Source organism: Parathalassolituus penaei (assembly GCF_026626885.1).
GTDB classification, from domain to species: domain Bacteria; phylum Pseudomonadota; class Gammaproteobacteria; order Pseudomonadales; family Oceanobacteraceae; genus Oceanobacter; species Oceanobacter penaei.
On record NZ_JAPNOA010000003.1, the window covers coordinates 114629 to 156630 of the forward strand.

36 protein-coding genes (1 of these 36 cut by a window edge) are annotated in these 42002 nt (G+C 55.4%); 19 read left to right on the plus strand and 17 right to left on the minus strand.

The features are described from left to right. Positions 1 to 384, plus strand: partial view of a mechanosensitive ion channel family protein gene (locus tag OUO13_RS00585; RefSeq protein ID WP_283171902.1) — the end only. It extends 927 nt beyond the left edge of the window; 384 of the gene's 1311 nt are visible here — the last part of the coding sequence; its start codon lies off the left edge, out of view; its stop codon occupies positions 382 to 384. Positions 385 to 960: 576 nt separating this feature from the next. Here the strand turns inward: OUO13_RS00585 and OUO13_RS00590 are convergent. The 3 genes from OUO13_RS00590 to OUO13_RS00600 form a co-directional block, all read right to left on the minus strand. Next, positions 961 to 3552, minus strand: a complete 2592-nt coding sequence (locus OUO13_RS00590) for a NahK/ErcS family hybrid sensor histidine kinase/response regulator (protein WP_283171903.1) — start codon at positions 3550 to 3552, stop codon at positions 961 to 963. Positions 3553 to 3580: 28 nt separating this feature from the next. Continuing rightward, entirely contained in the window at positions 3581 to 4741 is a 1161-nt protein-coding gene (gene nosP / locus OUO13_RS00595) for a nitric oxide-sensing protein NosP (protein ID WP_283171904.1), read from the minus strand. Positions 4742 to 5079: 338 nt separating this feature from the next. Next, complete coding sequence (locus OUO13_RS00600; RefSeq protein ID WP_283171905.1) at positions 5080 to 6198, minus strand: porin family protein; 1119 nt, start codon at positions 6196 to 6198, stop codon at positions 5080 to 5082. Positions 6199 to 6667: 469 nt separating this feature from the next. Here OUO13_RS00600 and OUO13_RS00605 point away from each other — a divergent pair, with 469 nt between their 5' ends. The 3 genes from OUO13_RS00605 to OUO13_RS00615 are packed head-to-tail and all read left to right on the plus strand — an operon-like array spanning position 6668 to position 11760. Beyond that, positions 6668 to 8818: a NosR/NirI family protein gene (locus OUO13_RS00605; RefSeq protein WP_283171906.1), complete on the plus strand. Its 2151-nt coding sequence runs from the start codon at positions 6668 to 6670 to the stop codon at positions 8816 to 8818. Between the two features lie 49 nt (positions 8819 to 8867). Then, positions 8868 to 10031 carry an alcohol dehydrogenase-like regulatory protein ErcA gene (gene ercA / locus OUO13_RS00610; RefSeq protein ID WP_283171907.1) on the plus strand — a complete coding sequence of 388 codons (1164 nt, stop codon included), beginning with the start codon at positions 8868 to 8870 and terminating at the stop codon, positions 10029 to 10031. Further along, positions 10015 to 11760 carry a PAS domain-containing hybrid sensor histidine kinase/response regulator gene (locus tag OUO13_RS00615; protein ID WP_283171908.1) on the plus strand — a complete coding sequence of 582 codons (1746 nt, stop codon included), beginning with the start codon at positions 10015 to 10017 and terminating at the stop codon, positions 11758 to 11760. The genes ercA and OUO13_RS00615 overlap by 17 nt, the downstream gene beginning before the upstream one ends. 52 nt (positions 11761 to 11812) lie before the next feature. On the opposite strand, the gene bioA is transcribed toward OUO13_RS00615, so the two are convergent. Beyond that, the gene (gene bioA / locus OUO13_RS00620; protein WP_283171909.1) at positions 11813 to 13156 is read right to left on the minus strand and encodes an adenosylmethionine--8-amino-7-oxononanoate transaminase; all 1344 of its coding nucleotides are present in this window, start codon (positions 13154 to 13156) and stop codon (positions 11813 to 11815) included. Between the two features lie 277 nt (positions 13157 to 13433). On the opposite strand from bioA, the gene bioF reads away from it, so the two are divergent. Genes bioF through bioD form a run of 4 tightly spaced genes read left to right on the plus strand, consistent with a single transcriptional unit; the run spans position 13434 to position 16979 of the window. Continuing rightward, positions 13434 to 14630, plus strand: a complete 1197-nt coding sequence (gene bioF / locus OUO13_RS00625) for an 8-amino-7-oxononanoate synthase (protein ID WP_283171910.1) — start codon at positions 13434 to 13436, stop codon at positions 14628 to 14630. Continuing rightward, on the plus strand, positions 14627 to 15361 hold the full coding sequence (locus OUO13_RS00630; RefSeq protein ID WP_283171911.1) for an alpha/beta fold hydrolase: 735 nt from the start codon (positions 14627 to 14629) through the stop codon (positions 15359 to 15361). The genes bioF and OUO13_RS00630 overlap by 4 nt, the downstream gene beginning before the upstream one ends. A 5-nt stretch (positions 15362 to 15366) precedes the next feature. Beyond that, entirely contained in the window at positions 15367 to 16230 is an 864-nt protein-coding gene (gene bioC, locus OUO13_RS00635) for a malonyl-ACP O-methyltransferase BioC (protein ID WP_283171912.1), read from the plus strand. Continuing rightward, on the plus strand, positions 16227 to 16979 hold the full coding sequence (gene bioD, locus OUO13_RS00640; protein ID WP_283171913.1) for a dethiobiotin synthase: 753 nt from the start codon (positions 16227 to 16229) through the stop codon (positions 16977 to 16979). Before bioC ends, bioD begins: the two co-directional genes overlap by 4 nt. 66 nt (positions 16980 to 17045) lie before the next feature. Here bioD and OUO13_RS00645 read toward each other — a convergent pair whose 3' ends face one another. Next, positions 17046 to 18035, minus strand: coding sequence for a LysR family transcriptional regulator (locus OUO13_RS00645; RefSeq protein WP_283171914.1), 990 nt, complete (start codon positions 18033 to 18035; stop codon positions 17046 to 17048). Between the two features lie 185 nt (positions 18036 to 18220). On the opposite strand from OUO13_RS00645, the gene OUO13_RS00650 reads away from it, so the two are divergent. The 4 genes from OUO13_RS00650 (at position 18221) to OUO13_RS00665 (ending at position 21388) form a co-directional block, all read left to right on the plus strand. After that, the gene (locus OUO13_RS00650) at positions 18221 to 19153 is read left to right on the plus strand and encodes a VOC family protein (RefSeq protein WP_283171915.1); all 933 of its coding nucleotides are present in this window, start codon (positions 18221 to 18223) and stop codon (positions 19151 to 19153) included. Continuing rightward, complete coding sequence (locus OUO13_RS00655; RefSeq protein WP_283171916.1) at positions 19153 to 19530, plus strand: Rieske (2Fe-2S) protein; 378 nt, start codon at positions 19153 to 19155, stop codon at positions 19528 to 19530. The genes OUO13_RS00650 and OUO13_RS00655 overlap by 1 nt, the downstream gene beginning before the upstream one ends. 1 nt (position 19531) lies before the next feature. After that, the gene (locus tag OUO13_RS00660) at positions 19532 to 20662 is read left to right on the plus strand and encodes an FAD-dependent oxidoreductase (RefSeq protein WP_283171917.1); all 1131 of its coding nucleotides are present in this window, start codon (positions 19532 to 19534) and stop codon (positions 20660 to 20662) included. 150 nt (positions 20663 to 20812) lie between these two features. Then, positions 20813 to 21388: a hypothetical protein gene (locus OUO13_RS00665; RefSeq protein ID WP_283171918.1), complete on the plus strand. Its 576-nt coding sequence runs from the start codon at positions 20813 to 20815 to the stop codon at positions 21386 to 21388. 480 nt (positions 21389 to 21868) lie between these two features. On the opposite strand, the gene OUO13_RS00670 is transcribed toward OUO13_RS00665, so the two are convergent. The 7 genes from OUO13_RS00670 to OUO13_RS00700 all read right to left on the minus strand — a co-directional run bounded on the left by OUO13_RS00670 (position 21869) and on the right by OUO13_RS00700 (position 28816). Beyond that, complete coding sequence (locus OUO13_RS00670) at positions 21869 to 23836, minus strand: alpha/beta hydrolase family protein (protein WP_283171919.1); 1968 nt, start codon at positions 23834 to 23836, stop codon at positions 21869 to 21871. Positions 23837 to 23883: 47 nt separating this feature from the next. After that, complete coding sequence (gene pqqE / locus OUO13_RS00675; protein WP_283171940.1) at positions 23884 to 25026, minus strand: pyrroloquinoline quinone biosynthesis protein PqqE; 1143 nt, start codon at positions 25024 to 25026, stop codon at positions 23884 to 23886. 31 nt (positions 25027 to 25057) lie between these two features. Beyond that, complete coding sequence (gene pqqD, locus OUO13_RS00680) at positions 25058 to 25330, minus strand: pyrroloquinoline quinone biosynthesis peptide chaperone PqqD (protein WP_283171920.1); 273 nt, start codon at positions 25328 to 25330, stop codon at positions 25058 to 25060. Then, a complete protein-coding gene (gene pqqC, locus OUO13_RS00685; protein WP_283171921.1) occupies positions 25330 to 26103 on the minus strand; it encodes a pyrroloquinoline-quinone synthase PqqC in 774 nt (257 codons plus the stop codon). Before pqqC ends, pqqD begins: the two co-directional genes overlap by 1 nt. 148 nt (positions 26104 to 26251) lie before the next feature. Further along, positions 26252 to 27166, minus strand: coding sequence for a pyrroloquinoline quinone biosynthesis protein PqqB (pqqB, locus tag OUO13_RS00690; RefSeq protein ID WP_283171922.1), 915 nt, complete (start codon positions 27164 to 27166; stop codon positions 26252 to 26254). 173 nt (positions 27167 to 27339) lie between these two features. Next, positions 27340 to 27411, minus strand: coding sequence for a pyrroloquinoline quinone precursor peptide PqqA (pqqA, locus tag OUO13_RS00695; protein ID WP_283171941.1), 72 nt, complete (start codon positions 27409 to 27411; stop codon positions 27340 to 27342). Between the two features lie 466 nt (positions 27412 to 27877). Further along, the gene (locus tag OUO13_RS00700) at positions 27878 to 28816 is read right to left on the minus strand and encodes a LysR substrate-binding domain-containing protein (RefSeq protein WP_283171923.1); all 939 of its coding nucleotides are present in this window, start codon (positions 28814 to 28816) and stop codon (positions 27878 to 27880) included. Positions 28817 to 28923: 107 nt separating this feature from the next. Between OUO13_RS00700 and OUO13_RS00705 the strand changes: the two genes are divergently transcribed. The 3 genes from OUO13_RS00705 to OUO13_RS00715 all read left to right on the plus strand — a co-directional run bounded on the left by OUO13_RS00705 (position 28924) and on the right by OUO13_RS00715 (position 33155). Beyond that, positions 28924 to 30150, plus strand: a complete 1227-nt coding sequence (locus OUO13_RS00705) for an MFS transporter (protein WP_283171924.1) — start codon at positions 28924 to 28926, stop codon at positions 30148 to 30150. A gap of 300 nt (positions 30151 to 30450) precedes the next feature. Continuing rightward, entirely contained in the window at positions 30451 to 32301 is a 1851-nt protein-coding gene (locus tag OUO13_RS00710) for a methanol/ethanol family PQQ-dependent dehydrogenase (RefSeq protein WP_283171925.1), read from the plus strand. 122 nt (positions 32302 to 32423) lie between these two features. Beyond that, positions 32424 to 33155, plus strand: a complete 732-nt coding sequence (locus OUO13_RS00715; protein WP_283171926.1) for a pentapeptide repeat-containing protein — start codon at positions 32424 to 32426, stop codon at positions 33153 to 33155. Here the strand turns inward: OUO13_RS00715 and OUO13_RS00720 are convergent. The 4 genes from OUO13_RS00720 to pedF form a co-directional block, all read right to left on the minus strand. Next, complete coding sequence (locus OUO13_RS00720; RefSeq protein ID WP_283171927.1) at positions 33100 to 33789, minus strand: response regulator transcription factor; 690 nt, start codon at positions 33787 to 33789, stop codon at positions 33100 to 33102. The two genes, OUO13_RS00715 and OUO13_RS00720, sit on opposite strands and share 56 nt — an antisense overlap. Before the next feature lie 152 nt (positions 33790 to 33941). Further along, positions 33942 to 35720 carry a PQQ-dependent methanol/ethanol family dehydrogenase gene (locus OUO13_RS00725; protein ID WP_283171928.1) on the minus strand — a complete coding sequence of 593 codons (1779 nt, stop codon included), beginning with the start codon at positions 35718 to 35720 and terminating at the stop codon, positions 33942 to 33944. Between the two features lie 334 nt (positions 35721 to 36054). After that, positions 36055 to 36993, minus strand: a complete 939-nt coding sequence (locus OUO13_RS00730; RefSeq protein WP_283171929.1) for a substrate-binding periplasmic protein — start codon at positions 36991 to 36993, stop codon at positions 36055 to 36057. Continuing rightward, positions 36986 to 37414 carry a cytochrome c-550 PedF gene (gene pedF / locus OUO13_RS00735; RefSeq protein ID WP_283171930.1) on the minus strand — a complete coding sequence of 143 codons (429 nt, stop codon included), beginning with the start codon at positions 37412 to 37414 and terminating at the stop codon, positions 36986 to 36988. Before pedF ends, OUO13_RS00730 begins: the two co-directional genes overlap by 8 nt. A gap of 366 nt (positions 37415 to 37780) precedes the next feature. Here pedF and OUO13_RS00740 point away from each other — a divergent pair, with 366 nt between their 5' ends. The 4 genes from OUO13_RS00740 to OUO13_RS00755 are packed head-to-tail and all read left to right on the plus strand — an operon-like array spanning position 37781 to position 41500. Further along, entirely contained in the window at positions 37781 to 38977 is a 1197-nt protein-coding gene (locus OUO13_RS00740; RefSeq protein WP_283171931.1) for an ABC transporter substrate-binding protein, read from the plus strand. After that, positions 38977 to 39960 carry a YVTN family beta-propeller repeat protein gene (locus OUO13_RS00745; protein WP_283171932.1) on the plus strand — a complete coding sequence of 328 codons (984 nt, stop codon included), beginning with the start codon at positions 38977 to 38979 and terminating at the stop codon, positions 39958 to 39960. The genes OUO13_RS00740 and OUO13_RS00745 overlap by 1 nt, the downstream gene beginning before the upstream one ends. Positions 39961 to 39962: 2 nt before the next feature. Next, complete coding sequence (locus OUO13_RS00750) at positions 39963 to 40715, plus strand: ATP-binding cassette domain-containing protein (protein WP_283171933.1); 753 nt, start codon at positions 39963 to 39965, stop codon at positions 40713 to 40715. Further along, positions 40712 to 41500 carry an ABC transporter permease gene (locus OUO13_RS00755; RefSeq protein WP_283171934.1) on the plus strand — a complete coding sequence of 263 codons (789 nt, stop codon included), beginning with the start codon at positions 40712 to 40714 and terminating at the stop codon, positions 41498 to 41500. The genes OUO13_RS00750 and OUO13_RS00755 overlap by 4 nt, the downstream gene beginning before the upstream one ends. Here the strand turns inward: OUO13_RS00755 and OUO13_RS00760 are convergent. Next, a complete protein-coding gene (locus OUO13_RS00760) occupies positions 41472 to 41819 on the minus strand; it encodes a hypothetical protein (RefSeq protein WP_283171935.1) in 348 nt (115 codons plus the stop codon). The two genes, OUO13_RS00755 and OUO13_RS00760, sit on opposite strands and share 29 nt — an antisense overlap. Positions 41820 to 42002: the final 183 nt, after the last annotated feature.

The following is a 42002-nucleotide window of genomic DNA, read 5'->3' on the forward strand; positions in this document are numbered from 1 at the left end:
AACGAAAAGTTCGTTACCGAAAGCTTCACCAACTGGACCCACCGCGATCAGAAACAGCGTTACCGGGTCGATTTCTCGGTAGCCTACGATTCCGATATTCGTCAGCTGGTCGAAATCATCAAGACCACCGTTGCCTCGCACCCACAGGTGATCAGTGGCGAAGGTGTACCGATCGAAGAACAACCCGACTGCGAAATCGACAGCTTCGGTGACTCCGGCGTCAATATGTTCGTGGAGTTCTGGATGATTGGTATCGATGACGGCAAAAACCGCGTAGGCGGAGACTTGCTGTTGATGATCTTTGAAGCCATGCGCGATAACGGCTTTGTTATTCCGTTCCCACAGCGTGAGGTACGGGTTATTAACGAGAGTTTCGGCAAATAACCGGACAGGCCTATTTCTTTCCGCAAACCTCAAACAGTACCGATCGAATCAGCAAGGCTGATCAGTCAAGCGTCAAACGACGCTATTACACGTTACCCAGACATCCAACGGCTGCACAATTTACACAGTTTGTTAATTGGCACAGCCGTATGCCCTCTTGGGGGACCTTGTCCCCCGGCCGGGCGGGCCTCCCCCTGCTTTTGCCCGACTGGGCTCGTGTCCCCGATATTCCCCGACAACGGCTTTTCGACCCCAGCCCGATGGCACATCCCTGTGCCAACGGGCCTGGCGGGGCATCCATGCCCCGGCCGGGTCGGCCGTTGCGGTGAATCCCGGCTCGCCCAGATGGGCATAGTGCAGCCAGCTGCGCTGGGCAACTTCGGCAATCAATGATGAGGCTATCGTAGAGAGAAGAGATCGAACGCAGAGTTTTATGCCCAACATACTCACGGGCACAAAGGATACAAGACTGGTCCTGCTGCCGATCAGCTTTGGAAAATCATTAACTGATCGGCATCACGATTGAACCGGGGCTTTTGGGTTTATGGTCTGCCACTGTCGGCGCACTGGCAAACCTCAGACCACCACACCATGTTCGATCATATGGTGAATCATGGCTTTCAGTTTGGCTGGCCGCACCGGTTTGTTCATGATGCGATACCCCAGCTCACGCACTTCCTGCTTGAGTGTAGTGGTGTAGTTGGCGGTAATCATCAATACAGGCGCTTCCACTGCCAGCTCGGAACGCATCAGCGCTACCGCATCCAGACCGGTGGCACCGTTATCCAGGTGATAATCGGCAATTACCAGATCAACACCCTCTTCCAGCTGCTCACGGATCAGCAGGGTTTCTTCCCAGCTACGTACCGTCAATACCTCGAATCCCCACCCGCTGAGCAGGATATCCATAGCCTTGCAGATGGAGGCTTCGTTATCCAGCACCAGAGCGCGACGTCCACGGAACTGCTGGTTCCCCAGCATGGCAAGGCCCGGAGCCGTTGCACGACGTGCGTGATGACGGCGACCGTATGGCACCAGCACCGAGAAACACGAGCCCTTGCCCAGCACCGAGCGCACCCGGATCGGGTGTTTGAGAATGCCCGACATCTTGTCGACAATTGCCAGCCCCAGGCCGAGGCCTTTATCCCGTGCCGTATCGGCCTGACTGCCACGATTGAACTCGAGGAAAATTTCCTCCAGTTTGTCTTCGGCAATCCCCACACCGGTATCCAGCACCTGGATTTCCAGACCATCCTTGCGCCGACGGCATCCCAGCATCACCTTGCCGTTACGGGTATAACGCACGGCGTTGGTGAGGAAGTTGCGCATGATCCGCGCCAGCAGCTGCGAGTCGGTATGAATCACGGCACTGGTCGGAACGAAATCAAACGACAGACTGGCATCCGCTGCCAGCGTCCGATATTCATTGGCGAGGTTGTTCAGCAGGTCACCGGCGTTAAACGACATCAGGTCGGGTTTCACCACACCGGCGTCCAGCTTGGAGATATCCACCAAGGCGGCCAGCAGGGTTTCCACGTCTTCCAGCGAGTAATTCAGCGAGTCCACCAACTGCCGGGTACGATCATCCAGCGGGTGCTCCATCAGGGAAGCGCAGAACAGGCGTGCGGCGTTCATCGGCTGCAGCAAATCGTGACTGGCTGCGGCAAGGAATTTGGTTTTACTGTGGTTGGCTTTTTCAGCGTCCTGCTTGGCTTCGCGCAACCGCGACTCCATCTGCCGACGTTCTTCGATTTCCTGGCGCAGCTGGCCGTTCAGTTCGGTCAGTTCCGAAGTACGATCCTGCACCCGTTGCTCCAGATGCTGATAGGCCTGCGCCAGCGCTTCTGAGGTCAGACGAATTTCCGTGATGTCCTGCACCAGCACGTAGAAACCGAGGATTTCACCCTCTTCGTCCATTTCCGGCACGTAGGTTTTCACCACATGGCGCACCACACCATCACGGGATGGATCACTGATTTCGAAATTGACCGTCTGCCCCTGCAGGGCACGATTGATATAAGGCTGTAACCGCACCAGCTGCATGGCTGGAATAATCTGGTACAGCTTGCGACCCACAATCACTTCGCGTTCAAAGCCATACCAGCGCTCGTAGGCGCGGTTGGCGAATACCAGGGTCAAATCTTTATCGACGTAAGCAATCAGCGCCGGCACAGCATCGGTAATCACGCGGATGCGCTGTTCACTTTCGGCCAGCGCCTTGACGGCACGGCTGCGTTCGGTGATGTCGGTGTAGGTATTAACAAACTCACCACCCGCCATCGGATGGGTACGAATTTCCATCACGCGCCCGTCCGACAATACCTGCTCCATTTGCAGGCAGGCATGGCCATCGGCATCACGGGAGGTTGGATTCAGATCGGATACTTCGGTGTGGCGCATCAGTCGCGAGAAGGTCATACCACTCTCGAGCAACTTGTGGCCAAGACCGGTGAGTTCAGCAAACCGTACGTTCCAGGTTTCAACCAGCTTGTTCTGGTTCACCAGCACCACCCCCTGGGACAGGTTATCCAGGGTGTTCTGCAGGGTACGGGATTTGGTTGCCAGCGCGCGCTCGCGCAGAGCACGCTCGTTTTCGATCAGTGCGCTGATGTCCTTGTACAGAACCACCAGTCCACCGTCACGGGTCGCACGCTCGCTAACATGCACCCAGGCACCGTCGCGCATGTGGAATACCTTGCCATCACCCGGCAAGGCACCGCGTGCGGTGGTCGTGGCATCACCGTAATAACGGTCGATCAGGCGATAACGCTGGGAAAGCTTGTGAATTTCCTGCTGATGCATGCCCGGATGGATTTCAATCCCCGAGGCCTGCCAGAACTGGTTAAAACGGGAGTTAGCCAGCACCAGACGACGTTGCGAGTCGTACAGCACAAAGGCATCAGAAATACTTTCGATGGCCTGGCGTAACAGGTCATGGGCGTTATGAGCTTCCGCACTGGCACGAATCAGCTCCTGATTCGTACTCTTCAGGCTATGCATGGCCTGATTCAGGGCTTCCGTACGCTCACGCACCTGTTCGGCCAGATATACCGAATGTTTGAAGTTGTCGTAAGCGCCGTCGGAGTTCTCTGGTCCGGCCTCTACCCGTTGCATCAATGCCTGGTTTATTTTCTCCAGACGCTCGTTGCGTCGGGTGAGTTCTTCCACCTCACGGCGGAGTCGCTCGATCTCACTGCTAATAACCCACCCCGCCCAATGCCACGCCCGTAAATGTCTGGTTCAGATGCATACCGTTAAACTGCTCGCCATAGGTATTAAAGCCAATGACATGATGACGCGCCAGCAACTGCGAGGCCTGATCTTTCAGATCCAGATGCTCCAGTTCCAACCGTCTGAAAATACAATCGTAGCCAATAATCAGCTGTGGCGTACCAATTCGCTGACTGATGTCGGCCAGAAGTTTCTCTACTCCATCCAGAATAGCCTCTGGACGGGAACGTGTCAGAACAATGCCGGTATCCACTGCACAGTAAAACGACAGACTGAGATCCGGATTCACTTTCTGGATCGCACGCGGGTAATAACGATTGCCGATTTTCACCGACAACGGATTCAGGGCAAACACCTGGGGATTAAGGTCCTCAACCCGCAGGTTAAGAGCACGGGCATATTCAACCGCAGCTGGTTCAGCGTTGATCTCCAGCACGCGACGGTCGTCACTGTCGGCTTCGGTGACAACCAGTTTTTCTTCGGTTGGTTGCAGGTGATGAATACTGAATGCTTCAAAATCGAATGCGGTATTCACCAGCAACAGAATGGCAGCATCAGTATGGAAACGGCCATTGTGGAAAACGTGGGTTTTGTTATGGCACATGTTGTCGGCCGCAGAACCGCCCAGCAGCGGAATGCTGCCCAGATGCGCGTTAAGCAGGCGCAGGAAACGTTCTTCCTGAATCGACAGGCCATCCAGCATGGTCAGGGCAAAGGTATTTCCCTTGATAGGTGCCACCTGACGGGAACGACAACCATCCAGCATGTCCTGCACCAGAATCTGGGCATCGGAAAAACTGAAGCTGGATAAATTGGTTACCAGTGCTGATTGCACGGCGAACGAGGAACGCGGGAAGCCAATGGCGGTAATGGTGCCGTGGCGATAACCCAGTGGGGTAATTTCCCCTGCGGTGGTACAACCCACCACTTCAATATCCGCAAAACGTTTGCCAATAGCAGCCGCCAACGAACTGAAGTCGTAGTCGTTGGAGCAGAAGAATACCACCTGGCACAGAGGTGCCACCGCCAGTGCCGAGTACAGCTCATCAGCGGCTGTTTCCGGATCACGGGACGTGGTAAATGCGGTTTGAACCGCATGTAAGGTTGTAGGCTGCAGAGCTAGCACAATAATCCCCCCGTCTGTTCGTTCGCAGGGTATCGCCATACGATACAAACGGATTCAGGTTTACAAAACAGACTATCAGTGTAACGACTCCCCGGGTGCCAAGACATCCTACTTCGGCACCGGTCGTCATTGCCCGATATATGTAAGGGCTTTCCCCTCAGTCATATATACGAACAAAAGAATGACAAGTACCGCAAAGTCGACAATCACTGAACATCTATTCTGAAACCATCCCCCTGGTGAACGCCCCCGCCATACGCGGGACAAAAAAAAGGACGGCAAGCCGTCCTTTTTTGATTCTGATGACCGTTATCGGTCTTTTTACCTGATATTCAGGATCAGAAGGTTACAACAGCGCCCAGCGCGATGGTCTTGATGCTGTTATCACCGCTTTCTGCCTTGTCAAACTCACCTACCAAGGTCAGGTTGCTGTTAACAGAGTGAAAAATAGCGGCGGTCTTGTTTTCCAGATCCAGCTCGCTGCCACCGTCGGTAGTACCACCGTCGTTCTTACCCGAAGACAGAACGAAACGCTCAGCACCCATGGTGTAAGACAGCTGAATCAGTTTGCCGTCAACTTCGGCACCATCAACAGTCAGGAGGTGGCCCAGACCAGCAGCACCCACGCCTTTGGCCTTGAAGCCGGATGCAGTCAGAGACAGACCAGCGGCTTTCAGGTTCAGACCGTAAGAAACGCCGGAAGAAGACAGCTCATCACCGGCCAGCTTGGATTTCTGGGACATCGCACCCAGCCAGCCCTTACCGCTGAAACCGTCGTTGGTGAAGGCGTAAGAAGCTTCGGCTTCGATACGTGGAGAGGACTCTTCAGAAGCAGCACTACGCTTGGCAGGGTCCATCAGACCCACGGCTACATTCAGACCACCCATATCAGGAGTACGGTAGGTAATCTGGGAGTTCGGGAACGGATACAGATAACCGGTACCAATGTTACCAAAGGATACGTTGCCGCCATCATCACCAGTGGTCATGGTCTGACCGAAGCCCAGCAGGATTTCGTCGCCGAGGATGTTGGAACGGTTGAACAACGCAAAATCCTTACCCACCAGTACCTGACCGAAGTCACCGTCTACAGTGGCGTAGAACTGGCGAACATCAATAAGGGAGCCAGTACCAGCATCAGCAGCTGATGCATCACGCTGAGGATCAGTATCGTTGATGGAGACCCAGAAAGAAGAACGGCCACCCAGCTTCAGGCCATCAACCTGCTTGCCGAAGTTAAAACCGATTACGTTCGGCAGGAAACCCATCTTGATACGGGCCTGGTCTTGCTCAGAGGCGCCTTCAGACTGGCTGTTTACATAAAAAGTGTTGAACAGGCCGTCTACAGAGAAAGTGGTATCGTTCTGGTCGTACAGAGTGATGGCAGCCATGGCTTGAGTGCTAACGCCCATTGCAACTACCAGTGGCAACAGTTTGGTCATTTTATTATTTTTCATTGGAATAACCCTGATATTGAATTGTGAGTCGTTGCGGTCTTCGGAGGCCCACGGAACCTGATGTGCTTGTCAGGTTTAAACGGGGGTGGGTGCCCTGGTAATGCCAACCGGCACTCCACCCCTAAGGAACACTCTGAAGCAGCGCAGGAGCATGTCCTGAACGACATTTTCACTATCAGCTGTCAGCCAACGCCAAGCCATCATCCCTATTACAGAAGTTCCCATCTCTTTGGTTGCACACCCAGAGTTGCATATCGACATATACCAAAGTTGACATACAAGAATTTCAAAATGGACTAAATAGCCCTATTTGATGCTTTTACAGCCAATTCTGGCATTCGGAATGACCAAATCAGGCCAAAAATACCGCCTTTGGTACTGTCTGATTGCCCCCCAAGGAGCATTGAGACATCCAGCTCGCACAGGGAGTATGGCGGTAATAACTATAAAAATTCCCAGGAGGCCCCCAATGGGCAAGCCGGCAAACCTGTTGCTGCTCCTGTTGGCATTCTGGTGTTGTGTGGCAACCACACAGGCAGAGGTCGGCAGCGTCCAGCAGGCATGGATTCAGGAACTGTTCCCGAAAGCCACCCGCATCGAAGACAAACAGACCGACTTCCCGGTTTACCCTGTTTATCAGCTGAATCAATTGCTGGGTTACGCCTATGAGTCGCGTGACATCAGTGACCTGCCCGGCTTTTCCGGCAAACCGATCAACCTGATGATTGGTATCGACCTTGAAGGCCGCTTTACCGGCGTGCGGGTCATGGATCACCACGAACCTGTGTTCCTGCATGGCCTTGGCCCTGAGCCCATGATCAACTTTATTAACCAGTACAACGGCCGCTCCCTGACCGAACACATCGTCATCGACAGCAGTAGGACTGGCGAACCTTCTACCAACGGTGTGGTGTACGTCGACGGTGTTTCCAAGGCCACCGTATCCGTCATCATTATGAATGACACCATTTTGTCTTCCGCCCTGCAGGTTGCCCGCCACAAACTTGAAGGCTTTGCCCAGGCACCGGCGGCACGCGCCATTGAAGATCTGTACGAGCCACTCGACTGGCAACAACTGCTCGACAAGGGCTACGTTGGCCACGTGCGCATCAGCCAGCAGGATGCCGTCCGCGTGCTGGGTACCAGCCTCGACAGTTACCCAGACTTGCCAGAAGCCGAAGGGGACGAAGCCTTCAGTGAAATCTGGTACGCCTATATCAATGCACCGTCGATTGGTCGCAACCTGCTGGGTGATAGCGACTTCGAACGCCTGATGAACAGCATCAAACCGGGTGAACAGGTCATGGCCATCATGTCGGGCGGGATATTTCCCCACGTGCCGGATGACTTCCGCCCAGGTACAGTGCCAGGACGACTGTCGCTTGAGCAAGGTGGGCTGATTGTTGAACTGCGCGATATGGATCTGCTAAACGGCAACTACCACCTGCAAGCGCAGGGGATTCCGGAGTTCCAGCACGCCAACATGTTCCGGGTTGGTGGTCAGGCCGGTTTTAACCCCGGTGCCGAAGCCAATCTCAAGATCAGTGCTGAATTACCGCGTAACCACCTGATTACCGATAACGCAACCTTTGAAGTCCCGCTCACTTTCCCAGCCAACCTGTTTGAGGTGGTTGAAGCAGAATCACCACTGGCCGCCCAACAGAACCGTGAACCGATCTGGGTTGGACTCTGGAAGAGCCGCTGGCATTCAATTGTGATCATCAGTCTGGCGCTGGTGGTACTGACCGTGTTCTTCGCCCGCCAGAAACACTACACCCAATATCCGAAGCTGGTGCATCGTTTCCGCTGGGGCTTTTTGTGGTTCACCCTGGTGTATCTGGGCTTTTATGCGCAGGGCCAACTGTCGGTGGTGAACATCTACACCCTGTTCCTGCAGATTCACGACGGCTTTGATATTGGCGTGTTCCTGCTCGACCCGGTGATTTTTATTCTCTGGATCTACACCTTTATCAGTCTCTTTATATGGGGGCGCGGTTTGTTCTGTGGCTGGTTATGCCCGTTTGGTGCCTTGCAGGAAATGGCCGCCTGGCTGGCAACCCGCCTCAAGATCAAACAGATCCGGGTGCCGGAACCACTGCACCGCAAGCTGATCCTGATCAAATACCCGATTTTACTGGGCCTGGTGGGCAGTGCGTTCTACAGCCTGACACTTGCTGAACAACTGGCAGAGGTAGAACCGTTTAAAACCAGTATTACCCTCTACTTCTGGCGCTATTGGCCGTTTGTGTTGTACGCGGTTGCCCTGCTGGTGGGCGGCATGTTCATTCACAAGTTTTACTGCCGTTATCTGTGCCCACTGGGGGCTGGTCTGGCAGTACTGGGGCGTCTGCGTCTGTTCAGCTGGCTGGAGCGTATCGAAAAATGCGGTTCACCATGCCAGCTGTGTAAACGCCGCTGCGGTATCAATGCTATTCGAACCGAAGGCTCCATTGATTACGATGAATGTATCCAGTGTCTGGAATGCGTGGTGATTCTGCGTGACGAACAGCAATGCGTCGATAAAATAAACAACCGTAAACAGAAACAACGGGCACAACTGCTGGCCACCGATGCAACTGCCACTGATGTCGGCTTTACCCAAAGCCCTCGCAAGGTATAAGTTGTGGCCCAGAACAAGAATCACGACCCGAAGATATGGAAGTAATCCGATGAGCAACCCGATTTCCAACCTGCGCAAGTTTGTCTCACCGGAGATTATTTTTGGTGTTGGCGCTCGTCGCACCGTCGGTAACTTTGCCCGCAACTTTGGCGCCCAGCGGGTGCTGATTGTGTCCGACCCAGGTGTTGTGGCCGCGGGCTGGGTTGCCGATGTTGAAGCCAGCCTGGCAGAAATGGAGATTGATTACCGGGTCTTCACCCAGGTCAGCCCCAATCCACGTGCCGAAGAAGTGATGGCCGGTGCCCAGCTTTATATTCAGGAAGGCTGCAACGTCATTGTTGCCGTCGGTGGTGGCAGCCCGATGGACTGCGCCAAGGGGATCGGTATTGTCAGCGCCAACCGTCAGCACATTCTGATGTTTGAAGGGGTGGATCGTATTCACGCCCCTATTCCACCGCTGATTTTTATCCCGACCACGGCTGGCACCTCGGCCGACGTGTCCCAGTTCGCTATCATTTCCGATACCGATACCATGATGAAGGTGTCGATTATCAGCAAGGCCGTGGTGCCAGATGTATCGCTGATCGACCCGGAAACCACGGTCACCATGGACCCGTTCCTGACCGCCTGCACCGGTATCGACGCCATGGTGCACGCCATTGAGGCCTTTGTGTCCACCGCCAGTGGCCCGTTAACCGATATGTACGCACTGGAAGCCATTCGTCTGGTGGCCGACAACCTGCCGCAACTGATTCTGGAGCCGGGTAACTTGCAACTGCGCGAACACCTGATGCTGGCCAGCCTGAAAGCCGGTCTGGCGTTTTCCAATGCAATTCTGGGGGCCGTACACGCGATGTCGCACAGTCTGGGTGGTTATCTCGACCTGCCACATGGTCTGTGTAACGCCATTCTGGTCGAACGGGTGATCGATTATAACTTCCACAGCGCCGAAGACCGTTTCCGCGTAGTGGCTGAAACCCTCGGCGTGGATACCCGCGGCATGATTGCCAAAGATGTTCGCAAAGCCCTGATCAATCGCGTGCGTCTGCTCAAGGAAGCCGTTGGCCTGACCCAGAGCCTGGCGTCCACGGGTGTCAGCCGTGCCGATATTCCGGTGTTGTCAGGCAAGGCGTTGACCGACCCTTGTATCCTGACCAACCCACGCAAGTCCTGTAAACGAGATGTAGAGGTAGTGTATGAGGAAGCTCTCTGAGGCGAATGGCCAACAGGGCCAGCCAGCAGAGACCAGTGCTACCGACATCCGGCCGGCGCCACGTGGCGCACTGGATGACGACAATGCCATGATCCAGAACCTGATTGGTCTGGGAGCATTTTCTGCACGCAAGAGTTACTACCCTGAACTGTTGCAAAAAATCGACGAACTGGAAGTCGAAAAAGAACGTTACAAGTGGCTGGTTGAGCACGCCGTCCACGGTATTTTCCAGGCCCGGATGGATGCTGGCATCAGTGCGGCCAACCCGTCCATTGCCCGTATTTGCGGCTATCCCGACGCAGAACAATTCCAGCAAGCCATTCGCCATCTGGCCACTGACCTGTTCAGCGACAGTGAAGACCTCGACGACCTGCTGACCTGTCTGTATCGCGACGGACAGCGCGTTGGTTTTGAATCCCATTTCCGCAAACTGAACGGCGAAACCGTGCCGGTATCCCTCAACGTGTTGCTGAAAGACCGCGAAACCGGCCTGATCGAAGTGTTTGTCCATGACATCACGGAACGCAAACGCGCGCAGGAAGCCATGGCGCGTATCAATACCGAGCTGGAACAACGGGTAGAAGCCCGCACCCGCGAATTACAGGCCGCCAAACAAGAAGCCGAAGACGCCAACGCCAGCAAGGACAAATATCTGGCGGCCGCCAGTCATGACCTGCTGCAACCGTTAAATGCCGCTCGTCTGCTGGTAGCCACGCTGCAGGAACGCGACCTCTGCCACGACAACCGCCATCTGGTTGAGCGCATTCACACGGCCCTCACCGGCGCCGAAGAATTACTGGCTGACCTGCTGGATATTTCCCGTCTGGACGCCAACGCCGTGACCCCGGATCAGGAAGAGTTTGCCGCTCGCGACCTGCTACAGGCTCTGTACAGCGAATTTCAGCCAGTAGCCCAACAGGCCGGACTCGAACTCAAACTGATTGATACCAGCCATGTGGTACGCAGCGATTCACGACTGCTGATGCGAATCCTGCGTAACTTCGTCAGCAACGCCATTCGTTACACTCCTACTGGCCGTGTGGTGCTGGGAGCGCGCCGTTATGGTGATTATGTTGACCTGCTGGTCTGTGACTCCGGTCCCGGCATTGCCGACCACCAGCGTGACGAGATTTTCCGCGAATTCCGCCAGCTCGATAATGCCCAGAAAGGCCGCAGCAAAGGTGTTGGTCTGGGTCTGGCGATTGTGGAGCGTATCGCGCGCATGATGAATCACCCGATCCTGTTCAAATCCAAGGTCGGCAAAGGCAGCTGTTTTGGTGTGCGCGTACCGTTAACCGGCCGCCAGCAACAGCAGGTGCTGACCAAGGTATCCGAGGCCTTGCCACCGGGTGGCAAACTCGATCGGGTTCGGGTTCTGGTCATTGATAACGAGGAAACCATTCGCCACAGCATGAAAGAGCTGCTGCAGGCGTGGGGCTGTAATGTGATTACCGCCAATGGTGAGTCCATGGCAATCGACGCCTGGCACAACTTCCATCCAGATATCATTCTGGCCGACTATCACCTCGACCAGTCGGAAACCGGCACTCATGTGTTAAGCCGACTGGAAAAACAGACCGGAGAACGCACACCCGCAGTGGTGATCACCGCTGACCGCTCCGACCCGGTGCGTCAGGAGATCACCCGTCAGGGAGCCGTACGTTTAAACAAGCCGGTCAAACCGGCTAAGTTACGGGCGTTGATGTGTTTTATGCTGGGCATGGCGTAAGCCATTCCTCAAAAAACGGCAGCCCGGTCAAAACCGCAGCTGCCGTTTTTTATCAGACAAAATCGGCCGGATTATTGCGGGTAGCCTGCTCCAGATAAGCACGCACCGCGGTTTGCAGGCCGCTGGTCAACAGCTGGATATCCGCATCGGTCGCCACCAGCGGTGGCATCAGATACACCAGATTGGCAAATGGCCGCACCCAGATACCCTGTTCCAGACAGAGTGGCTGCAACATCCTCGTGTTCACGTTGGCCGTCATTTCGACCACGCCAATCGCGCCCAGCGTACGCACATCCTGAACGCCCGGCAGCTCTGCCAGCGAAACCAGCCCGGCCGCCAGCCCCGCATTGATACGCTCACAGTTACTACGCCAGTCGGAGGCCATTAACAGATCAATACTGGCGCAGGCCACCGAACAGGCCAGCGGATTGGCCATAAAGGTCGGGCCATGCATAAAGCAGCCAGCTTCACCCTGACTGATGGTTTCCGCCACATGCCGGGTGGTCAAGGTCGCCGCCAGAGTCAGGTAACCGCCGGTAATGGCCTTGCCAAGGCACATAATGTCGGGACTGATACCCGCATGGTTACAGGCAAACAATTCGCCGGTACGGCCAAAACCGGTGGCGATTTCGTCCGCAATCAGCAGAACATCAAACTCGTCACACAACTCACGCGCCGCCTGCAAATAGGCCGGATGGTAACAGCGCATACCACCCGCCCCTTGCAGAATCGGCTCAACAATAAAGGCCGCCAGCTCGTGCTGGTGCTGCTCCAGTGCGGCGCGCAAGGCGGCAATATCCTGTGCTAACAAAGCCTGACTGCTGGCATCCTGCAGGTCGGCATCAAAACGCGTACGCGGCGCCGCTACAAAAAACTGCTGCGGCAGCAGACCGGCAAACAGGTGGTGCATACCGCGCTGAGGATCACACAGAGACATGGCCCCAAGGGTATCGCCGTGATAACCAAACTCCAGCGCCAGCAAACGGCTCTTGTGCGCTTTGCCACGAGCCTGTTGATACTGGATCGCCATCTTGATCGCCACTTCAACCGCGACCGAACCGGAGTCGGAGTAAAACACCTTCTCCAGCCCATCCGGCACCAGCGCCAGCAAACGCCGCCCCAGCTCAATTGCAGGCTCGTGAGTCAGACCACCAAACATCACATGCGCCATGTTCTGGAGCTGACGCTGCAGTGCGGCATTCAGCACCGGGTGGTTATAACCGTGCACCGCACACCACCAGGACGACATACCATCCACCAGTTCACGGCCATCGGTCAGACGAATCCGCACACCTTGTGCGGAGGCCACCTGCCACACCGGTGCCGGATTGGTCATTGAACTGTACGGATGCCAGATATGCTCACGATCAAACGCTGCCAGTTCAGTGGCAGACATGGCAGGAACCAGAGGGGCAACAGCGGAGCCGGATACAGAATCAAATGACGGTGACATAGGCATTCACAGGTAACAAAACAGATGAGCCCAGTCTAACCCGGCGCGCGCTGGCAGCCGATACCGGCAGGCCCGGCCACTCAAACTGACGGAGTTGTGCTGTGCACCAGTAAACCTGAGGCCAACAGCAGGGTTGACCGCAGGTAATCGCTCTCTATTGTCTGGAGTTTGTCTATCATGCGCCAGCGTTCCCCCGGCTGGCCCAAAGTCCCGGAATTTCATGAGCTGGAATCAACGAATTGCATCCGCCCTGCAGCAGCGTCACGCCGCTCATCAGTGGCGTCAGCCGGTTACCCTCGACAGTGCGCAGGGAACCGAAGTCGAGGTTAACGGCCAGCGTCTGATCAACTTCTGCAGCAACGACTACCTGGGCCTCGCCAATACCGGCGGTGATGATCTTGCCGCTGCCGCCCAACGCTGGGGCCTTGGCAGTGGTGCGTCGCATCTGGTGTGTGGCCACAGCCGTGCTCACCAGCAACTGGAAGAAGCACTGGCGCACCATACCGGTTATCCCCGGGCACTCTTGTTCTCGACCGGCTACATGGCCAACATGGGAGTCATCAACGCCTTCGCCCAACGTGGCGATCTGGTGCTGCAGGACCGTCTGAATCATGCATCGTTACTCGACGGTGCCCAACTCAGTCGCGCCGATTTCCAGCGTTATCACCACCTTGATTACACTCACCTGCAACAACGCCTGCAGAATTTCCGGGAAAGCCAGGCCAACAGCAGCCGTCAGGGTCTGGCGATGGTGGTCACCGACAGTATTTTCAGTATGGATGGCGACCTCGCCGACGTTGCCGCCCTCAGCCGGATTTGCCAGCAACAGGATGCCCTGTTGATGGTCGATGACGCCCACGGTCTGGGTGTGATTGGCACCAACGGTGGTGGTGTGCGCGAGCACTTCGGTCTGAGCCCGGCTGAACTGCCGTTATATGTCGGCACCCTTGGCAAGGCGCTGGGAGGTTTTGGTGCCTTTGTGGGGGCCGATTCCGATACCATTGATTACCTGATCCAGTTTGCGCGTCCGTATATCTACACCACCGCCCTGCCACCAGCGGTTGCCGAAGCCATGCTGGGCAACCTCCGTCGAATGAAGGATAACCAGCTGCGTCAGGTTCTGGATGGCCATATTCAGCACTTCCGCGCTCGTGCACTGGAAGCCGGTCTGAATCTGATGGATTCCGTCTCACCGATCCAGCCGTTGCTGGTTGGTGCTGAAGATCGCACGCTGGAACTGAGCCAGAAACTGCGTCAGCGTGGTTTCTGGGTAACGGCCATCCGTCCACCAACCGTACCGGAAGGCAGCAGCCGTCTGCGCATTACCCTCACAGCAGCCCATCATCGTGATCAGATTGACGCCCTGCTGGACGCCCTGATTGAACTCTGCACTGATCCACAGGAGCCAAGGTCATGAGTCTGCCATTATGGCAACCACTGGCCAGCATCAACGCTGACCAGACACCGACCACCAGCTGGTACTGGTTACCAGGCTGGAGTTTTGCACCAACCGTATTTGCTGATTTTCTGGCTACCCTGCCGGGCCAGCACTGGGGCCTGAACTGGGATGCCGCTGCTGGCGACTTCCAGAGCTTTGCTGAACAACTGGCGGCCAGCGCCCAACCCGGTGCCATCTGGGTTGGCTGGTCGCTGGGTGGCGCGCTGGCGATGCGTGCAGCGCATGCTGCTAACGCTCGTTCGGTACTCACCATCGCCACTGGCCAGCAGTTCTGCAAACCGGATAACGGCAGCGACTGGGGGATGGACCCGGCGGTGTTTGAGGCTTTCCAGCAAGGCCTGGCACAACAACCAGAGAAAACCCTGAAACGTTTTCTGGGCCTGTGTGCCCAGGGCAGTGATGAGCGCAAGACACTGGCGAACCGACTGGCCGAATATCAGCTCAGTCCCGAAGGTCGCAGCCTTGGCCACAGTCTCGCCTGGCTCGGCGAGTACAATCTGGAGCAGGATCAGCGCGCCTTGCAGGCGGCAGGTATTCCGCAATTACACCTGTATGCCAGTGCCGACAGCCTGACACCGGGAGGACTGGAGCCGTCTCGCGGCATGGGCCAAAGCCACGGCCTGTTGCTGGAAACCGCCAGCCACAACGAACTCGCTTCCCTGTTTGCGACTCTGGGGCAGGATCACTGACCATCATGACCGAATTCTTGCGTGACAAACGCCAGGTCAGCCAGCAATTCAACCGCGCTGCCCGTTGTTATGACAGTGCTGCCACCGTGCAGCAACAAGCCGCCGATACCCTGCTCGACCTGCTGCAGGAACAACACCTGCCATTAAATGGCCACTGGGCCGATATTGGCTGTGGCACCGGCTACTCGTTTGCCAGCCTGCTGAAACTGGGCGCGGGCCAGGTTAGTGGTATCGATCTGGCTTCCGGCATGCTGGAAACCGCTGCCGCCCGCAAACTGCCGAATATCCAGCTGATTCAGGCTGATGCTGATGATTTGCCACTGGCAACCGACAGCCAGGACGGTATTTTCTCCAGCCTGATGATCCAGTGGAGTGAACATCCGCAACACACCCTGCAGGAATGGGCACGGGTATTAAAACCCGGTGGTACGCTGGCAATTGCTACCCTGCTGCCCGGCACGCATCGTGAGTTGCAAACCGCCTGGCGCAAGATCGATAACTTCCGCCATGTAAACCCGTTTACCAGCCAGCACGAACTGACCCGCAGTCTGTTTGCCGCCGGACTGGTCATGACCCGTTTGCATCAGCACCAGATCCAGCCGCTCTACAGCAACATGAGTGAGCTGTTGCACACCCTGAAAGCCATTGGTGCCACCAACGTCAATCAGGGCCGTCGCCCCGGTCTGGCCGGACGCGCCCTGCTGCGCGCTCTCGACCAGCACTATCCACGCAACGCCGATGGCCGCCTGCCCCTCAGTTATGAGGTATGCTGGCTGCTGGCAACCAAACAACCCGGCTATGAAACCGCTCCTAACCATCGTCCGTGGATGGAGCCGTATCGCCGTCATCAGGGCAAGATTCCGACATGATTTCACGTCTCTTTGTAACCGGTACGGATACCGACGCAGGCAAATCCCTTATTTCAGCAGCACTGCTGGAAAAAGCCCGGCAACAAGGACGGACAACCTTTGGCCTCAAACCGGTTGCGGCCGGTTGTGTACTGAACAGCAACACGGAGGAATGGCAAAACGCCGATGCCCTGCTGCTGCAACGCCACAGTGAGCCACAACGCCCGTACAACACCCACAACCCGGTGGCCTTGCAAGCGGCCATTGCACCGCACATTGCCGCCCGTCAGGAAGGTACTCCGCTGAAACTGGCCGCCCTGCGCGATGCCTGTGAAGAACGCCTGCCAACCGACTCCGACCTGATTCTGGTCGAAGGCGCAGGCGGCTGGCTGGTGCCATTGAATTACACCGAATCGCTGGCCGACCTCGCGGTGGCGCTGAATTATCCGGTGGTACTGGTGGTGGGATTACGTCTGGGGTGTATCAGCCACGCGCTGCTGAGCGCGGAAGCCATTCTCAGCCGTGGCCTGCCGATTGCAGGTTGGGTCGCCAACAGCTTGTCGGCGCAGATGGACGTGGAAACCGAAAACCTCGAATTCCTGACCCAATCGTTCGATAACATGGGGATTCCGTGTCTCGGTCATGTACCGTTCCTGCGAGACCTGGCCGCTCGCAAGGTCGGCTTTGATGCTGCCGGTGGTAACCCGCTGTCGTTCATGCCAGCGCCGGAATACATCACCGAAGTAGCCAGTTATCTGACCCTGCCATAAGCGGATAACGGACTCTCGAAACCCTCGTCCGGATCACCCCCGCCCGGACTACCGGAAGCCTCCGGTTTACACCAGCAGCGCGGCCTGCTGCTCCTGACTGGCCGCTGCTGCTGAGGACTCTGACGCCATCAAACCCGCCCCGAGTATTGCCACACGCTGACGCAACCAGTGATGCCCGAGATCGGTTTCATCCCGCACATGCCACAACATCCGCTCCTGCAACACCGGAATACTGACCGGTGCTGGCCACAGGCTCAGCGGCACATTACTGGCCACTTGCAGAGCCAGACGCCTTGGCAACATCACCAGATAACGACTGCCCGGCAGCATCATCACCAGACTCAGAAAATTCGGTGCCGTCGCACGAATATCCAGATTCAGAGACATCTGCGCCCGTGCCAGCTCTTCCAGCATCGGTGAATTACGGCCAAGGTTGAGCGCCAGATGAGGTAAACGGATATAGAGTTCCCGTGACAGCTCCGTGAGTTGCTGCAACTCGGGGTGATCGCGACAAGTCGCACACACCCAGTCGTCCACAAACAAATCCCGGGTCTGGATATCATCAGTGAGATGACGGGCTTCGTGTAACGGGTCTATCAATGCCCGAATCAGCAGATCAATGCGCCCACTTTTTAATTCATCCAGCGACAAATCCCCAACCGGCACCAGATTCAGCGACACACCCGGCGCCTCCTGCTCCAGCGCCTGCATCAGGGATGGCATCAGCACCGTGGCGACATAATCACTGACGGCCAGCCGGAAGGTACGTTTGACCGAAAATGGATCAAACTCGGGTTCATTCTCCAGCGTTGATTGAATCCGCAACAACACCTCACGCACCGGCGAGATCAGAGCCCGTGCTCGCGGTGTCAGCTCCATTACCCGCCCCACCCGCACCAGCAACGGGTCGTTAAAACGTTCGCGCAAACGCTGTAACGAACCACTCATGGCCGGTTGGGTCACGAACAGGCGTTCGGCAGCGCGGCTGACACTTTTCTCTTCCAGCAAGGCGTCCAGCGCTACCAGTAAATTCAGATCAAAGCGTTGAAAGTGCATAACAATCCCTGATGCCTAGCCCTCATCAGGGCTGTTATTGTTGTTCTTATATCGATACAACTTATGGCTGCCATATGTACAAACCATTTTATCGATACATAGCATCTTCATAGACTGCAGGCATCGGGAGTGCGACAGTGACTGTCGGCTCTTGCCCATAAACAACAATAAAAAAGGTAAATGCCATGAATATTGTCGGCCTTGACTCTCTGGTGTTCGGCGTTGATGACGTCGCCGCCTGTTGCCAATACCTCACTGACTACGGCCTGCTGCCAAAGAATGTCTGTGCCGAAGGCGGTGAATTTGAAGCCCTGGATGGCACCTCGATTGTTATCCGCCACCGTGACGATGCCAGCCTGCCAGCTCCTCTGGCCACTGGTTCCATGATCCGCAAAACCATTCACGGCTGTGCTGATCAGGCCACGGTTGATGCCATCGCCGAAGAACTGGGTCGTGACCGTACGGTGCTGCGTCTGGCCGATGGCGCCATCGAATCCGTCGACGATATGGGCTTTGCCATCGGTTTTCAGGTCAGTGTGCGTAAACCACTGGATCTGCCAGCCGAAGCCATTAACGCCCCGGGTGCCGCTCCAGGTCGTCCGGCCAACGTGATTGGTGCTGATGAGTCCATCGAGATCATCCCGCGTTCTCTGTCCCACATCGTTTACTTTGTGCCGGATAGCAAAAAGGCCGAAAAATTCTATATCGAACGTCTGGGTTTCCGGGTTGCCGACCGTTTCACCAATCTTGGCCCATTCCTGCGTCCAGCCGGTACGCTCGACCACCACACCATTTTCCTGGTGAACACTCCGCCAGAAATGCAGGGTGTTGAACACTTCACTTTCCACCTCGGTGGCCCAACCGAACTGCTGCTGGCTGGCAAACGCTTCCAGGACAAGGGTTATGAATCCTTCTGGGGCCCAGGTCGCCACATCTACGGTTCCAATTGGTTCTGGTACTTCAACAGCCCGATGGGCGTACACGTTGAATTCGACGCCGACATGGACCTCCATGACGACAGCTGGACCCCACGTGAAATCGATGCCAGCGCTGATGCGTCCCAGATCTTCAACTTCACCCTGGTCAACAAATGGATGCCAGGTGGTGATCCACACTGATGGCATCTGAACCTCAGGGTCTGCCATTCCTGTGCTGGCAACAGCAGATAGAGGAAGGCAAGTCCCTCGGGTTTGATCCGGAACATCGTGGTCGCGACAGCCTGTTTATCGTGCGCAGGCACGGCAAGTTGTTCGCATGGCGAAATGCCTGCCCTCACAAGGGATATGAAGGTGCGCCCATGGCGTGGCGCAAAGATGCCTACCTGAATCAGGCAGGCACCCATGTGATGTGCAGTGGCCACGGTGCCCTGTTTGATCCCGAAACCGGCGTTGGTCTGCCCGGTCCATGTTCTGGACGGGTATTAGAGGCAATAACAATAACAGTGACCCCGGATGGTCAGGTGCTGCTTGGCGCCGACCAGACCAAGGAGATTTGAAATGACGCTTCCTGCTCAAAAAATTCTGATTATCGGTGGTGGTTTCACCGGTATGTCTGCCGCCATCCTGCTGAAACAACAGGGTGCCGATGTTGAACTGGTCGAAATCGACAAGAACTGGCGCACCGACGGTGCCGGCATTACCGTCAGCGGCCCATCCCTGCGTGCCATTGAAAAAATCGGTATCCTGCCGCAGTTCAAGGAAAAAGGTGCAATCACTTCCGGTGTAAAGATGTTCAACACCGAAGGCACCCTGATCAAACAGATCCAGACCCCGGCGGTCCCGGATTCCAGCATTGTGGGCGGCGGTGGCATCATGCGCCCGGTGCTGGCGCGTATTCTCGGTGAAGCAACCAAAGAAGCCGGTATTGATGTTCATCTCGGCGTTACCTTTACTCGTATCGAAGAAGTCGGCGATCAGGTTAACGTCGAGTTCTCTGACGGCCGTTTCGGCAGCTACGATCTGGTGCTGGGCACCGACGGCGTATTCTCGAAAGTTCGTCAGGAAGTTTTCCCGGATGCTCCGCGTCCACAGTACACCGGTCAGGGCGTCTGGCGTGCCGTGATTCCACGTGGCGATGTCGATTGCGCCATGCAGTACCTCGGTCCGAAGGGCAAGGTTGGTTTCACGCCGGTTTCCGATACTGAAATGTACCTGTACTACACCGAAGCCCGTCCAACCATGGACAAGTTCTTCGAAGAACACGAACTGGTACCCCACCTGAGCAGCCTGCTGGAGCCTTTCACCGCGCCGGAGGTAGTGAAAATTCGTGAGAATCTGGGGTCATCCTCCCAGATTATCTACCGTCCACTGGAAGGTATGCTGATGCCACGCCCATGGTACAAGGGCCGTGTATTGCTGATGGGTGACTGTGTACACGCCACCACACCACACCTGGCGTCCGGTGCCGGTATGGGTCACGAAGATGCGGTGGTACTGGCCGAGGAATTCCGCAATGGTGGTCATATCCTCGACGTACTGGAACGCTTCCAGAATCGTCGCTGGGAGCGCTGCCGCATGATCGTCACCAATTCCATGCGTCTGGGTGAAATCGAAAAAACCGGTGGTCCGAAGGAAGAGCACACCCAGATCATGGGCATTTCCATGGCCGCCCTGCTGGCTCCCATCTGATAGCCGTCAGACTCCGTCAGGAACCGGCTGGCCAGCCCTGCGTCCTGACGCTCCCTGCGTTGACAATCCTGCTCTGGCTGCTACGGTAACGGTATCCCCCGCTGCCGTCTGCGGCCAGTTTGTCTCTGGCCGTATAGCCATGGAGACATGATGTCCAGACCACTTTTTGTTGCCGTTGCCGCCAGTCTGTTACTGGCCGGTTGCGCCACTACTGCGCCCAAAAACGATTACGTACGGTTCACCCAGGAATTCCGTGATAACGAGGGATTCACCAGCGAACATCTGAACAAGTTGCAGTTCTACGTATGTCCGGAACTGGTGATCGAGCGAGAACTCACCACGACCGAAACCGGCATCAGCAGTGGTCGTCTGATTCGCAAACAAGGCCGTACCGTTAATCAGGTCGTGATTCCGAAATGGACACCCGGCCTGGTGGTACGCAGCAACGAAAACTACGTTGCCGTGAGCTTTGAAGAAGGCACTGCTCTGGCGTTTGGTGTCGAAAAGGGCAAATACACCGGTGACTACGCGCCACTGGGCAAAAATGCTGAAAAAGGGTTTGAAGTGCTGTATGACGGCAACTGGTATTACATGATTGATCCGGAAAAGCAGGATCAGGATTGTCAGGGCCAGCAGTACCCGGAAGCACGTTTGTGGATCGACACTGACTCACTCAACAATGTGATCACCGAACGCAAGGTGCTAAAAGGCCGTACGCTCGAATAACGCGCTCACGCACTTACCCTTTCGCCACAAGCAAAAATCCAAAAGCCCGGTTCATAACACATGAACCGTAATGCTGATCATTTAAACAGCCTGATCATTGATTTCCGAATTTGCCCAGCGCAGCTGGCTGCCCAATGCCCATCTGGGCGAGCCGGGATTCACCGCAACGGCCGACCCAGCCGGGGCATGGATGCCCCGCAAGGCCCCGTTTTCACCGATAGACAGGGCACAGGGACGTGCCATCGGGCCGGGGTCGAAAAGCCGTTGTCGGTGAAAACCGGAAACACGAGCCCAGTCGGGCTAAGCAGGGGAAGGCCGCCCTCATGGGGGACAAAGTCCCCCATGAGGGCATACGGTAGAGCCAATTAACAAGCCAAGCAGATCTTGACCATCCGATGCGGTAACGAAGTGTAAGAATGCCGACGGGTGCTTAACTGATCGGCATTACACATGAACCGGGCTTTTTATTGGCGTCGAGCATTAACCGAACATCCGATAAAACGCCAGCTCCCGCTCCAGCACCTGCTGCCGATGCCGAGCCTGACGGAAACCGTGTCCTTCGCCGGAGAACAGATGATACTCACTGACGCGCCCACGCCGTGCCAGCATGTCATGCAGGTTACGGGTTTGCTCAGCCGGCACCACCCGGTCATTTTGCCCCTGAAAAAAGATCACCGGTTTCCAGCGCGACTCCGGCTCAAATATCGGCGAACGTTGTTGATATCGCTCCGCCTGCAGCTGCGGATCACCAATCAGCCAATGCAGATAACGGGACTCAAACTTGTGGGTATGCTGATTCAGCAAGGCCAGATCGCTGATGCCGTAATGGCTGGCACCGGCGCGGATGCGCACATCGTTATTCCCGGCACCCGATAACAGACGCAACACGGTATAACCACCCGCGCTGTTACCGCGCACAAAAATACGCTGCGGATCAGCCCAGCCACAGCGGGCCGCATGAATGGCCGCGAACTGGACATCCTCAACATCGGATATGCCCCACTGCCCTTGCAACTGCAAACGGTAATGACGGCCAAAACCACTACTGCCCCGGTAATTCAGCACCAGCAAGGCAAAACCGCGACTGCTCCAGAACAGGCGTTGCATATCAAACGCAACGTCGGCCATGGAAGTCGGGCCGCCGTGAATCTGGATCAGTAATGGCGGCAACGGCCCATCTGATGGGGCGGTTGGCGGGTAATAAAAACCCCATAAAGGTTCATCATCGGCGGTTGGGCAGGCAAACGCCACTGGCACCGACAGCTGTGCCGATATCCCCGCCAAAGGATCAGGATCAAGGTGCTCCAGCCAGTGCCAGTTCCCCTGATCATCCAGCCAGGCCAGACAGGTCGGCTGGTCAGCCTGTTCGGTCAGTAATACCGCCCCACCCGATGGCAACGCCTGCAGACTATGGCAGCGGGCCAGCCCACTCTGGCGCATCTGCCAGGCGGCGGTGTCGGTATTCAGCTCCAGCAAACCTGCCAGACCACGGTCAAACCAGCTGGCCAGCAGTCGTTGCCCCGGCAACACACACCATGTGCTCAGGCCAAGCTGCCACTGGGCAACACCAAATTCGCGATGCATGACCAGCAGGGAGTCCATACAGCCGCTGTGCAGGCGACTGCCAAAATGGTCGTCGTCCGGCTCACGGCGGGCAAAGCGGTAACGATACAGATTCCACCAGTTGTCAGCCGAATGGTTGTCGTCACCGGAAATCGGCGGCTGGTCGGCGACAAAACAGAGGTTACTGTCGTCGTCAAACTCCGGCTGAAAAACCGCCGTATTGGCACTTTCGGAAATCAGTTCCACCCGGTCGAGGGGAAACCCTTGCGAGTCCAGCTCTGCCAGCGTTAACGCGGCGGCCAACCACGGCTGATTGGGATGATTCCAGCTTAACCAGGCCATGTATTGACCACAGGGGCTGATACGCGGACTGCTGCAGAAATCGGTGCCACAAAACAGCACCTGCGGTGCACGGGTGGCTTCCATCCCCAAACGTTCCAGCGGCAATGCAACCAGACGATTTTCGACCTGATGACCGCAGTGGATTTCCTCCACCATCAACAGACGCTGGTGTACCGGGTCGTAACGCAAGTCACCATAACGATGACCAGCCTGATACCAGAGTTTGCTCGGCAAGGCGTGCGGGTCTTCAACCGATTGCCAGTACAGGCCTTGGTCAGCATCGTTAACAAACAACAGCCATTGGCCAACCCAGCAATAGGCACCACCGCCGTATTCGTGAACACGACTGCGGACACTCCAGGGGGAACTGACCAGACGGCGCACAGGGGCTGTGGATTGACCGGGTAAACCCCGAACACAAATACGATTACGACCATCGGCCGGATCAAATTCCAGCCAGGCCAGATAGTCAGCCGACACGCGCAGTTCGGCCCAGAGCTTGCCCTGATGGGCAGCCAGGTGAGATGAGAGTTCAGACGACATGATCAACCCGTGCGATGGCCCCTGTCGGCAGACAGGGGCATCTCTGGTTAACGGCTGCGGGCAATAATCGCCAGCGCTGCCTCCTGATTGTGGACGTTGCGCGCCAGCAAAGGCGTTGCAGCGTCGCCACCCACCGCCAGCTGATCAGCTTCGGTACGCGCTTGCACAATCTTGTGATGATGTTCGGACTTGCCACACACGGGGTCGGCGTTGTTGGCATCACCGGTCAGCTTGAAAGCCTGACAACGGCAACCACCAAAGTCCTTCTGTTTTTCATCACAGGAGCGACAGGGTTCTTTCATCCACTCGTAACCACGGAAATGGTTAAAACCGGTGGAGCGATACCAGATGTCTTCCAACGAATGATCACGAACATTCGGAAAGTCGATGGGCAGTTCACGGGCACTGTGGCACGGCAAGGCAGTGCCATCCGGTGCCACCGTCAGGAAAATATTGCCCCAACCGTTCATACAGGCTTTTGGCCGTTCCTCGTAATAATCCGGCGTTACGAAGATCAGTTTAGGGCCGTTGCCGTTCAGCCTGGCCCGATACTCATTGGTAATGGCTTCGGCTTTCTGCAGCTGCTCGCGGGTTGGTAACAGGTGTTCACGGTTGATAAAGGCCCAGCCGTAGTACTGGGCAATCGCCAGCTCCACAAAGTCGGCCTGCAGTTCAATCGACAGTTCGATGATCTTGTCGATTTCACCAATGTTATCGCGGTGAATCACGAAGTTGAGCACCATGGGATAACCCTGGGCTTTTACTTCTTTCGCCATCGCCAGTTTCTGGGCAAATGCCTTGTGGCTACCTGCCAGGCGATTGTTCAGCTCTTCGCTGCTGGCCTGAAAACTGACCTGGATATGGTCAAGACCGGCGGCGTGGAAGTCGGCCACGCGACGACCATCCATCCCCAGACCGGACGTGATCAGGTTGGTGTAATAACCCATACGCCGCGCTTCGCGGATCAGGATCTCCAGATCCTGGCGCAGCAGCGGTTCACCACCGGAAAAACCCAGCTGGGCAGCGCCCATCTTGCGGCCTTGTTCAAACACACGAATCCATTCATCCGTGGTCAGCTCAGGGCCGGTGTTTTTCAGGTCGAGTGGATTGGAGCAATAACTGCACTGCAGCGGGCAACGATAGGTCAACTCCGCCAGCAGCCAGAACGGTTTACCCACGCCAGTGGGCATACCATTGATAAAGTCGTGAGCCACGCGTGGCTCAGCTGATGGTGATCCAGTGTTTGTCACGGGCGATCTCCAGGAACTCAAGGATATCGGCAGACAGGTCACCGGCTTCCGGGAATTTGGCTTCCAGCGCGGCAATGACGTCGGCTACCGACTTCACACCATCGACCTGGGCCATGATTTCTCCGGCACTGCCGTTAAGCTGCACCATGCCTTCAGGATACAGCAGCACAAATGACTGCTGGCTCTCTTCCCACTGCAGGCGATATACCCGGCTGACGGCCGGGATCTGCTCAGGAGAAACCATCAATAAACTCCCTTGTGATAACGGATCGGGTTGCCCATGCCATCCGCTTCAACGGTATGGTACGGCGCACGATCAAGATAATAGGCCATGGTCATGGCATCGAGCATGGTCCAGAGAATATCAAGCTTGAATTGCAGGATATCCAGCGCCTGTTCCTGCTGGGCACGGGTAACAAAATGATCCAGAGTTACCTGCAGACCATGCTGGACGTCGCGACGGGCTTCGCTCAGACGACCACGGAAATATTTCAGACCATCCTGGTTGATCCACGGATAGTTGGACGGCCAGGTATCCAGCCGTGACTGGTGAATTTCTGGTGCGAACATTTCGGTCAGGGATGAACAGGCAGCCTGTTCCCAGTTGGCGCGACGGGCAAAATTCACGTACGCATCCACTGCAAAACGCACACCTGGCAATACCAGTTCTTGCGACATCATGGTGTCACGATCAATACCAACGGCTTCACCCAGACACAGCCAGGCTTCGATACCGCCCTGTGCACCGCCGTATCCATCATGGTCCAGAATACGTTGGACCCAGAGACGACGCTCTTCACGATCACGGCAGTTGGCCAGAATATTGGCGTCTTTCACGGGGATCATGATCTGGTAATAAAAACGGTTGGCTACCCAGCCACGGATCTGCTCCGGAGTACACTCGCCCTTGTGCATGGCAACGTGATACGGATGGTGGATGTGGTAAAGGGAACCTTTGGCACGCAGGCGCTGTTCAAACTCTTCACGACTCCAGGGCTGGCGATTGTTGTCGGACATCAGGATGTCTCCATTTTTTATTGTTACGGGGGAGGATGACGCCAGTCTGCACTGGCCAGTCTCTGCGCTTTCCCCACTCACAGCCTCGATGGACCGTGTTTATAGTTGTATCGACGGGCGTCCCACAGATGCCCGCCGCTGATCCGTATTACAGATCAAACTCCATTCCATCAAACGACACTTCCACACCCTGGCTTTCGACAATGGCACGCTGCTCAGAGTCTTCATTGAGGATCGGGTTGGTGTTGTTGATATGGATAAGAATCTTGCGTTTGCCCGGATATCCGGCCAGCACTTCCAGCATGCCACCGTCACCGGACTGCGACAGGTGTCCCATCATCTGGCCAGTCGATTGGCTCAGACCCAGACGGATCATTTCATCGTCGGTCCAGAGTGTGCCGTCGACCAGCAAACAGTCGGCCTTGGCCATCCACGGCAACAGGTGTTCTTCAATGATGCCAAGGCCCGGTGCATAAAAGAGCTTGCCACCGGTCTGGGTGTCTTCAATAAAGATACCAATATTGTCCCCCGGCATCGGGTTGCCACGACGCGGAGAATACGGTGGTGCATTACTGTCGAGCGGAAATGCGCTGATTTTCAGGGTTTCCATGCCCGGAATGGTGAAAGAGCTACCATCAATCGGCACTTCATGGTGACGAGGGCCACCATTCCACTTCTTCAGCATGGTGAACAGCGGGAAGCCGCTGCTCAGGTCGTCGTGTACCGGTGCCGTGGTGTACACGTCCATCGGCAGCCCTTCACGCAGCATCAGCAGGCCAGTGGTGTGATCAATCTGGGCATCCATCAGCACAATGGCGTGAATACCGGTGTCACGATCCTTGCGGGCAGGCTGCAGGGGGGCAAACGAGGCCAGTTGCGCGCGAATATCGGGGGATGCATTAAACAGCAACCAGCGTTCGCCATCGGCACTGACACAGATGGAAGATTGGGTGCGGGCCTGGGCACGAATACGCCCTTCCCGAAAACCGCGACAGTTGGCGCAGTTGCAGTTCCACTGAGGAAAACCACCTCCGGCAGCAGAACCCAGAATATGTACTTTCATCGGAAGACCCTGTGGTAAGCAGGCCGTTTTTCAGACCCTTAGAAACCAGAATGCCTTCCGGCCCCCGTTTTCATGCCCAGACCAAACGACCTTAGCACTCACCGGAAACCGGAAGGCACCGAGAAATGCCCTGACCACCATCCGAAGAAGAGTGGCACAGGACGCTTCTGATCTTAACGGTGGCTGAAGTACATGGTTACTTCGAAGCCGATACGCAGATCGTTATAGGCTGGTTTGGTCCACATAGTCATTTCCTCTTATTGTTTTTGCAGAAGCAGGGAGATCCCACTTCCTGGACAGCTTCCCAAAGTGCTGGATAGTGCTCCAGAACACCTTGGATCTATGGTCACACCCCGGAAGTCTTACACCTTGCGAATAGGGAAATCCGGGAATGGACATCACCAGCCTCAAGGCATACCGACAGGTTAAGCAGCACGACTCACTGATGATAGACCCAGTTTTGCCCATCTGCGCGCCTGGCAAAAGACTACTTTCGCTGACAGAACATAGTTCCAAAGTATTGGTTTTGGCTGTCCGTACCCGCTTATTCTTTCGCTAAACGCTTGTGAGATAAACGGCCGCCCTGCAACAGTCATTTGCAGCCAATCCGGCACGATACAAGCAAGGAAAAACAAGCAGTTAGCCCAGCCCGCCAATCGATTCCGAATTCGAAATAAAAGCCCGCCAACCGGTTATGACCCTGAGCCGGTCTCAGAGGGTTTTGCCAATACCGGAAGCCTTTCCAAGACTTTCAGGGCGCAGCTTTTCAACCAGATAGTCAACAAATACCCGCACCCGTGCCGGCATGTGGACACCACCAACAAACACCGCATGAATGCTCTCGGAATCATCCGGATTAAAATCATCCAGCAGGGACACCAGCCGTCCACAGCGAATATCCTCAACCGTGTGAAAACTCCCGACCCGGGTGATCCCTACCCCCTGTAACGCCAGCTGCACCAGGGTTTCGCCGTTATTGGCCTGCAAGTTGCCCGATACCGGCAACATGACTTCCTGACCATCAATCCGGAATGGCCAGCCTGGTTCAATACGCCGAAAGCTGAAATCGATGCAGTTATGCTGCGTCAGTTCATAGGGATGTTGCGGCACACCAAAACGCTTCAGATATTCTGGCGAGGCCACCACCTGACGACCCGTTTCACCAATACGGCGCGCCGTCAGCGGGCTGTCGATCAGGGGACCAAAACGTATCCCGACATCCACATGTCCACCCAGAATGTCCGCCACTTCGTCGCTGAGCTGAACTTCCACCTGAATTTCCGGATAACGTTCCAGAAACTCCTTCAGCAACGGCACCACGGTGATGCGACCATGCGCCATTGCCATACTGATGCGCAGCAATCCACTAGGACTGGCTCTGTCAGCAATGGCCGATTCGACCTGATCGAGATCCGCCAGAATACGCCGGGCAGCCAGCGCATATTCCTTCCCCTCCGGGGTCAACCGCAAACTGCGCGTGGTACGCACCACCAGCCGGACACCGAGTCGATCTTCCAGACGACTCACGACCCGACTGACCGCTGATGGCGTCAGCCCCAACGAACGCGCTGCGGCACTCAGACTGCCTTCACAGGCCACCGCCAGAAACGTCGCCATATCCGCTGTTCGATCGGCTTTTTTCAGCTCCATTATTCCCACCTTTGCGCCATGCGCACAACTGATGGACTGACACTAGCACTAATCAACCTATCCTTGCTCATTTATATTCCGCAGATTCACAGGTCAGGAATAAACCCATGAAAATCAATTTTCCGATTCTGGCCCTCGCGCTGGGATCATTTGGTATCGGTGTTACCGAGTTCGGCCCGATGGGTATGTTGCCGGTGATTGCCGAAGATCTGGGCGTCAGTATCCCGAGCGCGGGCATGCTGATCAGCGCCTATGCCTTTGGTGTGGTGATTGGCGCCCCCATCATGACCCTCGGGTTCGCCAAAATGTCGCGTCGTAGCCTGCTGTTGCTGGCCATGAGCATCTACACCCTTGGCAACCTGTTATCGGCGCTGGCCGACAGTTACAGCACCCTGCTGATCGCCCGTATTGTTACCTCGTTTAACCACGGGGCGTTTTTTGGTGTGGGCGCGGTAGTTGCGGCCAATCTGGCCAGTCCGGATAAACGGGCTGCGGCCATGGCCGCCATGTTTTCAGGGCTGACCATCGCCAACATCGGCGGCGTGCCATTGGCCACCTGGGTGGGAGAAGCGGTTGGCTGGCGCATTCCTTTTTACGGAATGGCAGGTATTGGCTTGCTGACCTTGCTGGCGCTGCGCCTGTATTTACCCAAACTACCAGTCGACGGCGAAAGCAGCATTCGTGATGAACTCAAGGTGCTGGCAAGCGGTTCAGTCCTGTTTGCCCTGCTGCTGACCGTGGTGGGTGCCAGCTCCATGTTTACCGTGTTCACCTACATAGTGCCGATTCTGGAACAGGAAACCCGCGCCGGAACATTTTTTATTACCAGCATGCTGGTGGTATACGGCCTTGGACTGACTGCCGGCAACTGGATCGCCGGTCGCTGGGCCGACCGCTCATTGATGGGAACCCTGATTATTTCCCTGGTCGCGACCATTGCCTTGCTGCTGTTGTTTGCCTTCACCATGCAATCGGCGGCAATCGTTGCGCCACTGGTATTCCTGTGGGGGATCGTCAGTTTTGCCGTAGTACCACCGTTGCAATCACTGGTGGTGCAGGAAGCCAGCGAGGCACCGAATCTGGCCTCGGCCATGAACATTGCAGCCTTCAACATGGGCAACGCCATTGGCGCCGCACTGGGCGGTGCGGTCATTCATGCAGGTCTTGGACTGCCAGCCGTTACCATTGCCGGAGCCTGTACTTCAGCGGCAGGCCTTGGACTGGTATTGCTGTTTCAGCAAGGTAAGAAAAAAGAGCAAGAATTGATTCAGGGAGGTAAGACTCCAACACACTCACTCAATCAGCGCCGTAGCAGGCCTTTGTCTTCACAATAATCAGAGAGGAATCAGCTGCATCACTCCGTGCCCGCTCTGGCTTATCAGAAGGGCGCGACTACAGCCCGTTAGCGGTTTTGGCGAACGAGAAAAAGATTCCCTACATCGCCTCCAGTGACAACAACCTGAGTTTTCGGCAGTCATGCTGACTGCAATGCATAACGGGATATCCCGGGAAACTATCCCTGACTTGCCGGGATATCCTCTCTATTGCCTTATCGGCCATCTGCCGACAATAGCTGCGACTCAGTTAGAGCTGAGCATCCAACCTCATCTAACAACAATCAAGGGATGCCTGTTATGAAAACCAAACCGACCGGTCCATCGTTGCTGCGCTCTGCGCTGCTGGCGATCTCGCTGGGAATCGCAACCCAGGCCTGTGCCAGCACCGTCACCTGGGACGATATCGCCAACGATGCCAACACGCCTGCCGACGTTCTGGCATACGGAATGGGGCCCAAAGCCCAGCGTTACAGCACACTGACCGACATCAACACCGAAAACGTCAAAAAGCTGGTACCTGCCTGGTCTTTCTCGTTTGGTGATGAAAAACAGCGCGGTCAGGAGAGCCAGGCCATCGTTCACGATGGTGTCATTTACGTAACAGCGTCCTACTCACGCATTTTCGCCATCGATGCCAAAACCGGTGCCAAAAAATGGAGCTACTCCGCACGTTTGCCTGAAGGCATTCGTCCTTGTTGCGACGTCATCAACCGTGGCGCCGCAATTTATGGCAACAAGATCTACTTCGGAACTCTCGATGCCCAAGTGGTTGCCCTCGACAAGGACACCGGTAAACAGATCTGGAAAAAGCGCTTTGGTGACTACGAGGAAGGCTACACCATGACCGGTGCGCCCACTTTCATCAAAGACCAGAAATCCGGCAAGGTGCTGATGATTCACGGCTCATCCGGCGATGAGTTCGGAGTGGTCGGTAAACTGTTCGCGCGTGATCCGGAAACCGGCGAAGAAGTCTGGATGCGTCCGTTTGTAGAAGGTCATATGGGCCGTCTGAACGGCAAGGAAAGCACCCCAACCGGTGATATCAAAGCACCATCATGGCCGGATGATCCAAACTCTCCGACCGGAAAGGTTCAGGCCTGGAGCCACGGCGGTGGCGCACCATGGCAAAGCGCCAGTTTTGACATTGAAACCAACACCATCATTGTGGGAGCCGGTAACCCAGCGCCCTGGAACGGCTGGGCGCGTACTGGCAAGGATGGCAAGCCGGAAAAATACGACAGCCTCTATACCTCAGGTCAGGTTGGCGTTGACCCGTCCACCGGTGAAGTAAAGTGGTTCTACCAGCACACCCCGAACGATGCCTGGGACTTCTCTGGCAACAACGAGCTGGTACTGTTTGAATACCAGGACCAGGGCAAAACCGTCAAAGCCACCGCCCACGCCGACCGTAACGGTTTCTTCTATGTGGTCAACCGCGAAAACGGCCAGTTTATCCGTGGCTTCCCGTTTGTTGACAACATCACCTGGGCCAAGGGCATTGATCCCAAAACAGGTCGTCCGATAGAAGTCGCTGGCCAACGTCCACCCAAGCCTGCAGAAGGTAAAGAACGTGGTGAAGCTGTCGAGGTATCACCACCATTCCTGGGTGGCAAAAACTGGAACCCGATGGCTTACAGCCAGGATACCGGCCTGTTCTATGTACCTGGCAACCACTGGAAAGAAGACTACTGGACCGAACACCTGGCCTATAAAAAAGGTGGCGCTTATCTGGGTATGGGATTCCGCATCAAGAAAATGTACCAAGACCACGTAGGCATCCTGCGCGCGGTTGACCCGACCAACGGCAAGATTGTGTGGGAACACAAAGAGAAGCTGCCACTCTGGTCTGGTGTTCTGGCGACTAAAGGTGGCGTGATTTTCACCGGCACAGGAGATGGCTTCCTGAAAGCCTTTGATGCCCAAAACGGCGAGGAACTGTGGAAATTCCAGACCGGCAGCGGCATCGTATCGCCACCAATCACCTGGGAAATGGACGGTGAGCAGTACATTGGCGTGACATCCGGCTACGGCGGTGCAGTTCCATTGTGGGGCGGAGATATGGCAGACCTGACCAAGCCGGTTCCACAGGGTGGTTCCTTCTGGGTATTCAAACTACCGTCATGGGACAAGTCCGTAGCCAGCCACTAATTCCCCAACTTTCAATACAAAGGTGTTACGAGGCAGCCAGGCTGCCTCGTTTCAGCCTGTCATTACCCACGTTCTTGTCAGCCTGCCCCACGGCCACAGTGACGGCAGCAGGAGCCCATATCATGCACGACTCGTTATTCATACAATCCAGGCTGATTGCCACTCTGCTGACCGCCATGTTTGTTGTGCCAACCCATGCTGCGGATATCACAACCAGCAACGCATCAGAGCAGGCAGAGCAACGCCAGAAAGATGATCAGGACAATGCACCGATCCTTAACGGTTGTGTGCTGGAACCCGGTACTCAATGCCAAGGGGTTGATCTACGCGGGGCTAATCTCGCCCATCTGGATCAGTCCGGTGCGGATTTCAGCAATGCACAGCTCGATAACTGCGATCTGCGCCACAGCGTCTTGAAAAATATCAATCTGGAAGGTGCCAGCCTCAAAAACTGCCAGCTCAGCCGTGCCGACCTGCGTCACGCCAATCTCCGTCGGGCGCAATTGCAGGGCGCACAGCTGCAAGCCATCCAAGGCTGGTCACTATTTGCTCAGGGGGCCAATCTCGAAGGAGCGGACCTGAGTGGCGCCAATCTGGAGTTCGCGCGTATCACCGGTGCCAATTTTCGCAACAGCACACTGGCTTACGCCGACCTGGAAATGGCCTGGGCCAACAAACTCAACCTCCAGAATGCCCGCTTGAACAGTGCCAATCTGCAAGAAGCCAAGTTATCCGGCAGCAACATGCAGGGAGCCGACATGCGTGGCGCAAGGATTCACTATGCCACCTTCCTCGACATCAATATGGACGGCTGTCAGGGATGTCCTCTGAACTGGCAAAAGAGCTGGCAGTAACACCACCATGGCCAGCCAGACCTTCAGCCAGCGCCAGATGAATCAGCTCAGTCATACTCCCAACACCCAGTTTGCCTTTGATCATGGATAGATTATTGGCAACCGTTTTGATGCTCAGGTGCAGATTATCAGCGATAACCGGTGTCGGATTCCCTTGCGCCAACTGCACCAGAATACTGAACTCACGAGCGGTCAGATTTGATAACTGACCACGAACCCCTGATACCGATGGTATCAACAAGCGCATGGATATTTGATGTTCGAGGAAAATATTTCCGGCCAGCACAGTACGCACCGCTTGTAATAACACGGCAGGACCACTGCGTTTCGACAGATAACCGTTAGCACCGGCTTCCAGCGCCTGACGAATCATCGAGTTCTCGTCAAACATACTGTAGAACAGGACTGGGAGGTGACTCTGCCGTTGCCGCAAACGCAGCAACAACTCCAATCCGGACATTCCGGGTAGAGCAATATCCAGCAATAACAGAGCAACATCCGTCTGACGCAAACATTGCAGCGCCGCTTCAGCACTATCCGCTTCCAGTACATCAATGTCGGGCAAACGGTCTTTTAATAACGCATGACAGCCGTGGCGCATAATGGCGTGATCATCCACGATCAGAATGTTCATAGCGACACCTCCTGACATTATTGTCAGGACAACCGTGACACATGACTATTCATCGCCAGAAGGAGAAATGGGGTCTGGAAGAATTGGGAATAATTCCCAAAAAACAAAGCCGGGCATCAGCCCGGCTTTGCTCAGGTCAAGCAGAGTGCCAATTACTTGGCAGCAATTTCGTGACGCTTAGGCAGTTTGAAGGTCCAGACAGTACCACCCTGGTTGATTTCCTTCACACGCTTGGCAACTTCGCCGCCCCACAGTGGAACTGCACCGCCCCAACCGGAAACAACAGACACGTACTGTTCGCCATCCTGTTCCCAGGTGATTGGAGAACCAACGATACCGGAACCAGTGTTGAACTTGTAAACCATCTCACCAGTCTTGGCATCGAACGCCATCAGGAAGCCTTCTGGGTTACCAGTGAACACCAGACCGCCGCCAGTGGTCATTACACCACCCCACAGAGGAGCGTTGTTTTTGTAACGCCATACTTCTTTACCGGTCTTCGGATCGATTGCACGCAGTACGCCGATGTAATCTTCGTTAATCGGTTTGATGGTGAAACCAGCACCCAGGTAGGCAGCGCCTTTCTTGTATGCAGTTGGTTCGTTCCAGATGTCCATTTCCCACTCGTTAGACGGTACGTAGAAGTAACCGGTGTCTGGAGAGTAGGCCATTGGCATCCAGTTCTTGCCACCCAGGAAAGAAGGAGCAGCGACTACAGTCTTACCTTTGGCACCGTCTTTGGCATCAGCAGGATTACCTGGACGGAATTCTTCGTTGTAGATTGGACGACCTTTCTTGTCCAGACCTTTAGCCCAGGTGATCTTGTCCACGAATGGGAAGCCGCGGATAAACTCACCGTTGGTACGGTTCAGAACGTAGAAGAAACCGTTACGGTCAGCAGAAGCAGCTGCCTTGATGGTTTTGCCGTTTTCCTGGTAATCGAAGGCGATTACTTCGTTCACGCCGTCATAGTCCCAACCGTCATGCGGAGTAGACTGGAAGTGCCATTTGATTTCACCGGTATCCGGGTCAATGGCCAGACGGGAAGAAGAGTACAGGTTGTCGCCAGGACGCAGGTGAGAGTTCCATGGAGCCGGGTTACCGGTACCGAAGAACAGCAGGTTGGTGTCAGCGTCGTAGGTACCGCCCAGCCAGGTAGCTGCGCCACCAGACTTCCACAGGTCACCAGTCCAGGTCTTGTTAGCCTGACCACCAGTGATGCCGTTTTCCTTGCCATTCAGGTAGCCCATGTGGCCTTCAACGGTAGGACGGCTCCAAACCACTTCACCGGTCTTGGCATCGTAAGCTTCTACTTTACCAACGATACCGAATTCACCACCGGACACACCGGTGATTACCTTGCCTTTAACCACGATAGGAGCGGCAGAGATGGAGTAACCGGCTTTGTAGTCAGCAACGGTTTTTTTCCATACGGTCTTACCAGTGTCCTTGTCCAGAGCAACCAGTTTGGCATCCAGAGTACCGAAGATCACCAGGTTGTCATACAGAGCAACACCACGGTTGATCACGTCACAGCAAGGCATGATGTTTTCTGGCAGACGAGCGTCGTACTGCCACTTTTCTTCACCAGTCTTGATATCGATAGCAAATACGCGAGAGTAAGAGGCGGTAACGTACATCACGCCGTCTTTAACCATTGGCTGGGATTCCTGACCGCGCTGCTTCTCACCACCGAAGGAGAAACCCCACACTGGAACCAGATCCTGAACGGTCTGAGCATTTACCTTGGACAGAGGGCTGTAACGCTGCGCGCGCAGGCCCATACCGTTGCTGACTACGTCAGCGCTGGTGTCCTGGTCTGCAAGGATATCCTGGTCAGTCACACCAGCCTGGGCGGAGCTGGCCATGGTCATGGCGACAACCAGAGATGAGAGCGCCAGTCCCTTCAAGCCGAAAGACTTAATTTTCATTATTTTCTCCTTGGAAGGATTTTATTATTCGTGTAGGAGCCACTGCGTCGCCACGAGTGAGAACAGCAGACACAGGTTGCACTGGCAAGAGAACCAGAGACTGCATCATTGTTGGTTCAGACCCATTTTCGGCCAATCCGACCTGGGAACTGGTTTCCTAGTGCCTTGGTAGCAATTTTCCTACACAGGTAGTAGAAGGAATCCGGATTCCAGACCACGACTGAAGCGCCCGTTTCACTGGTAATCGACGCATTCATCAGCCTCAAAAAGCATAGAAAAAAAAACCCGCCGAAGCGGGATTGGAGTAACACACACGCGGTTCAAGACAGGATTGTCACTTGGTCTCGAATAGGGATGACGGTGTATAGGCAGTTCCGTACTCCTTGAATACGTCAGCCATACGACCGGAGTGAACCATTTCGGTCACAGCATCTTCTACAGCATACGCAAGATCGCGATGATCATCCTTGACCGCCATGCCCACTTCCCATACTGGCGTTACCAGATTCGGGAACGGGATATCAGCCAGCACATACTGGCCAGGATTTTCAAACTGGGTAACCCCCCACATGACCTGGGACTTTGTCCCCATCACACCGGCTACCTCCCCTTTCCCCATGGCATTCATGGCGTCCTGAGTGGTTGTGAAGTGCACAACGTTGTTACGCAACATGCCGCGGAATGCACCGGACAAATAAAAGTCAGGCAAACTGTCGATCTCGACACCCACTTTGTCGTACTGGAAACGCGCCAGATTCTCGATTGACTCAACCTGCTGGTTATCAATCGTCAGAGCCCAGGACTCTTTCTGGTACGGTGCAAAAAAATGCACGAGATCGTTGATTACACGGCCGTCCTGATCAACCTTGAACGCATATTCGCGATCATAGGGGACCCGCAGCATCACATCAGCAACATCGAATTTGAGCATCGAGCCATCCTCAACGCGAGCGAGGTAATGCCCCTTCCAGACGTGGTTACGAAGATCGTCATCCAGACTTTCGTCTGGAACCATCCAGTGCAATTGCAGCTGGACGTTAAGCGATTTGGCAATAGCACGGGCGATTTCGACATCAATCCCTTTGGCTACACCATTGTCTTCCCATGAATACGGTGGAAAATCCCGATACACAGCAACACTGACAACGCCGCTCGCCTGGACATCATCCAGGGAGCGGGCGTTAGAAAGGAGTGGCAAGCAGAGCAATATCACCAACAGGGAAGTGATACTGGCACTGCGCTGCTTGCCCGGGACCTTTTGCAGATCACTCATCCACGTGCTTGGTGTCAAGCCATGAACGAATTGCCCACAAACCTTCCTGACTGATGAAGTCAGCCATTTTCGGCATGTAAGGAACACCATTACGCACAGCACCGTTCTGAACGCGGTACTTGAACCACTCGTCACCATCGACGCCCGGTTCCAGTTTACGCAGGTCAGGAGCGATACCACCGGAGATGGCTTCCAGACCGTGACAACGGGCACAGTTCTGGGCGTAAGCAGATTCGCCGATCTCAATGGCACGTGGGTTACCACGGTATGGGTTTTCGTCACGCCATTCGGTACCCAGTTGCTCCAGACCAGAAGTGTCTACAGCTTGTGGAGTAACGTCACCGTGTGCCCATACAGCACCGGAAGCCAACATGAAGCCCGCAACGGCCAAACCTTGGATTGCAGAACCCAGCTTTTTCATTATCAAGTACCTGCTGTTGTTATTTTCTGACGAGCATTCTAGAGATGCCTTAAAACGGGCCACAGAACACTTTGGTAGCCGGTTTTCAGTACCTTGGTACTACCCGCAAACGTCCAGTGTTGCCACCGTTTGGCAGCAGTCCATAAAGAGTGGGAGCAAGGGAGGAAGAACCGGTATAGTCTTTAGAGAATAGACCGCGACACAGCGTTGTGCGCGGCGACGGTGAGATTGCCCGATTTCCCCATCAGATCAACATAGTACGAGAGTACTAAATACCAACGACTTATTGGCTATACCTCACTCCCTAAAGGACTGCGTACTCTCAGCAATTGCTCAACAACAATGACAAAAATGACCGGAGCCTACATGTCCCTTTGCAAGCGTTTGTTCACGCTTCTGGCCGTTTCCCTACTATTACCCATGACGGTCTCGGCAGCCGATACCGAAATCCGCAATATCGAGATTGGTTACCTGCAGCTGCAGCTACCGAAGCCGCCATTATTGTCCAACATTCTGCCCGATCCGGATGACAGCGGCCTGCAAGGAGCTCGTGTTGGCATCTCTGACAACAACGCCGGTGGCCGTTTTCTGGGGCTTCACTATGACGTAAAAGAACTGGTCAGCACGGATAAAGAGGCACTGTTTACCCAGGGGCGCCAGTGGGCCGATCAGGGCATTCAGTACCTGGTCGTGAACCTGCCCGCCGCCGAGCTGACAACCCTTGCGCAACAACTCTCGGATACCGGCGTGCTGCTGTTTAATGCTGGCAGCCCGGATGACTCGCTGCGCATCAGCAACTGCAGCGCCAACGTCCTGCACACATTGCCAAGCCGCGCCATGCTCGGTGATGCGCTGGCACAGTGGCTGATCAGTAAAAAACTCAAACGCTGGCTGTTGATTACGGGAACTCGCCCTGAAGACAAACTGTACGCCGATGCTATCCGTCGGGCTGCCAAACGCTTTGGTGGCAAGATTGTTGCCGAAAAAGACTGGACCTTTGATTCCGACCTGCGCCGCAGCGCCCAGGCCGAAGTGCCGCTGTTCACTCAGACCACCGAATACGATGTGGTCATCGTTGCCGATGAGAAAGGCGATTTTGGTGAATACGTTCTTTACAACACCTGGTATCCGCGCCCAGTGGTAGGAACCCAGGGCCTGACGCCGGTCGCCTGGCACCGTGCCGTCGAACAATGGGGCGCAGCACAACTGCAAAGCCGTTTTGAAAAACAGGCCAATCGCTGGATGAACTCAGTGGATTATGCCGCCTGGGCAGCGGTTCGCACCGTCGGTGAAGCACTCAGTCAGGGCGCCGACAACTCGGGGCCGAAAATGCGCAACTTCCTGCTCAACAAGGACTTCCAGTTCGCAGGCTTCAAGGGGCGCAAGCTGACGTTCCGCGACTGGAACGGCCAGATGCGTCAACCGATTGAACTGGTGCAGCCTCGCGCCCTGATTTCGCAGTCACCTCAGGAAGGTTATCTGCACCCAACCAATGAGCTGGATACCCTGGGCTACGACAAGCCGGAGAGCCAGTGCCGTATCAGTGAATCCGGAGCAAAATAATGAAACACCTGACCATGCGCCGTCTGGCCCTCAGCTTGCTGATGCTGCCAGCCATGTCCGCCGGGACTGCCATGGCAGACGTGGCCTACGTCTCCAACGAAAAAGACAACAGCATCTCGGTAATTGACCTGAAGACTCTGGAAGTAGTGGAGACCATTGAGGTTGGCCAACGTCCCCGTGGGATTACCCTGAGCAAGGACCAGACTCAACTGTATGTTTGTGCCAGTGATGATGACACCGTACAGGTCGTCGATCTCGCCACTAAAAAAGTGATCGAGAACCTGCCATCCGGTGAAGACCCGGAACAATTTGCCCTGCATCCTGACGGCAAACACCTCTATATCGCCAACGAAGAAGATGCCATCGTCACAGTGGTGGATGTTGATAGTCGCTCCGTCACCGCCCAGATTGAAGTGGGTGTCGAGCCTGAAGGCATGACCGTCAGCCCGGATGGCAAACTGGCCGTGAATACATCCGAAACAACCAGCATGCTGCATTGGATTGATACCGAACAGAAGCATCTGGTACACAACACCAAGGTCGACCAGCGCCCGCGCCACGTCGTTTTCAGCCATGATGGCAAGGAACTGTGGGCCAGCTCGGAAATTGGCGGAACCGTCGCCATTATTGACGTGGCAACCAAAGAGATTACCCACAAGATCAACTTTGAAATTCGCGGCATTCATCCAGACAAGGTACAACCGGTGGGTGTTGAACTGAGCCAGGACGGCAAACTGGCATTTGTGGCCCTGGGCCCTGCCAACCACATTGCCGTTGTCGATGCCAAAACCTATAAAGTGATCGATTACCTGCTGGTGGGCCGTCGCGTCTGGCACATGGCATTCAGCCCGGATGAAAAACTGCTGCTGACCACCAACGGCATCAGTGGTGACGTATCCGTGATTGATGTGGAAAAACGCAAGGTGGTCAAATCCATCAAGGTTGGCCGTTACCCATGGGGACTGGCCGTCAAGGCTGACTGAGCATGAATCAGGCAACATCTCCCCTGCTGCAGGTGCAGGACATCGGTTTCAGTTACCCGTCCAAACGGGCGCTGGATAATGTCAGTTTTAATCTCGAACGCGGCGCATTTCATGCCCTGCTCGGCCCTAATGGTGCTGGCAAAAGCACGCTATTTGCTCTGATCAGCCGCTTGTTCAAACTGCAGGATGGCGACATCCTGCTCGATGGTGTCAGCCTGCGCCGTTCCCCTGCGGCCGTGCTCGGCAGAATCGGTATGGTGTTTCAGCAAAGCAGCCTCGACCTCGACCTCAGCGTGGCTGAAAACCTGCACTACCATGCTGCTCTGCATGGAATCGGGCGCACCGAACGCAAAAACCGTATAGAGGAAGAGTTGCGCCGAGTCGATATGCTGGATGCCCTTGATCGCAAGGTACGGGCACTCAACGGCGGCCATCGTCGCCGGGTTGAAATCGCCCGCGCCCTGCTCCATCACCCTGATCTGTTGTTACTCGACGAAGCCACGGTTGGGCTTGATCCTCGCGCACGTATTGAAATCAACCAGCATGTTCGCAGCCTGTGTGTCCAACAGGGGGTAACCGTGCTTTGGTCTACCCATTTGATCGAAGAAATCCATAACGACGATCCGGTGACGCTGCTGCACCAAAGCCGTCTGTTAGCCAATGGCAGTGCCCGTCAGTTGTGTGAACTGGCCGGTACCGATGATCTGGTGACGGCGTTCCACAGCCTCACCGCTAAAAAAGGAGCGGCGGCATGAGTATCAACGCCTATTGGCATGCATTTGCCGGTATCCTGCATCGGGAATTACTGCGCTTTGTGCATCAGCGCACCCGCTTTTTCAGTGCCCTGGTGCGGCCGTTATTGTGGCTGGCGGTATTTGCTGCCGGTTTTCGCGCTGCACTCGGTATCTCCATTATTCCGCCGTACGAAACCTACATTACCTACGAGGTGTATATCGCTCCCGGATTGGCCGCCATGGTGTTGCTGTTCAACGCCATGCAAAGCTCATTGTCGATGGTGTATGACCGTGAAATGGGCAGCATGCGGGTGTTGCTGATGAGCCCGCTGCCACGCTGGTATCTGCTGCTGTGCAAACTGGTCGCCAGTTCACTGGTGTCGCTGCCGCAGGTGTATGCATTCCTCGCCATCGCCTGGTTCTTTGATGTGCAACCGCCGCTGATGGGGTATCTGTGGGTCGCCCCGGCGCTGTTGCTGGGCGGCGTATTGCTGGGGGCAATTGGCCTGTTTATTTCGAGCTTTATTCGCCAGCTGGAAAACTTTGCCGGCGTGATGAACTTCGTGATTTTCCCGATGTTTTTTATGTCGTCAGCGCTTTATCCACTGTGGAAAATGCAGGAATCCAGCGAATGGCTGTACTGGTTATGCACCATCAACCCGTTCACCTTTTGTGTCGAACTGATCCGTTTTGCCCTCTACGACCAGTTCAACGGCACCGCCCTGGCGGTCGTCACGGGCGGCCTGGTGGCGTTTACCCTGCTGGCCGTACTGGCGTTTAACCCGCAACGCGGCGCGATGAGATAAGTGCGGAAAGTGGTGCCAGCCGGAGGCAAGGCTGGCACATAACCATTAAGCTGCAACGCTCAGCCACACTCTCTTTCCTGCGTTTGTTCGCCCACTTGAAATCCAGCTCGCCTAAAGAACGCTGAAGAAACTTGCCCGTATTTCCAGAGCCGTTGCGTGTTTTTCCGGATGCTGTTAGCGTCAATCCATGAAGTTCAATGGTTTGGCGTTTTGGGCGCAAAATTAATGCGCACGTCAACCAGAAAAACACGCATAACTCGCCGTCTGCACTCGTTTTTCCAGGAAGGATGGCTTTATGAAAATGGAAATTATCAATCAATTCAAATGCCTGGCATCCTTTCGCAACAAATCACGCCACCAGAAAAACGCGCATGCGAATCCCGCTGTGTCAGCATAGTTGTCCGATGATTTTTTCACCTTAAAACCTACAGTGGGCGGCCAGGAACTGGCCACCATTGAACGTCGCGAAGCCGTTCTGAATAAGCTTTTGCCACCTCACAAC

Excerpts from the sequence above, each read along its gene's own strand:
- pqqC (WP_283171921.1), bottom strand. The coding sequence starts at position 26,103 with ATGTCCGACAACAATCGCCAGCCCTGGAGTCGTGAAGAGTTTGAACAG.
- OUO13_RS00650 (WP_283171915.1), top strand. The coding sequence starts at position 18,221 with ATGAATATTGTCGGCCTTGACTCTCTGGTGTTCGGCGTTGATGACGTC.
- OUO13_RS00700 (WP_283171923.1), bottom strand. The coding sequence starts at position 28,816 with ATGGAGCTGAAAAAAGCCGATCGAACAGCGGATATGGCGACGTTTCTG.
- OUO13_RS00670 (WP_283171919.1), bottom strand. The coding sequence starts at position 23,836 with ATGTCGTCTGAACTCTCATCTCACCTGGCTGCCCATCAGGGCAAGCTC.
- OUO13_RS00660 (WP_283171917.1), top strand. The coding sequence starts at position 19,532 with ATGACGCTTCCTGCTCAAAAAATTCTGATTATCGGTGGTGGTTTCACC.
- OUO13_RS00715 (WP_283171926.1), top strand. The coding sequence starts at position 32,424 with ATGCACGACTCGTTATTCATACAATCCAGGCTGATTGCCACTCTGCTG.
- bioC (WP_283171912.1), top strand. The coding sequence starts at position 15,367 with ATGACCGAATTCTTGCGTGACAAACGCCAGGTCAGCCAGCAATTCAAC.
- bioA (WP_283171909.1), bottom strand. The coding sequence starts at position 13,156 with ATGTCTGCCACTGAACTGGCAGCGTTTGATCGTGAGCATATCTGGCAT.
- pedF (WP_283171930.1), bottom strand. The coding sequence starts at position 37,414 with ATGAAAAAGCTGGGTTCTGCAATCCAAGGTTTGGCCGTTGCGGGCTTC.
- OUO13_RS00605 (WP_283171906.1), top strand. The coding sequence starts at position 6,668 with ATGGGCAAGCCGGCAAACCTGTTGCTGCTCCTGTTGGCATTCTGGTGT.
- OUO13_RS00600 (WP_283171905.1), bottom strand. The coding sequence starts at position 6,198 with ATGAAAAATAATAAAATGACCAAACTGTTGCCACTGGTAGTTGCAATG.
- pqqD (WP_283171920.1), bottom strand. The coding sequence starts at position 25,330 with ATGGTTTCTCCTGAGCAGATCCCGGCCGTCAGCCGGGTATATCGCCTG.
- pqqB (WP_283171922.1), bottom strand. The coding sequence starts at position 27,166 with ATGAAAGTACATATTCTGGGTTCTGCTGCCGGAGGTGGTTTTCCTCAG.
- OUO13_RS00655 (WP_283171916.1), top strand. The coding sequence starts at position 19,153 with ATGGCATCTGAACCTCAGGGTCTGCCATTCCTGTGCTGGCAACAGCAG.
- OUO13_RS00720 (WP_283171927.1), bottom strand. The coding sequence starts at position 33,789 with ATGAACATTCTGATCGTGGATGATCACGCCATTATGCGCCACGGCTGT.
- OUO13_RS00645 (WP_283171914.1), bottom strand. The coding sequence starts at position 18,035 with ATGCACTTTCAACGCTTTGATCTGAATTTACTGGTAGCGCTGGACGCC.
- OUO13_RS00725 (WP_283171928.1), bottom strand. The coding sequence starts at position 35,720 with ATGAAAATTAAGTCTTTCGGCTTGAAGGGACTGGCGCTCTCATCTCTG.
- OUO13_RS00665 (WP_283171918.1), top strand. The coding sequence starts at position 20,813 with ATGTCCAGACCACTTTTTGTTGCCGTTGCCGCCAGTCTGTTACTGGCC.
- OUO13_RS00705 (WP_283171924.1), top strand. The coding sequence starts at position 28,924 with ATGAAAATCAATTTTCCGATTCTGGCCCTCGCGCTGGGATCATTTGGT.
- OUO13_RS00730 (WP_283171929.1), bottom strand. The coding sequence starts at position 36,993 with ATGAGTGATCTGCAAAAGGTCCCGGGCAAGCAGCGCAGTGCCAGTATC.
- OUO13_RS00740 (WP_283171931.1), top strand. The coding sequence starts at position 37,781 with ATGTCCCTTTGCAAGCGTTTGTTCACGCTTCTGGCCGTTTCCCTACTA.
- OUO13_RS00615 (WP_283171908.1), top strand. The coding sequence starts at position 10,015 with ATGAGGAAGCTCTCTGAGGCGAATGGCCAACAGGGCCAGCCAGCAGAG.
- pqqE (WP_283171940.1), bottom strand. The coding sequence starts at position 25,026 with ATGCCCACTGGCGTGGGTAAACCGTTCTGGCTGCTGGCGGAGTTGACC.
- OUO13_RS00710 (WP_283171925.1), top strand. The coding sequence starts at position 30,451 with ATGAAAACCAAACCGACCGGTCCATCGTTGCTGCGCTCTGCGCTGCTG.
- OUO13_RS00630 (WP_283171911.1), top strand. The coding sequence starts at position 14,627 with ATGAGTCTGCCATTATGGCAACCACTGGCCAGCATCAACGCTGACCAG.
- OUO13_RS00750 (WP_283171933.1), top strand. The coding sequence starts at position 39,963 with ATGAATCAGGCAACATCTCCCCTGCTGCAGGTGCAGGACATCGGTTTC.
- bioD (WP_283171913.1), top strand. The coding sequence starts at position 16,227 with ATGATTTCACGTCTCTTTGTAACCGGTACGGATACCGACGCAGGCAAA.
- OUO13_RS00745 (WP_283171932.1), top strand. The coding sequence starts at position 38,977 with ATGAAACACCTGACCATGCGCCGTCTGGCCCTCAGCTTGCTGATGCTG.
- OUO13_RS00755 (WP_283171934.1), top strand. The coding sequence starts at position 40,712 with ATGAGTATCAACGCCTATTGGCATGCATTTGCCGGTATCCTGCATCGG.
- bioF (WP_283171910.1), top strand. The coding sequence starts at position 13,434 with ATGAGCTGGAATCAACGAATTGCATCCGCCCTGCAGCAGCGTCACGCC.
- ercA (WP_283171907.1), top strand. The coding sequence starts at position 8,868 with ATGAGCAACCCGATTTCCAACCTGCGCAAGTTTGTCTCACCGGAGATT.